Source organism: Pseudomonas sp. P7548 (genome assembly GCF_013386585.1).
In the GTDB taxonomy this organism is placed as follows: Bacteria; Pseudomonadota; Gammaproteobacteria; order Pseudomonadales; family Pseudomonadaceae; genus Aquipseudomonas.
In genome coordinates this window covers 1-56526 of record NZ_JACARO010000007.1, presented here as the reverse complement: position 1 = coordinate 56526, position 56526 = coordinate 1, and the positions used below count along the sequence as shown (strand labels likewise).

The window sequence follows — 56526 nt, the reverse complement described above, 5'->3', positions numbered from 1 at the left end:
GAGTTCGCCCGTAACGTGCTGGGCTGGAAAGACGCCAACTCCACCGAGTTCGACAGCAAGAGCGGCCACCCGGTCGTGGGCCTGATCACCGAGTGGGAAGATGCCACCGGCGCTGTTGAAGTCCGTACCGAAGCGTCCGACCTGGGCGGCACCATGCGCCTCGGCGCGCAAGATTGCCTGCTGGAGCCGGGCTCGCTGGTTCACGACTGCTACGGCAAGGACGTGATCGTCGAGCGTCACCGTCACCGCTACGAAGTGAACAACAACCTGCTGCCGCAGATCAAAGAAGCTGGCCTGAAAATCTCCGGCCGCTCCGGTGATGGCGCGCTGGTTGAAGTGGTTGAAGCACCGGATCATCCATGGTTCGTGGCGTGCCAGTTCCACCCTGAGTTCACTTCGACGCCGCGTGACGGTCACCCGCTGTTCAGCGGTTTCGTCAAGGCTGCACTGACGCAACACCAGAAGAAGGCGTAACCCTGATGGCCCAGAAGATCATTCGCGTCGGCGACATCGAGATTGCCAACGACAAGCCCATGGTGCTGTTTGGCGGCATGAACGTGCTGGAAAGCCGCGACATGGCGATGCAGGTCTGTGAAGAGTACGTCAAGGTCACCGAGAAACTCGGTATCCCTTACGTATTCAAGGCCAGCTTCGACAAGGCCAACCGTTCGTCCGTGACCTCCTATCGCGGCCCGGGCCTTGAAGAAGGCATGCGGATCTTCCAGGACATCAAGCAAGCCTTCGGCGTGCCGATCATCACCGACGTCCACGAGCCTGAGCAGGCTGCCGTGGTCGCCGAGGTGTGCGACATCATCCAGTTGCCGGCCTTCCTGTCGCGCCAGACCGACCTGGTCGTCGCGATGGCCAAGACCGGCGCTGTGATCAATATCAAGAAAGCCCAGTTCCTCGCGCCCCAGGAGATGAAACACATCCTGAACAAGTGCGTGGAAGCGGGTAACGACCAGTTGATCCTCTGCGAGCGGGGTTCGAGCTTCGGCTACAACAACCTCGTGGTGGACATGCTCGGTTTCGGCATCATGAAACAGTTCGAATACCCGGTGTTCTTCGACGTGACCCACGCGCTGCAAATGCCCGGTGGTCGTGCCGACTCCGCGGGCGGGCGTCGTGCCCAGGTGCTGGACCTGGCCAAGGCGGGCATCAGCCAGTCGCTGGCGGGCCTGTTCCTGGAGGCCCACCCGGACCCGGACAACGCCAAGTGCGATGGCCCTTGCGCCCTGCGCCTGGACAAGCTGGAGCCGTTCCTGGCCCAGCTCAAGCAGTTGGACGAACTGGTCAAGAGTTTTCCGACGGTAGAGACCGCGTAAGCCGCGTTTCTCCGGTAGAATTTCCCACGCTTTACGCTCAGGCCTACGGGCCTGAGCCTTGTCGTCTGCAAGCCTGCCTCGTTGTTCCACCCTTGCGGTCGGTCAAAAGATTTCCTTCAGCTGCGTCGTTTTCGTCAACTTTGGAGTGTTTACAACAATGGCAAAAATCGTCGACATCAAAGGTCGTGAAGTTCTCGACTCCCGTGGCAACCCCACCGTCGAAGCTGACGTGCTTCTCGATAACGGCATCATCGGCAGCGCCTGCGCGCCGTCCGGTGCTTCTACCGGTTCGCGCGAAGCGCTGGAACTGCGTGATGGCGACAAGAGCCGTTACCTGGGCAAGGGTGTACTCAAGGCTGTAGCCAACATCAACGGCCCGATCCGTGACCTGTTGCTGGGCAAGGATCCGCTGGACCAGAAAGCCCTGGACCACGCGATGATCAAGCTCGATGGCACCGAAAACAAAGGCAGCCTGGGCGCCAACGCCATCCTCGCCGTGTCCCTGGCCGCTGCCAAGGCTGCTGCCCAGGACCAGGACCTGCCGCTGTACGCTCACATCGCCAACTTGAACGGCACCCCGGGTGTGTACTCGATGCCGGTACCGATGATGAACATCATCAACGGTGGCGAGCACGCCGATAACAACGTCGACATCCAGGAATTCATGGTGCAGCCGGTTGGCGCCAAGACCTTCTCCGAAGGCCTGCGCATGGGCACCGAGATTTTCCACCACCTCAAGGCTGTGCTGAAGGCCCGTGGCCTGAGCACTGCAGTGGGTGACGAAGGTGGTTTCGCACCAAACCTGGCGTCCAACGAAGATGCACTGAAAGTGATCTCCGAAGCCGTGGCCAACGCTGGCTACAAGCTGGGCACCGACGTGACCCTGGCCCTGGACTGCGCGGCCAGCGAGTTCTATGAAGACGGCAAGTACAACCTGTCCGGCGAAGGCCAGGTGTTCAACTCCGAAGGTTTCGCTGACTACCTGAAAGGCCTGACCGAGCGCTACCCGATCATCTCGATCGAAGACGGCCTGGACGAGTCCGACTGGGACGGCTGGAAAATCCTCACCGACAAGATCGGCGAGAAAATCCAACTGGTGGGCGACGACCTGTTCGTGACCAACACCAAGATCCTGAAAGAGGGCATCGACAAGTCGATCGCCAACTCGATCCTGATCAAGTTCAACCAGATCGGCACCCTGACCGAAACCCTGGAAGCCATCCAGATGGCCAAGGCTGCGGGTTATACCGCCGTGATCTCCCACCGCTCCGGCGAAACCGAAGACTCCACCATTGCCGACCTGGCCGTGGGTACTTCGGCGGGCCAGATCAAGACCGGTTCCCTGTGCCGTTCCGACCGTGTTTCCAAGTACAACCAATTGCTGCGCATCGAAGAGCAACTGGCTGGCAAGGCCAAGTACAACGGTCGTGGCGAGTTCCGCGGCTGATCGCTACTTGATGTAAAGCATGGTAAAAAGTCGACGGGTTGCGTCGGAAAAAACTCGATGGAGTGGATTTCGGCGCTAATCTGATGGCTATCAAGCACAAGCCTGGTTTTTCCAGGCTTCGTGCTATCAGTTGCTTCAAAAGTTTTGCATGGCTGTCTTTTTTTACTGGATACCCGGATTTCGATGCGCAGTCCCAATTGGTTGTTCCTCGTCTTGCTCTTGTTGCTGGCTGGCCTGCAATACCGCCTTTGGGTGGGTAATGGTAGCTTTGCGCAGGTGAAAGAACTGACCCAGCAAATTGCCGACCAGCATGCCGAAAACGAACGTCTGCTGGAGCGCAACCGCGTCCTCGATGCTGAAGTGCTTGAGTTGAAAAAAGGCACGGAGACCGTTGAGGAACGGGCTCGTCATGAATTGGGCATGGTCAAGGAGGGCGAAACCCTCTACCAGTTGGCCCAATGAGCAACTCCCTACCGGCCTTCTGGGCCGTGATTCCTGCCGCGGGCGTGGGTGCCCGTATGGCTGCGGACCGTCCCAAACAGTACTTGCAACTGGGCGGGCGCACTATTCTTGAACACAGCCTCGGCTGTTTCCTCGACCATCCTTGCCTCAAGGGCCTGGTGGTCAGTCTTGCTTCTGATGATCCTTATTGGCCTGCCCTGGCGTGTGCGGCCGACCCGCGCATTCAGCGTGCGGACGGCGGCTCGGAACGATCGGGCTCGGTGCTCAATGCCTTGCTGCACCTCAATGCCCTGGGTGCCAGCGATGACGACTGGGTGTTGGTGCATGATGCGGCGCGGCCGAACCTGAGTCGCGATGACCTGGACCACTTGCTTGCCGAGCTGGCGGACGACCCGGTGGGCGGCCTGCTGGCGGTGCCGGCCCGCGACACGCTCAAGCGCGTCGACAAGCGCGGTCGGGTGGTGGAAACCGTCGACCGCAGTTTGATCTGGCAGGCCTACACGCCGCAGATGTTCCGCCTGGGGGCCTTGCACCGTGCGCTGGCTGACAGCCTGGTGGCCGATGCGGTGATCACCGACGAGGCCTCGGCTATGGAATGGTCGGGCCAGGCACCGCGCCTGATTGAAGGGCGCTCGGACAATATCAAAGTAACCCGGCCGGAAGATCTGGAGTGGCTCAGATTGCGGTGGGCTAACCGGCACTAGTCAATTGCACCGCGTCGACTCTTTCGCGAGCAAGCCCGCTCCCACATTTGACCGCGTACATTCTGGAGAAATACGGTCGAATGTGGGAGCGGGCTTGCTCGCGAAGAGGCCAGCACAAACAACCCATACTTACACGCTGTACTCAGGCCGCTGTGCCAACCCCACCTTCAAAAAATCCACCAACTTGCGCACTTTCGGCGACAGATGCCGCTGCTGCGGATACAACGCCCACACCGCCGTATTCGGCGGTTGATGCGCTTCCAACAGAGACACCAGCGCACCGCTGTGCAAATGCTCCAGCACGTAATAATCCGGCAACTGGCACAACCCCACGCCCTGAAGTGCGGCATCCAGCACCGCCTGCCCACTGTTGCAGCGCCAGTTTCCCTGCACGCGCTGGGAGAATTCCCGCCCGTCCTGAGCCAGTTGCCAGATATCCGAGCTGCCGATCAGGCAATTGTGCCGACTCAATTCCGACAAGCTATGTGGCCGACCATACCGTTCCAAGTAGGACGGCGAAGCGCACAAGTACATGCGCCGGGGCGCCAGGCGGCTGGCAACCATGCGTGAATCCTGCAGGCGGCCCAGGCGGATCGCCAGGTCGAGGCCTTCGTGCACCAGGTCCAATTGGCGGTTGGTCAGCTCAATGTCCACGCGCAATTGCGGGTAGAGCGCCATGAACCGCGTGACCAGCGGCACGATAAAGCGCTCGCCGTACGCCACGGCGCAGGTCATGCGCAACATGCCCTTGGGCTCACTGGTGAGGTCGCCGACTGCGCGCAGGGCTTCTTCGCGGCCATCCTGCAGGCGCTGGCAATGCTGCAGAAAGGTCTGGCCGGCCTCGGTCAGGGTGACCTTGCGCGTACTGCGATAGAGCAGGCGGGTTTGCAGGCGTTCTTCCAAGCGTGCCACCTGCCGGCTGATGTGGGACGAAGACACCCCGAGTCGCTCGGCCGCGGCGGTGAATTGGCTGCATTCGGCTACAGCGACGAACTCATCGATGCCTTCCCAGCGGTTTTCCAGCATGGTGATTATCCCCGTACAGCAATAAAGTTTTGCTTTTGGTTGGATTATTAATCAACAGGCCATGTTTTACACTCGCCGTCTCAGTTTTTAACCCCCTGGAGAAACCCGGATGATCAAGTCCCGCGCCGCCGTAGCCTTCGAAGCCAAGAAGCCCCTCGAGATCGTTGAAGTGGATGTGGCCATGCCCAAGGCGGGCGAAGTGCTGTTGCGCGTGGTTGCGTCCGGCGTATGCCATACCGACGCCTACACCCTGTCGGGCGCAGACCCGGAAGGTATCTTCCCGTCGATCCTCGGCCACGAAGGCGGCGCGGTGGTTGAAGCGATCGGCGAGGGCGTGACGTCGGTGGCCGTGGGCGACCACGTGATCCCCCTGTACACCCCGGAATGCGGCAAGTGCAAATTCTGCCTGTCGGGCAAGACCAACCTGTGCCAGGCCATTCGCTCCACCCAGGGCAAGGGCCTGATGCCGGATGGCACCACGCGCTTCTCCTACAAGGGCCAGCCGATTTTCCACTACATGGGGACTTCGACCTTCTCCGAGTACACCGTGCTGCCGGAAATTTCCGTGGCCAAGATTCCTAAAGAAGCGCCGCTGGAAAAAGTCTGCCTGCTGGGGTGCGGCGTCACCACTGGCATCGGTGCGGTGATCAACACCGCCAAGGTCAAGCCAGGCGACACCGTGGCCATCTTCGGCCTGGGCGGTATCGGTTTGTCAGCGGTGATCGGCGCGGTGAAGGCTAAGGCCGGTCGCATCATTGCCATCGACATCAACCCGGCCAAGTTCGAAATCGCCAAGCAGCTGGGCGCTACCGATTGCATCAACCCGAAAGACTACGACCGCCCGATCCAGGACGTGATCGTCGACCTCACCGACGGCGGCGTGGACTTCTCCTTCGAGTGCATCGGCAACGTGCAACTGATGCGCGCCGCCCTCGAGTGCTGCCACAAGGGCTGGGGCGAGTCGGTGATCATCGGCGTGGCCGGTGCCGGCCAGGAAATTGCTACCCGCCCATTCCAGCTGGTTACCGGGCGCGTCTGGCGCGGTTCGGCGTTCGGCGGCGTGCGCGGCCGCAGCGAGTTGCCAAGCTACGTGGAAATGGCCCAGACCGGCGAGATCCCGCTGGACACCTTCATCACCCACACCATGGGCTTGGAAGACATCAACAAAGCGTTTGACCTGATGCATGAAGGCAAGAGCATTCGTACCGTCATCCACTTCTGAGGTCGGCCATGAGTCTGGAAAACCTGTCGTGCCAGAAGAGCTTCGGCGGCTGGCATAAACGCTACAAGCATCATTCCGATGTGCTCGGTTGCGACATGACCTTCGCCGTCTACCTGCCGCCGCAAGCGGAGCAGGGCGGCAAGCTGCCGGTGTTGTACTGGCTGTCCGGCCTGACCTGCACGGATGAAAACTTCATGCAAAAGGCCGGCGCCCAGCGCATGGCGGCCGAACTGGGGTTGATCATCGTGGCACCGGACACCAGCCCCCGTGGCCCCGGTGTGCCGGGCGACCCGGACAACGCCTGGGATTTCGGCCTCGGTGCGGGCTTCTATCTGAATGCCACGCAGGAGCCTTGGGCCAAGCACTATCGGATGCATGACTACGTAGTGCAGGAATTGCCGGCACTGGTTGAAGCGCATTTCCCGGCTTCGGACAAGCGTGGCATCAGTGGTCACTCCATGGGTGGCCACGGCGCGCTGGTGTGTGCGCTGCGCAACCCCGGGCGTTACCAATCGGTGTCGGCGTTCTCGCCGATCAACAACCCGATGGATTGCCCGTGGGGCCAGAAGGCCTTCTCGCGTTATTTGGGCGAAGAGCGCTCTAAGTGGCGCGAATGGGACGCCTGTGTGCTGATCAGCGAAGCCTCGGAAAAACTGCCACTGCTGGTGGACCAGGGCGACCGCGACGATTTCCTCGCGGTCCAGCTCAAGCCCGAAGCCCTGCAGCAAGCTGCCAAGGCGGCCAACCATCCGCTGGAACTGCGCCTGCAACCCGGCTATGACCACAGCTACTTCTTTATCGCCAGCTTCATTGACGATCATTTGCGTCATCACGGACGTGCTTTGCTCGGTTAATGTGAGGCAAAAGTAGGTAGAATCACGCCCTGAATTAAATCGGGGCGTTTTTTTATGCGTATTGGTCACGGCTATGATGTGCACCGTTTCGCCGACGGCGATTTCATCACCCTGGGTGGCGTGCGCATTGCACATCACCATGGGTTGCTGGCTCATTCCGACGGCGATGTCGTGTTGCATGCCTTGAGCGATGCCTTGCTCGGCGCTGCGGCGTTGGGCGACATCGGCAAGCATTTTCCGGACACCGACCCGACCTTCAAGGGCGCGGACAGCCGTGTGCTATTGCGTCACGTGGTCGGCCTGATCCATGCCAAGGGCTGGAAGGTCGGCAACGTCGACAACACCATCGTGGCCCAGGCGCCGAAAATGGCGCCGCATATCGAGTCGATGCGGGCGCTGATCGCCGCAGACCTGCAAATTGAACTGGATCAAGTGAACGTGAAAGCCACCACCACCGAAAAGCTCGGGTTTACCGGTCGTGAAGAGGGCATCGCGGTGCACGCCGTTGCCTTGTTGCTGCGCGCATGAATGACCTGCAACTGCTGGGCCCGCGGGCCTATGGCGAGGCCTTGGGCAGCGCGGTACTCAAAGCCACGGCTGAAGACTTCCAGGTCGACGAAGTGCTGGACATCCCGCTGACCGGCGACGGCGAGCACCTCTGGCTGTGGGTGGAGAAGCGCGGGCTCAATACCGAAGAGGCCGCACGGCGTATCGCCAAGGCGGCGGGCGTGCCGTTGCGCACGGTCAGCTATGCCGGGCTCAAGGATCGCCAGGCGCTGACCCGCCAGTGGTTCAGCGTGCAACTGCCCGGCAAGGCCGACCCGGACATGAGTGGTGCGGAAAACGACACGCTCAAGATCCTGAAAATCGTGCGTCACAAACGCAAGCTGCAACGCGGCGCGCATTCGGCCAATGGTTTCACCCTGCGCCTGACCCAGCTGGCCGGTGACACCGCTGCCATCGATGCGCGGTTGCAACTGATTGCGCAACACGGCATTCCCAACTATTTCGGCGCCCAGCGCTTTGGCCACAACGGTGGCAATGTGGTGGACGCCCGTGAGTGGGCGGCGCGCAAAGCCTTGCCGGAGCAGCGCAATGTGCGCTCGCGCCTGCTGTCCACGGCACGCAGTTACCTGTTCAACAAAGTGCTGGCGGCGCGGGTGGCCGATGGCTCCTGGCAGCGTGCGCAAGTCGGTGATCTGCTGGCGTTCACCGACAGCCGCAGTTTCTTCCCGGCCGGGGAGGCTGAATGCAGCGACCCGCGCCTGGCGATTCTCGACCTGCATCCCACCGGGCCACAGTGGGGCGAGGGTGATTCACCGGCCACGGGCGCAACCTTTGAACTGGAGCAGTCGGTCGCCGCCGGTGAAGCGGACTTGCGCGATTGGCTGGCGAAGGCGGGCATGAGCCAGGAACGTCGCATTCTGCGACTGCCCATTGGCGGGTTGACGTGGCATTATCCGTCGCTGGACATTCTGCAATTGGAATTCGTCCTGCCGGCCGGATGCTTCGCCACTGTCTTGGTGCGCGAGCTTGTTGATCTGGTGCCGGTGGGGCAGACGGACAACCCATGCGTATTCTGATATCAAACGATGACGGTGCCACCGCACCTGGCCTTGCCGCGCTCTATGCTGCGCTGCAGGATTATGCCGAATGCGTGGTGGTCGCCCCGGACCAGGACAAGAGCGGCGCCAGCAGTTCGCTGACGCTCGACCGTCCGCTGCACCCGCAAGTCCTGGCCAATGGCTTTATCAGTGTGAACGGCACGCCCACCGACTGTGTGCATCTGGCAATCAACAGCCTGCTGGACCTTGAGCCGGACCTGGTAGTGTCGGGGATCAACCTCGGCGCCAACCTGGGCGATGACGTGCTGTATTCCGGCACGGTGGCGGCGGCCCTTGAAGGGCGCTTTCTCGGCCGGACCTCGTTTGCCTTTTCGTTCGCTTCGCGGCAACTGGATAACCTGCCCACAGCCGCCTATTTCGCGCGCAAGCTGGTGGAGGCCCACGGTTCACTGGACCTGCCGCCGCGCACGGTGCTCAACGTCAATATTCCCAACCTGCCGCTCGACCACATCCGCGGTATCCAGCTCACGCGCCTGGGCCATCGTGCCCGTGCCGCGGCGCCGTTGAAGGTGGTCGACCCGCGTGGCAAGGAAGGCTATTGGATTGCCGCAGCGGGCGATGCCGAAGACGGTGGCTCCGGCACGGACTTTCATGCGGTGATGCAAGGTTATGTCTCGATTACCCCGCTGCAACTTGATCGCACCTTCAGTGATGCCTTCAGTGGTCTCGATGGCTGGCTGGAGGGGCTGCGCTGATGGCTCGTGAACAGGATGACCTGTTGCGCCGTGGCATCGGGATGACCTCCCAGCGCACCCGTGAGCGTTTGATCCAGCGCCTGTATGAAGAAGGCTTGTCCAATGCGCAGGTGCTGGAAGTGATCCGGCGCACGCCACGGCACTTGTTTGTCGATGAAGCCCTGGCGCACCGCGCCTACGAAGACACCGCTTTGCCGATCGGCCACAACCAGACCATCTCCCAGCCTTATATGGTTGCGCGCATGAGCGAGTTGCTGCTGGCGGCGGGGCCGTTGGACAAGGTGCTGGAGATCGGCACCGGCTCGGGCTACCAGACCGCCGTGCTGTCGCAACTGGTGGAGCGTGTGTTCTCGGTGGAGCGCATCAAGGTCCTGCAGGACCGCGCCAAGGAACGCCTGGTGGAGTTGAACCTGCGCAACGTGGTGTTCCGCTGGGGAGATGGCTGGGAAGGCTGGCCGGCACTTGCGCCGTACAACGGCATCATTGTCACCGCCGTGGCGACCGATGTTCCCCAGGCACTGCTCGATCAACTGGCGCCTGGCGGGCGGTTGGTGATCCCGGTGGGCTCCGGCGAAGTGCAACAATTGATGCTCATTATCCGTGAGGACGAAGGTTTTTCACGGCATGTACTGGGCGCCGTGCGCTTTGTGCCGTTGCTCAATGGCCCGCTGGCCTGATCATTTGTTCGCGGGCAGTGAATTCTGTCGGTGGCGATGTGTCTTACGGCGGGGTCTATAGAGTCAACATGCTTGGCTTTCGGTTTTAAACACGATGAATTTTTCGTTTCAGCCGTGTGCCGGTAAAAAACCAATGCCCAGTTATACTTGCGTCATATTTCAAGCCTGATACAGGCATTCATGTTCAGCCACCACAAAGGGAGCGGCGGGTGAGTCTCACAGGTCTTGCGCAGCGTATGAGTAAAACAAGTTTTCAGCGACTGGTGCTTGGCCTTGTCTTGAGTTCCTTGTTGGCGGGCTGCTCCAGCTCTCCCTCCAGTGGTGCGCGGGTTGTCGACCGCAACAACGCCAGTGCCGTACCCCAGAAGCCGACGGTCACCACCGGGCAATATGTAGTACGAAAGGGGGACACGCTGTTCTCAATCGCCTTTCGCTACGGCTGGGATTACAAGGCGCTCGCAGCTCGTAACAATATTCCTGTCCCCTATACGATACAAATAGGTCAGGTCATTCGCTTTGACGGGCGTACGGGTTCAACGCCTACGAGAGTTGTGACAAACACCGGATCTTCGCCCTCGTCTTCGAGCAAGACCACCATCATCACCCGCCCTGCAGGCACCGCTGCGCCTACGGTTGCGAGCAAGCCGACACCTGCGCCGTTGCCACCTCCAGGCCCTGCGCCGACGGGTTGGGGATGGCCTTCAAACGGCGTGTTGATTGGAAAATTCTCTTCAAACGGTAGTTTGAATAAAGGCATTGATATCGCCGGAGATTTGGGACAGCCTGTTTTAGCTGCGTCTGATGGGACAGTGGTGTACGCCGGGAGTGGTTTACGGGGCTACGGCGAGCTGGTCATCATCAAACACAGCGATACCTACGTCAGTGCTTACGGTCACAACCGTAGGCTGTTGGTTCGGGAGGGGCAGCAGGTCAAAGTCGGACAGACAATTGCCGAAATGGGGTCAACTGGTACAGACCGGGTGAAACTGCACTTTGAGATTCGCCGCCAAGGGAAGCCTGTAGATCCGCTGCAATTCCTGCCCCGTCGTTGATGTGTTGCACAGCCTGTTCCCTCACGTAGAAGGAACAGGCTCCAGCGTTGCCAAGGATAAAGGCGTCGCTTGAGCTTGAGGTCGAACTCACCAAAGGACTATAACAATGGCTCTCAGTAAAGAAGCGCCGGAGTTTGACATCGACGATGAGCTTCTCCTTATGGGAGAACCCATCGATACGGAATCGATGTCGAATAATGAGGGGTCAGCTGCACCTTCAGTTCGCACCAAATCCAAGAACTCCACCGCGTTAAAGCAACACAAGTACATTGACTACACACGGGCGCTCGACGCGACCCAGCTGTACCTCAATGAAATCGGCTTTTCCCCTCTGCTGACTCCCGAAGAAGAAGTCCATTTTGCGCGATTGTCGCAAAAGGGCGATCCGGCTGGGCGCAAGCGCATGATTGAAAGCAACCTGCGGCTGGTGGTGAAAATCGCCCGACGCTATGTCAATCGTGGGCTCTCCCTGTTGGATCTGATCGAGGAGGGCAACCTGGGCCTGATCCGGGCGGTGGAGAAGTTCGACCCTGAGCGGGGTTTCCGCTTTTCAACCTATGCTACCTGGTGGATTCGCCAGACCATCGAACGGGCGATCATGAATCAGACCCGCACGATCCGGTTGCCGATCCATGTGGTCAAGGAGCTCAACGTCTACCTGCGGGCGGCGCGTGAGCTTACCCAGAAACTCGATCATGAACCTTCGCCCGAAGAAATCGCCAACCTGCTGGAAAAACCGGTAGGGGAGGTCAAGCGCATGCTTGGTCTGAACGAGCGTGTGTCTTCGGTCGACGTCTCGCTGGGTCCGGATTCGGATAAAACCCTGCTGGACACCCTGACGGATGATCGTCCTACAGATCCTTGCGAGCTGTTGCAGGACGATGATCTTTCCCAAAGCATTGACCAGTGGCTGTCGGAGCTCACGGACAAGCAGCGTGAGGTGGTGATTCGCCGCTTCGGTCTGCGCGGCCATGAGAGCAGCACTCTGGAGGATGTAGGCCTGGAGATCGGCCTGACCCGCGAGCGGGTGCGCCAGATCCAGGTGGAGGGCCTCAAGCGCTTGCGTGAGATCCTCGAGAAGAATGGCTTGTCGAGTGAGTCGTTGTTCCAGTAACGATTAAGACGGCTATAACAAAACGCCCGGTGCATGGGAGTGCACCGGGCGTTTTGCTGTGTGCTGATCATTCATAACCAACACGTCCCCTGTAGGAGCCCGGCTTGCCGGCGATGGCAGCTCTGAGATCGCCATCGCCGGCAAGCCGGGCTCCTACAAGGGGTACCAACACCAAATTACAGGCATAAAAAAACCCCGCTTTTAAGGGCGGGGTCTTTTCGACTAAGTCAGTACAAGTTAGATAACTTGAACTTCTTCAGCTTGCATGCCTTTCTGACCGCGGGTAGCGATGAAAGAAACCTGTTGGCCTTCTTTCAGGCTTTTGAAGCCGTCGGATTGGATAGCTTTGAAGTGAACGAACAGGTCGTCACCGGATTGTGGAGTGATGAAGCCGAAGCCTTTTTCATCGTTGAACCACTTAACGGTACCAGTTTGGCGATTAGACATGGTGTATCTCCTTGGACAAAGTTAACTGCGACTCAGGAAAAGCCCTGGCCGAGACTGAGTGCAAAGAGCAGGAAAAATTCTTGGAGATGGTTGGATCGAAATTCAACATATCGTGTAGAGATTCTCAGTGACACAAGCAGCACAGTGGCGCCACCTTAACCCTTTTTCCGGAACGTGCCAATGATATTTCCGAAGGTTTCTCCATTTTCGTGACTGGCGGTGGTATTTACGGTCACCGGTCGCGTACAACCTGGGTCCCGGCCCCGCTGGCTGCGGCTTATAGCCATGCACGCATTCATCAAGAAAAGCCCGGCGGCCTTTGAACCCCGGGGCCAGCCCCGGTAAGATGCCCAACAGAATTTTTCCACCTCGCTATTCAGGACACCCGCCATGAGCATCAAATCGGACAAGTGGATTCGCCGCATGGCGCAAGAGCACGGCATGATCGAGCCCTTCGTAGAGCGCCAGATGCGCGGCGAAGGCGCCGAACGCCTGATTTCGTACGGGGTTTCCAGCTACGGCTACGACGTGCGTTGCGCCGATGAGTTCAAGGTGTTCACCAACATCAACTCGGCGACCGTCGATCCGAAAAACTTCGACGAAAAAAGCTTCGTCGACATCAAGAGCGACGTGTGCATCATCCCGCCAAACTCCTTTGCCCTGGCGCGCACCGTGGAGTTCTTCCGTATTCCCCGCGACGTGCTGACCATCTGCCTGGGTAAAAGCACCTACGCGCGTTGCGGCATCATCGTCAACGTGACGCCGCTTGAGCCTGAGTGGGAAGGTCATGTGACCCTGGAGTTCTCCAACACCACCACGTTGCCGGCCAAGATCTACGCCAACGAAGGTGTGGCGCAGATGCTGTTCCTGCAGTCCGATGAGGCCTGTGAAGTGTCCTATAAAGACCGTGGCGGCAAGTACCAAGGCCAGCGCGGCGTTACTCTCCCACGCGCTTGATCGAAAGGTCTTACACGTAAAGGGAATTTGTCTGCGGGAAGTGACTCTATTAAGTGTACTGCCTCGGCGCGTGCAAAACGCGCCGAGCCACGCTTGAGGAGTACCTTATGAAGCTCGACCCGCGAATAAGCGCCGAACTCGCTCGGCTTGAACCCAACCAGATTGGTGTTCTGGCCTGGTCCCTGATGGCTGACCCAGCGTTTGCGGGCGGCATTCCCGGCCAACCCGACGAGGACTGGCCACAGCAGCCCACCGAACCGGGTGAGCCCACCCTTCCAGATGAACCGCCACCCGCGCCCGTCGCCTGATTTGATTGGGCAGCAGGCATGGCCGGCTCTTCAGCGTACCGGCCATACCTCGTTGCCGCCGATCACAAACACCTGCTGATCCTTGCCCACCTGCACTGGATAGCCGCCCGTAAAAGCGCCAAACGCTGGCAGCACGCTCACCCGCTGGCCGATCTGAAAGCACGGCAGGCGCAAGCTTTGCCGGCCTTTGCCGCGCAAGCGATACACCGGGTGCACATGCCCCGCCAGCACGTGGTGGCTGGGATGGACCTGCGGTTCATGCTGCAGGGCAAATGGCCCCATCAATAAAGGCTCTTCAACCACCTCAATGCCCAAATCCGCAGGCGGGTCGCCCGCACGTTTATCGTGATTGCCGCGCACCAGCACCAGGATCAGCGAGCGGTGGTGCGCTCGCCACGCCCTCAAGGCCCCAAGGGTGCCCGAAGCGTGGGAGCCTGGACCGTGCAGGAAGTCACCGAGAAAGATCACCTGCTCGCACGTAACAGCGGCCAGAAGCCGATCCAGCGTTGCCAGGTTCTCGGTGGTGGTGCCTTGCGGCACCGGCTGCCCCAGGCTTCGATAAGCCGACGCCTTGCCCAAGTGCGCATCGGCAATCAGCAGGCAGCGGCGGGCGGGCCAGTACACGGCCTTGTCCGCCAGCAGCCACAGCTCTTCACCCTCAAGCATCACTGAACAGGTCATCAACGTTTCCCGTTGTCCGCGACGTTTTCCAGGTCCTTGACCATCCGCGCGATGCGCTCCGACAGTTTTTCCGAGCTCATGCTTTCGCGCATGCGCTCCACCAGCAGGGGGAAGGCCAGGGGGGTAGGCCGTTCGATCAGGTGCATGTCCAGTTTCAGTGTCGACAGGTGATGTAACGTCTGTTCCAACCGGTGAATATCCAACTCATTGCGCAGGACTTCTTCCCCCGCCTGGGTCAGCAGCAGGTTCTGTGGGTCATATTGCTTGAACACCTCAAAGAACAACCCGCTGGAAGCCTGCACCTGACGCGTGCTTTTCGGCGAGCCGGGGTAGCCGGCGAATACCAGGCCGGCGATGCGTGCGATCTCGCGAAAGCGCCGCAGGGCCAGTTCTCCTGCGTTCAGGCTGGCAACAACGTCTTCCAACAGATCGTCGGGGCTCAACAACGCCTCGTCCAGCAATGCCGGCCATTGCACTTCTGTGGCGCTTAACAACTCCAGCCCGTAATCGTTGACCGCGATCGAAAAGGTAACCGCCTGATGCCGGCTGACCCGCCACGCCATCAGGCTCGCCAACCCCAGGTGTACCTGCCGCCCGGCAAAGGGATAGAGAAAAAGGTGCCACCCCTCGCGCGACTTGAAGGCCTCGGCCAGTAAATGCTTGCGCGTCGGCAGCCCGGACCAGCGCAATTGCGTCTGCAACAAGGGTTGCACTGCCTGCATCTCCGGGCCGTCGAAATGCCCGTGTGCAGCAGCGTCAAAACGTTCCACCACCGCCTGGCCCAACTCATTGGAAAGCGGCATTCGCCCGCCATTCCAGCGTGGTACAGCGGCCTTTTTCGCGGTGCTGCGCCGTACATAGGCGGTCATGTTTTCCACCCTTACCAGTTCCAGCAGCCGCCCGGCAAACAGAAAGCCATCTCCCGGCTTGAGCCTGGCGATGAAACCTTCCTCGACACTGCCCAGGTTCTTGCCGCCGCCGCCCTTGCTCCAGAATTTCAGGTGGATACTGGCATCGCTCACGATAGTGCCCACGCTCATGCGATGACGACGCGCCAGGCGTGCATCGGGGACGCGCCAGGTGCCGTGCTCATCCGGCTCGACGCGACGGTAATCCGGGTAGGCCGTCAGCGACAGGCCGCCATGCCGTACAAACCCCAGGGCCCAGGCCCAATCGGCGTCCGTGAGATCGCGATACGCCCACGCACTGCGAACTTCAGCCAATAGCGCTGGCGGTGTAAACCCACCGCCCAAGGCCATGCTTACCAAGTGTTGTACGAGTACATCCAACGGTTTGTGGGGCGATTCGCGGGCTTCGATATGCCGCAGGGCAATCGCATCCTGCGCAGCGGCCGCTTCCACCAGTTCCAGGCTATGGGTCGGCACCAGTGTCACCCGTGAGGGCCGCCCTGGCGCATGCCCCGAACGCCCGGCGCGTTGCATCAGGCGTGCGACGCCTTTGGCCGATCCGATTTGCAGCACCCGTTCCACCGGCAGGAAATCCACCCCCAAGTCCAGGCTGGAGGTGCACACCACCGCCTTGAGCTGGCCGTCTTTCAATGCTCGTTCGACCCAGTCGCGGGTTTCCCTGGACAACGATCCGTGGTGCAGGGCAATCACCCCAGCCCAATCAGGGCGAGCCTCCAGCAATGCTTGATACCAGATCTCCGATTGCGCCCGTGTGTTGGTAAACACCAGGCAACTGGCACAAGCGTCTACCTCGGCGACCACTTGCGGCAGCATCTTCAAACCGATATGCCCTGCCCACGGGAAACGTTCGGTGACAGGCGGTAGCAGTGTGTCCACGTGCAATTGCTTGGCGGTTCGTCCCTGCACATTAATCCCGCCACCTTGTGGGACCAATACCTCTAACGCGTGAGCCTGATTACCCAGCGTCGCGGATATCCCCCACACCACTAACTCAGGGTGCCAGCGCCGCAACCTCGCCAACGCCAGTTGCAACTGCACACCGCGCTTATTGCCGATCAGTTCATGCCATTCATCCACGATGACCATGCGCAGATGCCCCAGGCTTGCTTCGCTGTCGGCCCGCGCCAGCATGAGGGTCAGGCTTTCTGGTGTGGTGACCAGTGTGCTGGGTTGACGTCGCGTCTGGCGTGCGCGTTCGCTGCTGCTGGTATCGCCGGTGCGCAGGCCGACACTCCAGGGAATCTGTAGGCTGGCCAACGGCGCCTCCAGGGCACGCGCGGTGTCGGCAGCCAAGGCGCGCATCGGCGTGATCCACAGGACGGTCAGGGGTTCGGCCGGCGGCTTGCGTTTACCGACGACGGGTGGGCGGGTGATGGCGAAGCGGTTAAGTGCGGCAAACCACAGCGCATAGGTTTTACCGGCCCCTGTGTTGGCGTGCAGCAAACCTGAGCGGCCGTCCATGACCGCCCGCCACACTTCTTTCTGAAACGGGAATGGCTTCCAGCCTTTGGCGGCAAACCATTGCTTGGCGTAGTCGTGATGAGGGGCCATGCGGCAGCTGACGCTCTGGAGGGCTTATTTCACAGACCCCTCTGCTGCACCAAAGGTTTAACTAAAGCTCGACGGCGCGACAGTAGTGCAGTTGCGAGCCATTGGCCTGGCCCACGGTGTGACAGGTCGGCGGCAAGGGTTGCAGCTTGTCCAGGCGTTGCACCAGATAGAAGCCCTCGGTCTTCGGCAGTTGTTGCAGGCTCTTGCTGTGACGTGCCCAGCCGGCGCTGTAGAATTCGGCCGAGTAGGAGCGTGAACCCAGGTAGATCAGGTCTCCGGGGGTAGCCGCCTGTTGCGCCTTCCAGAGCGCCACGATGGCTTTCTGGTTCTGAGGGCGGTCGGCGACCTTGCCGCTGATGATCAGGCCACAGCCGGCCAGCGGCAGGGCCAACGCCAAGGCGACGATAACGGCCGGGCGCATGTGTCGGTAGATCACGTCGGCCAGTAGTACCGACCAGGCCGGCAAGGTGGGCAGTATATAAGTCCAGAGAATGTTGGTGGACATGGTGAAAAACAACGGTGCCGAAATAGCCCACGCCATCACGAATATGAAGTACTCGGGTTGAGCCCCAAGCTGCCCGCGCAGCTTTACCAGCAGGGGCAGGAAAAGCGCCCAGGGCATGAGCCCGCCCAGCAGGTGTAACCAGATCATCCCGATGGGTTCGGCATGGGCGCTGCCATAAAGATCGCCCTGCCATTGGCTGATGACATAGCGACTCAAATGCTCACCGACGATGAAGTACTCCAGGAACCCCGGTGTTTTTTGCTCCGCCAGCCAATACCAGGGTAAGGCCACGGCGAGCGTCAATGCACCGCCACGCAGCCAGGGCAGGCCCAACAGTCGGCGCCAGTGGGCGGTGATCGCCAACCATATGGCGGCGGGCAGCGCGATCAGCACCAGCGCCAACGGGCCTTTGGCAAGCAGGCCCAGGCCCAGGCCGAAAAAGCCGGCCAAGGCCCATCCCCGATCACCGTGCATCAACCCGCGCCACATGCCCAGATGCGCGAGCGTCAGGGCGAACGCCAAGGCCACGTCGGTCAATACGGCGCCGCTGGAGAGGAACCCGAGCGTGCACGTCGAATAAATGATCGCGGCGATCAACCCGACCTGCAGGCTTCGCTCCTGACGGGCGAAGTGCACAATCAACAGACAGCTTGCGACGTGCAGCAGCCAACTTGAAAAGCGACTGGCGAATTCCTGGATTCCGAGCACTTTCATGCTCAGTGCCTGTACCCAGAACGACAGTGGCGGTTTGCCCCAGAACGGTACGTCGTGATCGAACATGGGCGTGATCCAGTCGTTGGACACGAGCATCTTGCGGGCAATTTCCGCGTAGCGCGCCTCTGATGTATCCATGAGCGGATAAAGCCCCAGCGTCCCCAGGCGCAGGAGCAGTACGCCAAGCAAGATTGCCCAGAGCAGACGAAGGGAAACGGAAGGGTTCATGCCGGTAGCCTCCTGAGTGGATGAAGAGGTTCAAGGTTGATCGCGTTTGCACAGGGAGGAGGGCCTGGGGCTGACCACGGTCAGCACCCGACCGACGTACTCACCGACCACGGCGGTACCCAGGCACAGCAGCAGGATTGCCTGCACTTGGAGATGCTCAAGGGTCAGTTCGCCCGATGCCGCCACGCCCGCGACCCACAGTGAGCCGACCAGGAAGCTGATGCCGCTTATGTAGCTGTACATCCGCAAGGGGCGGGTGGAGAACGCGAGAATCGAGTCCGCCGCCAGGTTCAGCAACGACAGCGACGACCATTTGGTCTGGCCCGCCTGGCGCGGTTTGCGGTCGTAATCCACTTCGATGGTGGGGTAGCCGAGCCAACTGACCAAAATCTTCAACACGCCGGCGTTGTCGTCCATGGCACGAATGTCGGCCAGCGCATTCGGTCCGATCAGTCGGAAGTCGCTGACTTCCCTCGGCACATCGAAGCCATCGATCAACTGATCCATGGCGGCGTAATAGAGCCTGGCCGCCGTGCGTTTGAGCCAGGAATCGCAACGCCGTGAGCGGCGCTGCATGTTGACGATTTCAAATCCGCGGTGCCATTCCTGCACCATCAATGGGATCAATTCCGGAGGGTCTTGCAGGTCGCAGTCCAGGATGATCACCGCACGGCCCCGTGCTTCGTTGATACCTACGCGCATGGCCGCCTCCTTGCCGAAGTTGCGGTTCAGGTGCAGGGTTTTGATGCGTGGATCTTGAGCAAACCCGTCGATGATTGCAGCTGTTGCGTCTTGACTTCCGTCATTTATATAAAGTACTTCGACAGTAACTTTCAAATGTTCGAGGGTGGCTAGAAGGCGCGTGTGAAATTGCGCCAGTACGCACTGTTCGTTAAAGCAGGGGATCAGCAGTGTAAGTTCTATCGGTAATAAGGCATCACTGGGGGGGTGTGCGCTGGATGTCATGTTTGAATACCCAAAAGAGATTGATCGTAAAACCCTGTGCGGTAACGACTGCCATGGCGGTTAGTTGTGCGAGATAGGGCGATGCGCCTCCGTGAGTCAATAACCCGACAATGAGCGTATTCGATGCTACTTGGCTGGCTGCCGTGACGGTGAAGCGCAGGCCACTGCACGGGCGTGCGACGAATACCCAATGCCGATTGAGGTAATAGGCCGCTCCTGCCCCGCCTGCGCCGGCGCAGAGGGTTGACACTATCGGGCCGCACCCGGGCAGCAGGAGCGCAAATACCATCAGATGAATGAGCGTGGCGATGCAACCGGCGCCCAAATAGCGAGTTAATAATTCAAGTGTCTTTGGCATACCGGGAATGTATAAGGTTGCATGTGAATCAAATGTCACTTCGCGTAAATATAGTGCGGTGTTTTTGTAGGAATTTAGTTTGTTGTTGAAGGAATAATCCTTGCTGTATGTATGAATTTGGAGTTTGCTCTAATGGAAATATTACTGGTAGAAGATGATCACGCGTTGGCGGGTTCACTGGGGGATTACCTGACGGAATTTGGTTATGACGTGGACTTTGCTCGCAATGGGAAAAGTTGCCTGGAGCGTGTGCGGCAGCATGAGTACGACCTGATTGTGATGGACGTCGCTATGCCCCGGCTGAACGGGTTTGATACCTGCCGCCAATTGCGCAGCGAAGAGGTCCAGACCCCGGTGATCTTTTTGACGGCACGCGATGCGTTGCTCGACAAGGAAGAGGGCTATGCGGCCGGTGGCGACGACTACCTGGTCAAGCCTTTCGAGCCCCAGGAGTTGCTGTGGCGCATTCGTGCGCTGATGCGTCGCAGTGCCCCGCGCCCGTTGCGGGCCCCAAGGCAGCTGGGTGACCTTGTGCTTGATCCTGCGATGCAGTCCTTGCGGCACAACGGTGCCGTCATTGCATTGCCGGCGCTTCAGTTCAGCCTGCTGAGCCTGCTCGCCGATGTGGCCCCGCAGCCTGTCAGCCGACGCAGGCTCGAGGCGGCGCTGTGGCCCGGAGGCGACCTGCCCGACAGTGACGCATTGCGCACTTACATCTACCGACTCAGGCAAGCCCTGGGCAAACCTCACGGTAATGACTTGATCCGCACCGTCCACGGTAAAGGGTATCGCCTTGCTATCCCCTACTGACTCGTTCTTTGCGCGCATCCTCTACGCGCTGTTGCCGTTCATGGCGCTGATAACCCTGTTCTACAGCCTGCTGATCTGGGCCGCCGTGATCCTCACCGAAGACTACATCGTCTCCAGCTACCTCAACCTGGAGGCGCAGGAGTTCCAGGCCAAATACGCTCAATTGGGCCGCGCTGCGGTGATGCCCAATGCGATCTACCTCAAGGGTTACTGGTCAACGGACGCCAACCTGCCGGCCAAGGTTCGGCACTTGCCCGTCGGCCATCATGAAATCGAAAAAGAGGACATTCATGTGCTGGTCAGTGAGGTGGCAGGCGTTGCGGCGTTGCTGGTGCTGGTCATGGATGAGTCCAGTCTCAGTCAAACCGAAGGCTACCGTGGGCAGGTCTTCGGGCTCCTGTGTGCAGTGGCCGGCCTGATCCTTATCCTGGGTGCGATTCTTGCCATCGCGATTGCCCGGGCCATCGCCCGGCCAATCAGCCAATTGGCGGCGCAGGTGGCTGGGTCGCCCTCTGGCCCACCCTGTTTCAGCGGTGTAGAGCGCAAAGATGAAATCGGCACCTTGAGCCGCACGCTGTCGTCATTGGTGGCCCAGCAAAACACGGCGTTGCTGCGCGAGCAGGCTTTTACCCGGCACGTCAGCCACGAGTTGCGTACGCCCCTGAGTATCCTCAACAACAGCCTGGCCATCCTGCGCCTGCCGGGGTGCGGGGCGGATAAAACGACGCGCTGCCTGCAGCGTATGGAAGGGGCGTTGGTGGGGATGAAAATGACGATCGAGCTGTTCCTGAGCCTGGCCCGGGCGCCGCATCAATCCAGGCATGAAGCGGTAGACGTGGGGGCGATTGTCGTCGAGCAGATCGAAAAGTACCGACTGCTCTATCCGTTCGCGGCAGGCGCCCTGGTGTTTACTGGCACCGCGTCTTTCACGCTGGCCGCCAGCGAGGCGATTGTCCGCAGCGTGGTGCAGAACCTGCTCGGCAACGCGGCCCAGCATGGCGCCGGGAAAGTCCGGGTGATCCTCACTGAGCAGCGCCTGGTGATCCTCAACAACCGTGACGAGCAGGTGCAGTCACAGGGCTACGGGTTCGGTCTGGAGATCGTCGCCCGCGCCTGTGCGCATACCGGTTGGCAGCTCGAAACCGCCTGTACGCGCCACACGTTCCGGGCGTGCATCACCTTTACTTGAGGTTGCCGCTGAGAAATTGCTGGAGGCGTTCGCTCTTCGGGTTGCCCAACACGTCTTCAGGCGCGCCTTGTTCTTCCACCAGGCCCTTGTGCAGGAACAGCACCTGGCTCGACACCTTGCGCGCAAAGCTCATCTCGTGGGTCACCATGATCATGGTGCGGCCTTCCTCGGCCAGGCCCTGGATGACCTTCAACACTTCACCCACCAGCTCCGGGTCAAGGGCCGAGGTGGGTTCGTCGAACAGCATCACCTCCGGCTCCATGGCCAGTGCGCGGGCAATGGCTACCCGTTGCTGCTGACCGCCGGACAGGAATGCCGGGTACTGGTCGGCCACGCGTGCTGGCAGGCCCACCTTGTCGAGGTAGCGACGGGCGCGATCTTCGGCGTCCTTCTTGCTGCAGCCCAGCACCCGGCGCGGGGCCATGGTGATGTTTTCCAGCACGCTCATGTGGCTCCACAGGTTGAAGTGTTGAAACACCATCGCCAGGCGCGTGCGCAGGCGTTGCAGTTCGGCGTCGTCGGCCACGCGCATGCCGTGGCGGTCGCTGACCATGCGGATCGGCTGGCCGTCGAGGGTCATCGCGCCGTCATTGGGGGTTTCCAGGAAGTTGATGCAGCGCAAAAAGGTGCTTTTGCCCGAGCCGCTGGCGCCGATCAGGCTGATCACGTCACCGGTCTTGGCTTTGAGCGAGACACCTTTGAGCACTTCATTGTCGCCATAGCTTTTATGCAGGCCTTCAACGGTCAATTTGTACATGGGGCGTGCATCCTCAAGGCGAAAGTAGGTAGCCGCTGCGGTAGGCCTCACTGCCTGCGACATGGCTGATGACCATTCCGGCAGTGGCCATGCGGCGTAGCGAACGGGCGTAAAGCAGGCCGGCCTTCTGGCAGTGCACAGGCGTTACGCGGTCAGTAATGGGGTCGATGATTTCGGCGATCAGTTGCCCGGCTTCCAGGTATTCGCCGGGCAGGGCGCTGAATACCAGCAAGCCGCCGACAGGCGTGGCCACCGGTTCCACCCCCGCCAGCGGCGTCGCCGGGTAGGGCAGGTCGGGCAGTGGCGTCACGTCACCGGCAATCGCGCCGAAGTGGATCAGGTAGTCGATGATCGCCTGGCAGTCGAGGGCGGCCAGGCCGTGGTTGACGTCGCCTTGGCCGCGCAGTTCGACGGTCACCGAGAAGCTGCCCATGGGGATCGGGAAGCGCTCGCCGAAGCGTTGCTGCAGTTGCCACCACACCAGGGTGAAACACTCATCGAAGGACTGCCCGCCCGAATCGGTCGCGAGCAGGTTGGCTTCCGAACCGATATAGCGCGCCAGCGGTTCCACCTGCGGCCAGGCTTCAGGCGTGGTGTACAGGTGCGCCACGGCTTCGAAGTCGCAATGCAAGTCCAGCACCATGTCGGCATCGCAGGCCAGGCGTTGCAGCACCAGGCGTTGGGAATGCAGCTGGGTGTCGGCGGTGTGTGCTGCCAGGGCAGTGGACAGCGCGGCGCGGATCAGTTCGACGTTGTGCTGTGGATCGTCCCCCAGCAGGTCCTCGACCCTGTTGCCGACTTCGTCGCTGAGGTCCACGAACCAGCGGTTGAAGTTCTGCCCGCTTTCCAGCTCGTAGCGGCCCAGGGGAATATCCATCAGCACCTGTTCCAGGCCCACCGGGTTGGCGACGGGCACGAGCACGATTTCACTGCGCAGGCGCCCGGCGGCGGCCAACTCGGCCAGGCGTACTTTCAAGTGCCAGGCCACCAGCATGCCCGGCAGCTCATCGGCGTGCAGCGACGATTGGATGTAGACCTTGCCAGCGGCGTCTTGCGGGCCGAAGTGGAAACTGTGAATCTGCCGCGCCGTGCCTGGCACCGGCGCGATCAGATCATGTACCTGATGACGCATGAAGACTCCTTAGTGGCTCGGCCCGAGGAAGGCCAGCCAACGGCGCTCCGCCAGGCGAAACAGACCGACCAGGGCAAAGGTCACGGTCAGGTAGATCAGCGCGGCGATGCCGAATGATTGAAAGGTCATGTACGTGGCCGAATTGGCGTCCCGGGCCACCTTGAGAATGTCGGGCACGGTCGCGGTGAAGGCCACGGTGGTTGAGTGAAGCATCAGGATCACTTCGTTGCTGTAGTAGGGCAACGAGCGGCGCAATGCCGAGGGCATGATCACGTAGGCATACAGCTTCCAGCCGGTCAGGCCATAGGCCTTGGCCGCCTCGACTTCGCCGTGGGCCATGCTGCGAATCGCACCCGCGAAGATCTCCGTGGTGTAGGCGCAAGTGTTGAGGGCAAAGGCCAGGATGGTGCAGTTCATCGCGTCGCGAAAGAACGCGTCCAGCACCGGTTGCGCACGCACCGCCGCGATGCTGTAGATGCCGGTGTAGCAGATCAGCAACTGGATATAGAGCGGCGTGCCGCGAAACAAGTAGGTATAGAACTGCACCGGCCAACGGATGTAGCGCTTGCGCGAAACCCGGGCGATGGAGAGCGGGATCGACACCACGAAACCGATGACCAATGCCGCGCTGAGCAGCCACAGGGTCATGGCCAGCCCGGTGATGTGCTGGCCGTCGCTATAAAGGAAAGGCCGCCAGTATTGCTGGATAAGTTCGATCATCGCACGGCCTCCCGGGCCCCAGCGGAGTAACGGCGTTCAAGCCAGCGCAGCACGACGTTGGACGCGCTGGTGATCAGCAGGTAGATCAAGGCGGCGAGCACCAGGAAATAGAACAGTTGATAGGTACTTTTGCCCGCATCCTGGGCGGCCTTTACCAGGTCTGCCAGGCCGATGATCGACACCAGCGCCGTGGCCTTGAGCATCACGCACCAGTTGTTGTTAATGCCGGGCAGGGCAAAGCGCATCATCTGCGGGAAGGTCACGAAGCGAAACCGCTGGCCACGGCTGAGCCCGTAGGCGGTCGCCGCTTCGAGCTGGCCACGGGGCACTGCGAGGATCGCGCCGCGAAAGGTCTCGGTGAAATAGGCACCGTAGATAAAGCCCAGGGTAATGACCCCGGCGCTGAATGGGTCGATCTCGATGTACTCCCATTCCATGAAGTCGGTGAGGCCGGTCAGCCAGATCTGCAGGCTGTAGAAAATCAGCAGCATCAGCACCAGGTCGGGTATGCCGCGAATCAGGGTGGTGTAGATCTGCGCCGGAACGCGCAACAGGGCGACGCTGGAGAGTTTGGCGCTGGCGCCGAGCAGGCCCAGCAAGACGCTGACAGCCAGGGAGGCGACCGACAACTTCACGGTCATCCACGTACCTTGCAGCAACAGTGGGCCGAACCCTTTCAAGCTGAAGGCACTCAGCCCCAGGGTTTGTAAAAGATCTTCAAACATGAATTCAGGACCTATGGCGATAAAAAAGCGCCCACCTGAAACAGGTGGGCGCCGGGGTGTTATTTACCGCTGTACAGGTTCAGGTCGCCGAAGTGTTTCTTCTGGATGGTGGCGTAGGTGCCATCATCGTGTAACGCTTTGATACCTTTATCGAGCAAGGCCTTGAGCTCTTTGTTACCTTTTTTGATACCGACCGCAGTTTTGGACGGCAGCAGTGGGTCGTCGATGGCCTTGCTGACTTCGTAGTCAGCACCGGCTGGCGACTTCAGGAAACCCAGCTCGGCTTGCAACATGTCCTGCACGGAAGCGTCCAGTCGGCCGGAGGTCAGGTCGGCGTACACTTGGTCCTGGTTGGCGTAGGCCTTGGTGGTCACACCGGCTTTGTCCAGCACGGCCTTGGCGTAGGCTTCCTGGATGGTGCCTTGCTCGTAGCCCACGGATTTGCCCTTGAGGGACTCAGGCGTGGAGTAGTTCGCGCCTTTTTTGAACACCAGGGACGTCGGGCCGGAGAACAGCTCGCTGGAGAAGTCGATCGCCTTTTCACGGGCTTCGGTCACGGTCATCGAGGAGATCACGCCGTCGAACTTGTTGGCGTTGAGGCCCGGAATCATGCCGTCGAAGTCACTTTCAACCCACTTGCACTTGACCTTCAGCTCGGCGCAGATCGCATTGCCCAGGTCGATATCGAAGCCCACCAGGCTGCCATCAGCGGCCTTGGACTCGAACGGCGCGTAGGACGGATCGACACCAAAACGCAATTCCTTGTATTCCTTGGCTGTCGCAATACCTGCAGCCATGCACAGAGCCAGTGCAGAAAGGGTCAGCAATGCTTTTTTCATTATGTAATCCCTGGAAACCAAGATAAGCGCTTGTGGCGCGTTTAGGACTGTTACTGAACGGTGTCAGACGGATCACAAGTAGCAATTTCTGCACCATAGTTCCGAATGAGCGTTTTAAAAGGTGAGACGAGGGCGTTTTGAGTGTAGGAGATGCCCGAAAATGGGCATCAAAAAATCAGCGCACCATTTTGGGGTTGGCGAGGATCAAAATGTGGGAGCGGGCTTGCTCGCGAATACGGAGTGTCAGTCAACAGATCCATCGACTGATCCACCGCATTCGCGAGCAAGCCCGCTCCCACAGGGGATATGTGTCAGGTCAGGAGGTCCTGTAGCGTTCCAAGGTTATCCGCGTCTTCCACTGTCTTATCCTGCCGCCACCGCAACATCCGTGGAAACCGCACCGCAATCCCGCTTTTGTGCCGCTTCGACAAGGCAATCCCCTCAAACCCCAGCTCAAACACCATGCTCGGCGTCACACTACTGACCGGGCCGAATTTCTCGACTGTGGTCTTGCGCACAATCGCGTCGACCTTGCGCATCTCTTCGTCGGTCAGCCCTGAATACGCCTTGGCGAACGGCACCAGCGTACGCTCGCTGCCGGGCGGGCCGTCCCACACGGCAAAGGTGTAGTCGCTATACAGGCTGGCGCGGCGGCCGTGGCCGCGCTGGGCGTAGATCAATACGGCGTCGACGCTGAACGGGTCGACCTTCCATTTCCACCAGACGCCCATGTCCTTGGTGCGGCCCACGCCGTAGAGGCCGTCGCGTGCCTTGAGCATCATGCCTTCCACCCCTAGCCGGCGAGAGGCCTCGCGCTGCTGCGCAAGTTCCTGCCAGGTGGTGCCCGTCAGCAACGGTGATGGAATCAGCACAGGCTGGTTACACAGGCTGATCACCTGTTCGAGTTGGGCGCGGCGCTTGGCCTGGGCGTGGTTGCGCCAGTCGTCGCCCTGATACTCCAACAGGTCGTAGGCGAGGATCACGACAGGCGCCTCGTCGAGCACCTTTTTACTCAAGGTCTTGCGGCCAATGCGTTGTTGCAGCAGGGCGAAGGGTTGCACCGCGTCCTTCCACACCACGATTTCACCGTCGATCACCGTGCCGTCCGGCAAACCGCTCACCAGGCTGTGCAGTTCAGGAAAACGCTCGGTAACCAGTTCTTCGCCTCGCGACCAGATCCACAAGCGCCCCTCACGCTTGACCAGTTGCGCGCGAATGCCATCCCACTTCCATTCCACCTGCCAGTCGGCGGGCGAACCGAGCAGGGCGTCGAATTGTTCTAGCGGTTGCGACAAGCCATGGGCGAGAAAAAACGGATAGGGCTGCCCGCCTCTTTGCGCGTGCTCGTCCGACGATTCAGCAGCGATCAGCTTGAGGTAACCCTCTGCTGTCGGGCGGTTGGACAAATCGGTGTAGCCCACCAGCCGCTGGGCCACGCGTTTGCTGTCCAGGTCGGCCATGGCAGCGAGAGCCCGGGTGACGAGCAACTTGGACACGCCCACTCGGAAACTGCCGGTGATCAACTTGATGCACACCATCAGGCTGGGTTGATCCAGTTGCGCCCATAACGCGGGCAGGCGTTCAGCCAGCTCCGCAGGTGGCAGGCCTCTCAAGGGCAGGAGCTTTTCTTCCAGCCACACCGCCAGGCCGTCTTCAGAGGTGTAGGGCGATTCTGGTAACAGCAGCGAAATGGTTTCGGCCAGGTCGCCCACGGACTGGTAGCTTTCTTCAAACAACCAAGGCTCGATGCCTGACGCTTCGGTGGCCATGTCCCGCAGCAGGCGCGTGGGCACCAGTTGCCGGGGCCGCCCGCCAGACAGGAAGTACACCGCCCATGCCGCGTCTGCGGGCGGCGCGTGCCGAAAGTAGGTTTGCAAAGCCGCCAGCTTGGCGTTGCTGGAGGTGGTGGCGTCGAGGTTGGCGTACAACTCGGCGAAGGCCTTCATGCCGTGGCCTCTTCTTCGTCATCGCCGTATTCGGTGGTGAAACCCTGGGCATCCAGGCCTTTTTCCCGCAGGTGGCGTACCAGTACGCCGACGGAACCGTGGGTGACCATCACGCGCTCGGCGCCGGTCTGTTCGATGGCCCACAGCAGGCCCGGCCAATCGGCGTGGTCTGAAAGCACAAAACCTCGGTCTACACCGCGCCGCCGCCGTGTGCCACGCAAGCGCATCCAGCCGCTGGCAAACGCGTCGCTGTAATCGCCGAAGCGCTTGATCCAGCTGCTGCCACCGGCAGAGGGCGGGGCGATGATCAGGGCCTGGCGCAGCAGTGGGTCGGTCTTCTTGAAGTCCCCGGCGTAGAGGGTTTCGGGGATATACACCCCGGCCTCGCGGTACACCCGGTTCAGCGGTTCTACCGCGCCATGGCTGAGGATCGGGCCGATGCTGGCGTCGATGCCATGCAGGATGCGCTGGGCTTTGCCGAAGGAATAACAGAACAACACGCTGGCCTTGCCGGCAGCGATATTCGCCTGCCACCAGTCGTTGATCCCGGCGAAGATTTGCGCTTGAGGCTGCCAGCGGTAGATCGGCAGGCCGAAGGTCGACTCGGTAATGAAGGTGTGGCAATGCACCGGTTCGAAAGGCGCGCAGGTGCCATCGGGTTCGACCTTGTAGTCCCCGGAGGCGACCCAGACTTCGCCCCTGTATTCCAGGCGCACCTGGGCTGAACCGAGCACGTGGCCTGCGGGGTGAAAGCTCAAGGTCACGCCGTGGTGCACCAAGGGTTCGCCATAGGCCAAGGTTTGCAGGTTGATGTCCTGCCCCAGACGTGAACGCAGGATGCCTTCGCCCGGCGCAGCGGCCAGGTAGTGTTGATTGCCGGTGCGGGCGTGATCGCCGTGGGCGTGGGTGATGACCGAGCGTTCAACCGGGCGCCAGGGGTCGATGTAGAAATCACCGGCTGGGCAATAGAGGCCTTCGGGCCGGGCGATGACAAGGTCCATGGGCGGTGCCGGGGGCAATGGGCTTATCAGGTATGAGGGGAGTGAGACTTGAGAAGTTCTATCTAACTGCATGCGATCCAATGTGGGAGCTGGCTTGCCTGCGATGAGGCCGTGTCAGTCACTGATCAAGTGGCTGATGCACCGCCATCGCAGGCAAGCCAGCTCCCACATTTTTTCCGGTTCCTTCAGCGAGAACCGGGTTACTTGCCGGGTGTCAGGGTCAACCGGGTTTTGCCGTAGGCCTTGTCGAAGTTCTGCGGCTGCATCGGGAAGCTCAGGTATTGCGCCTTCAGCGACGGGTCGATGCCATTGGCATAGTTCGGGCTGGCCGGGTTGCCGGACTGGCCGATGCCGCCCTGGCCCATCATCGGTTCGGCTTGGCCGAAGTCGACGATCATGCGCAGCGCCGGCACCTGGGTGGTGTTGAAGTTTTGGCCCCAGCTGTACGGCGCAGGGTTCAAGGTGTTGTGGTCGCCACCACTGGCCAGCGGGCCACGGATCACCTGGCCGTTGATGTTTTTCCAGGTGGTGCTGTGCAGTTTGCCCCACTGCCAGGCCTTGTGATCGCCGCCCAGTTGGCTGTCGCCTGCGGTGATCGCTGCGGCCAGGCTGCGCGCCAGAATCGCCGGTTTGTCTTCTTTTTGCGGCGTGCGCGTGTCGTCCCAGAACGGGCTGTCTTCGCGGCCGAGCAAATGGTCGGCGGTGGCGGAGTAAGACAGGCCTGCGTTGCTGACAAACGCCTTCCAGGTCGCGCTGTTTTCCGGGCCGAGCTTGTCGAGGAAGATCTGCTTGGCGCTTTCCTGCAGGAACAGCTCGTAAATGGCTGCATCTGCGGAGGTGGACACCAGGCGGCCGTCGAAGGCCATCAGGCGGCCCAGGGCTTCGCGGGCCTTGGCTTGTTCGGCCGCTGGCAAGGCGTCGATCGCCTGTTTCAGCGGTTGCGCCATGCCCGGCGCCTGGAACATGGTCTTGAGCTTGGCCGCGAACGTGGTGGTCTGGTCGTACTGCATGGCGATCAGGCTGCGGCTGTCATGCTTGCCAGCATTGGCCAGTTGCGCGAGGCGCTCGCTGCGCTCCGGCGCGTCCCACGAGTTGGACAACTGCATGCCGTAGCCGCGCGGCGCCGTGCGCTGGTTGGCGGTGCCGATCCAGCCCTGGGGCGGGTCCTGGTCATACGGGTGCAGCATCGCGTCGGCGTAACCGTCCCAATCAAAGCGCGAATCCCAGCCCGGCGAGGGCAGCAGGCCTTCGCCTTCGCGGCGATTGGGGAAACGGCCGGTGACTTGCCAGCCGATGTTGCTGGCGTCGGCGAAAATCATGTTCAGGGCGATGGCGCGGATCTCCCGGGTCGCGTCCGAGGCCTTGCCCGCGTTTTGCGCGCGGGACAGGTCGAAGAACGCATCCAGGCTCTTGTCGTCCTTGAAGTCGGCGGTTTGCAGGGCCAGGCCGAAACCGGTGGTCAGCGCCTGGCTGCTGTTGAGCAGGGCGCCATGGCGGGTTTCGTACACCACTTCGCGAATCGAGCGTTGGCCCTTGATGAAGAAGGTCTCGTTACGCACACCGGCCGGCAGCCATTTGCCATTGTTCTCGTAGTACAGCCCGTTGCCCTGGCGTTTGACCTTTTCGAGGAACAGGTCCTGGGTATCGCCCTTGACCGCGCTCATGCTCCACGCCACTTTGCCGTTGAAGCCGGACAACAGGGTGGGCAGGCCGGCAATCGAGGCGCCGACCGCCTGGTACTTCGGCGCACGGATCTGCACGTAGTTCCACGGTGACGGTGCTTGCGGCTGGGCGGCCAGGTCGCCGGCCAACAGGCTCTTGCCGCTGCGGCTGCGCTGCGGGCCGACGGCCCAGTTGTTCGAAGTCGTCACCGCCAGTGCATTCAAGCTGTTGAGCTGCTGGCCAACCGCTTCCAGCCCGGCAAGGCCGGTGATCTGGCCGAGGTTCACGCCCTTGAGCTTGTCGGCTTCAGCCTGCGGGATAGGTTCATCCGGCGCACTCGGGGTGAGCCAGGCGAGCTTGTCCACGCCGACTTTCTGCGCCAGCACCAGGGAGGACAGTTCTTCCTGCAAGTTGCTCGACTCGCTGAAGTTCAGCAGGCAGAACAGCAGCGCCGAATCTTCCGGCTTCCAGTACTCGGGCTTGTAGCCGGTCTGGGCCAGGTCGGGCGGCAGCTTGTCGCGGTAGCGGAACAGGTAGGCATTGACGCCACGTGCATACACTTCGAAGAAGCGCTTGAGGCGCGGGCTGGAGGCGTTGTACAGCTCGCCGGCGCTTTTCTTCAGGTTGACGGCGCGCATGAAGCGGTCGACGTCCAGCACCTCCGGCCCGGACATTTCCGCCAAACGGCCCTGGGCCAGCAGGCGCAGGGTGACCATCTGGGTGATGCGGTCGCTGGCGTGCACATAACCGAGGCTGAACAGCGCGTCGTGGAAGGTGTTGCTTTCGATCAGCGGCATGCCTTGGGCATTGCGGCGTACCGATACGTTCTGCGCGAGGCCCTTGATCGGCTGTACGCCGGCGGCAGGGAGCAGGGTGTCCTGGGTGCTCTGGAGCTGGCAACCGGCCAGGCTTAATGCACTGGCCACTGCCGCGGCAACGCCGAACCGGGGAAGAAAATGTGAGAGGGCTGGCGAGGCCATGGCAAAGCTCCTGCGGGGGGTAGCGTCAGTAAAGGCGCTACGTTAGTGAGCGCGGCGAAACGACGCAAGCGGGAGTTTGGGGTAAACGTCAGATCTTGAGACTGGCACAGAACAATGTGGGAGCGGGCTTGCTCCCACAGTTTGACCGCGTACGGCGCAAGGTCAGGCTTTGGGTGGGTTCACTTTCTGCACCAGTTCATAAGCCCGAACCGTCGCTGGCCGCTCCTTGATGCTGTTGAACCAGCGGTGCAGATGCGGGAAGTCTTCCAAGCGTTGGCTCTGCCATTTGTGGGAAACGATCCACGGGTAGATCGCCATGTCGGCAATGCTGTAGTCCTCACCGGCAACGAAGGCGCGGTCCGCCAGGCGGCGGTCGAGCACGCCGTACAAGCGGGCAGTTTCGTCTACATAGCGTTTGATCGCGTAGGGAATTTTCTCAGGCGCGAACTGGCTGAAATGGTGGTTCTGCCCGGCCATCGGCCCCAACCCGCCCATTTGCCAGAACAGCCATTGCAGGGCTTCCTGGCGACCGCGCAGGTCTTTGGGAATGAACTGGCCGGTTTTTTCCGCGAGGTACAGCAGGATGGCGCCGGACTCGAACAGCGAAATTGGCGCGCCTCCGTCGATCGGCTGGTGATCGACGATGGCCGGGATGCGGTTGTTGGGAGCGATCTTCAGGAAATCGGGCTTGAACTGGTCGCCCTGGCCGATGTTGATCGGGTGCACCTTATAGGGCAGGCCGGCTTCTTCCAGGAACAGCGATACTTTGTGGCCGTTGGGGGTAGTCCAGTAATACAGGTCGATCATGAAGCTCTCCAAAGGTGGTGATGCTTGAGCGAATGCCTGTAGGTATAGGTAATGTTCCACTGACGAAAATTCAATGAAACATTTGTGCATACCCTTAGAAGCGAATCACACAGCACCGTCCACCAACACCTGCAACGACTGCTGCGAACAGCGCTCGATGCGCACCTGCACGCGGTACACCTCGGCAAACATCAGCGGGTCGAGCACCGCATCCGCCGTGCCGCTGGCGTACAAGCGGCCTTGGCGCAGCACCGCAATACGGTCGGCAAAACGCGCGGCGAGGTTGATGTCATGCAACACCACCACGGCGATCAGGTTGTGCTCACGCACCAGAGAGCGCACGCACTCCATCACCTTCAATTGGTAATTGAGGTCCAGGGCGCTGGTGGGTTCGTCGAGCAACATCACCTGGGGGCGACGCGCGATCAGTTGGGCAAGGCTGACCAATTGGCGCTGGCCACCGGACAACGTGCTTAACAGTTGATCGGCCAAATGCGCGATGCCAATGCGCTGCAAGGCCTCGAAGGCTTCGCGCAGGCAGGCGGCATTGGACAGGGGAACGCCGTCGGCATTGGCCACGCGCAAGGCGGCGATCACGCTTTCCATCACGCTGAGGCTCAGGCCCGGCGGCAGGTTCTGCGGCATGTAGGTGACGCGCCGTGCGCGCTCGGCCACCGACATGGCTGACAGGTCCAGGTCGCCCAATCGCACGACGCCCTGCATCTTTTCCAGCCCGGCCACGGCGCGCAGCAAGGTGGATTTGCCAGCGCCGTTGGGCCCGATCAAGGCGGTCAGGCTGCCGTGGGGCAGGGTGGGCAGGTTCAGGCCGTGCACGATCTGCCGGCGCCCATAACTCACATTGGCGTTGTGTACCGATAACCCTGCACTCATAACTGCCTCCCACGCTTGAACACCAGCACCACGAAAATCGGCACGCCCACCAAGGCCGTGACAATGCCCACCGGCACGATTACCCCGGGCATGATCAGCTTGCTGGCGATGGACGACAGCGACAGCAGCAACGCGCCGGTCAAGGCACTGGCCGGCAGCAGGAAGCGTTGGTCCTCGCCCACCAGGATCCGCGCGATATGCGGACCCACCAGGCCGATAAAACCGATGGTGCCTACAAACGCCACGGCGGTCGCCGACAACAGGCTGATACGCAGCAGCGAGAAAAACCGCAGGCGCTTTACGTCCACGCCGAAGCTTTGTGCGCGGTCTTCGCCCATGCGCAACAGTGTGAGGCGCGGTGCGGCGGTGAAGGAAAATGGCATGACCACGGCAACCACCAACGCGAGGATGCCGAGCTTGTCCCAGTTGGCCCGGGTCACGCTGCCCAGCGTCCAGAACACCAGCTGTTGCAGCACATCTTCGGTGGCGACCAGTTGCAGCAAGGCCACCACCGCGTTGCAACTGAACACCAGGGCGATCCCGAACAGCACCAGGCTTTCCACCCCGGCACCGCGCAGGCGTGACATGGCTTGCAGCAAAAACACCGAGGCGGCGGCGAAGATAAACGCCGAGATGGAGATGGCGGTATTGGCCGAGACCCACAGCGTGGTCACCGGGAACACAATCACCAGGGACGCGCCCAACGCCGCCGCCGAGGACACGCCCAGGGTGAAGGGGCTGGCCAGTGGGTTATTCAAGATGGCCTGCATCTCGGCTCCGGCCAGCGACAACGCGCAACCGACCAACACCGCCATCAAGGCGTAGGGCAGGCGCACGTTCCAGATGATTACCTGGTCGGTGGCGCTCAGGTGGGAAGGGTGCAAAATGCCGTTGAGCAGCGCCAGCAGGCCCATGCCCGATGGGCCGCTGGCCAGGTCCACGAGGATGGCGCAGACCAGCGCGGTGCCCAGTAACGCCAGCAGCCAGGCACGCCGCGCCAGCAGGCGGCGGTAGCCCTGGGTGGCGCTGGCGAGGTTGAGGGTTTGAGTGGTCATGTGGCTCACACCGTTTCGAAAACGAAGAAGATCAAAATGTGGGAGCGGGCTTGCTCGCGAATGCGGTGTACCAGTCGACATTTTCAGCGACTGGTACACCGCATTCGCGAGCAAGCCCGCTCCCACAGTTTTTACCGTGTTTCTACGGCGGGCTTAGCGTCGATCCAATAGGCGCCCTGTAGCGGCATCCCCAGGAACTGCTGGTTGATCTGCTCCATGGTCGTCTGCGGGTCCAGCTTGGCGAACAACTCGGGGTGTACCCACTTGGCCAACGACTCGATGGCCAGCAGGTTGTACGGCGAGTTGTAGAAGTCATGCCACAGGCCGTGGGAATTACCTGTGCGGATCGCACGCAGGTTGGCGAATTCCGGACGTGCCAGCACCCGATCAAATGCCTCGCGTGCTTCGTCGGTACTCACGCCTGCGCCCAGGATCAGCCCCGGCTTGTGGTTACCCGTGGCGACGTAGACATCCGGGTCAGCCTTCAACGCGTACTCGACACTGATATCCCCCAGTGCACCCGGCACCACATCGGCGGCGATGTTGCGCCCGCCCACCAGCTTGATCACTTCACCCATGCCGCTCTTGCCGGTGGTGTGCCCCGGCGCTTGCCAGGCACCGGCCAGCAGTTCGAGGAACACGCTCGGGCGCGGGCCCGCAGGCAGGGTGGCGACGGCGTCGGTGATGACCTTGATGTGCTGGTCATAGAAGTCGAGGAACGCCTTGGCCTGGGCTTCACGGCCCAGCGCGTCACCCAGCGCTGTCATGCTGGTGTGGGTGCCTTGCACCGGGTTGATGCGGAAGTCGACGAACAACACCGGGATGCCCGCCTTGGCCAGCACATCGGCGACCGGGCTGTGTTCGGTGGGGCCGTGGCCGGAAATGCTGAACACCGCCAGGTCGGGTTTGAGCGAAAGGATTTCCTCGGCGCTGACGCTTTGCTCCGACGCCTGGCCGATCAGCGGGATGTCTTTCACTGTCGGAAATTTCGCCACGTAGGCGTTGTAGGTGTGCTGGTCCAGCAGCTTCAGGTCGTTCTGCCAGCCGACGATGCGCTGGAACGGCGCGTCCTTGTCGAGCAAGGCAAAGGCGGAAATCAGCCGGCCTTCGCCAAGGACCACACGCTTGACGTTGTCGGCCACTTCGACCTTGCGGCCCAGCACGTCGGTGACTTCATGGGCGGCGGCGGTTTCGGCATGGCCCAGGACCAGCGCGGCGAACAGCACGCCGAGTTTGAGCGCGTTTCGGGGTTTCAACATGGCACGGACTCCAGGTGAAGGCGGCGCATCAGACATCGCTCCAGCGCCGCAACAGGTTGTGATAAGCGCCGCTCAGTTGCAGCAGCGCGTGGTGGTCGGCGTGTTGGGCGGTGAGGGTCTGGATCGCCACGTCCATGTCCAGCAGCAGTTGGCGCTGGCTGTCTTCGCGCACCAGGCTTTCGATCCAGAAGAAACTGGCCAGGCGCTCACCGCGGGTGACGGGGTTGATCTTGTGCAAGCTGCTGCCGGGGTAGATCAGCAGGTGGCCGGCGGGCAGCTTCACGGCGTGTTCGCCGAAGGTGTCGCGGATCACCAGTTCGCCGCCGTCGTAGCTGGCCGGGTCGGCCAGGAACAACGTGGCGGAGATGTCGGTGCGCACCCGTTCGCGCACGCCCTTGAGGCCGCGAATGGCATTGTCGATATGCCAGTCAAAGGCCTCGCCGCCGCTGTAGCGGTTGAACAGCGGCGGGTAGATGCGCTTGGGCAGGGTGGCGGACATGAACAGCGCGTTGTCCGACAGCCGCGCCAGAATCTGCTCACCCACGCGGATGGCCGTCGGCGAATCTTCCGGCAACTGCCGGTTGTTTTTCGCCAGGGCCGAGCGCTGCCCGGCGGTCACCTTGCCGTCCACCCAGGGTTGATCGAGCAAGGCCGCCACGCTGGTCTCGACTTCACGGGGGCTGAGCAGCCCCGGGATTTCGATCAGCACCGGTCAGAACTCATAGTCGACGCTGGCGGTGAGGGTGCGCCCGGCACCGGGGATGCCGTACAGCTGGAAGCCGTCGAGGGACGCACCGACCTGGCTGTAATAGAACTTATTGAACACGTTGTTGAGGTTGAGGTTGACCGTGGTGTCCTTGTTCACCTTGTATTGCGCCGCCACGTTGCTCAGCCAGTAGCCGGGGGCCTTTTCGTTGTCGCGCACATAGATGGCGTTCACCCCGGACGGGCCGTTGGCGTAGCTGCTGTTGTTGTTCAAACCGCCGACGTATTTGTTGTCGCTGTAGCGACGACGGCCCACGTATTGCTCGCCGTAGCTGAGGCTCAGGGCGTCGGTGACGGCGTAGGTGGTCCACAGGTTGGCGGTCAGGTCGGGCACGTTCTTGGCTCCGGCGCCTTTGTTGATGCCTTTGGTCTGGGTGCTCTTGAGCGCCGAGAACCCGGTGTAGGCGGTCCAGCGCGGCGTGATGTTGCCTTGCAGGCCCAGCTCCACGCCGTCTACGCGTTTGGCGGGCAGGGCGCGGACCGGGGCGGACTCGCCGTCCTGGTATTCCCAGGCGTTGTCCAGTTCGGTGCGGAAGATCGCCGCCGTCACATTGAGCATGTCGTGGGCAATGTCCCACTTGGTGCCCATTTCATAGGTCTTGGACTTGGCCGGGCTGTAGTTGCTGGTGGTGGCCGAGCCGTAGATCTGGTTGTTGGTGGACGCGCCGAGTGCCGACGGTTGCGCCGCCTCGCTGTAGGACACATAGATACTGCCGTTGGGCAACGGCTTGTACACCGCGCCGACGCGACCGCTGACGGCGCCATCGGTACTGCTGATATCTGCCTGGCCACGTTGGGTGGTCTGGGCGCGCCAGTTGTCATAGCGCAGCGAGCCGAGCACTTGCCACTGGTCGTTGAGCGTAACCGTGTCGCCTGCATAAATGCCGGCGTTGTCGATCACCGAGCGTGGGTCGCCTTCGCCCTTGGTCACATAGGTGCTGGCGAAGCTGTGGCTGGGGTCGCTCATGTCGAAGAACATGTCGCCGGCCGGCACTTCGGCGTTGCGTTTCAGGCCGCCGTAGGTCTCGTGGTAGAACTCGAGGCCCGACACCACCGCGTGCTGCAGGCTGCCGGTGTTGAACTTGAAGCTGAAGTCGGTCTGGTTATCCAGGATGGTGTAGCGCTTGGACAAACCGAAATCGCTGCCGCGCAGGATGCCGTAGGCGGTGTTGCTGTTGTTCACGTAGTCGGTGTAGGCATTGACCGTGCTGCCCGGGACTTGGCTGATCGGGCCTACACCGGTGTAGCCCAAGGTCGCACAGCGCGTGCCGGAGCAGGTTTTCTGGCCGTTGGCATTGGCGGCAAAGAATCGCGCCGGGGAGAGCACCGCAAAGTTGTCGCTGCGTTCCCAGCGGGTCTGGTTGCGCAGGTTGGCGTCGTTCCAGTCGAAGTCGTGTTCGAAACGGGCGGTCAGCGAGGTGGTTTCGTTCTGTTGGGTGTAAAGGCTGGAATCGCCGTACCAGTTCGAGCGCTTTACGCCCGGCATGCGGTCGCCATTGGTCCCACGCTGGATCGGCACGCCGCCGTCCGGGGTGTTGGTGTCTTTCTGATAGAAGGTGTCGACGAAGAACCGCGTGTCGGTGCCCAGGCCGAAGCCGAAGGACGTCGCGATGCCCCAGCGGTCATAGTCCACATCGTCGCGCTCGGCCACCCCGTTGTAGTGCTTCATCAGGTTGATGCGCACGGCGGTGGTGTCGTTGATCTGTTTGTTCAGGTCGGCCGTGAGCCGGCGGTAGCTGTCGGTGCCGATGCCGGCCGAGACTTTATTGGCATCGCCCAGGTGTGCTTCTTTGCTCACCAGGTTGACGCTGCCGCCTACGGCGGACACCCCGGACTCAATCGACCCGGTGCCCTTGAACACTTCAGCCTGTTGCAGGTTGAAGGTGTCGGTGCGCGTGGACATGCCCGCATCGCGCACGCCATCGACGGTCAGGCTTTGCTCGGACGAGAAGCCGCGAATCGAAAACAGGTCGCCCCATCCCAGGTTGCCTTCGCCCGACATGAAGGTAATGCCTGGCACGTTGCGCAGCACTTCCTGCAAGGTCTGCGCGTTCTGCTCCTTGAGCACCTGTTGCGGCACGATGGTCACGCTTTGCGGCGCATCCAGCAGCGGCTGGCTGATCTTGGCGGAGGTCACCCGGTCGACCTTGAAGGCGGAGGTGGGGGCAGCTTGGCCATCGACCTTGATTTCCGGCAGGCTCAGCACCGCGTCGTTGTTCGCGGCGGCGGGCGCATCGGCCCAGGCCGTCGGGGCAACGCTACCGGCAGCCAGCAAGCCGAACATCGGCGCCAGAGTGGTGTGCAGCGTGTGGCTGCGAGGTGTGGGCAGTGACATAGGCGAGTTCCGAGTCTAAATTACAATTACTCTCATTTAGGTTCGGTAGTCTAAAGAGCGATTCCGCCTGCCATACCCTGGGTTTGTATCGCTGATGCGTGATTATCGTTTCCCACAACATTCCATTACATTTGCGCGTACTGCTGGCTGAACTTTCGGCTATCTCCTGCGTTTTGAGTTTTCGGACCGACTGCCCATGGCCAAGCAAGACCACCTGTTGATCGTCGATGACGACCCGCAAATCCGCCAACTGCTCTGCGACTACCTGAGCGACGCCGGCTTCCAGGTGTCCACCGCCGCCGACGGCAAGGAAATGCGCCGCCGCCTGGCGCTCAATGTGATCGACCTGATCGTGCTCGACCTGATGCTGCCCGGCGAAGACGGCCTGAGCCTGTGCCGCGAACTGCGGGTGAGTTCCAACACGCCGGTGGTGATGCTCACGGCCAAGGGCTCGTTGATCGACCGCATCGTCGGCCTGGAAATCGGTGCCGACGACTACCTGCCCAAACCCTTCGACCCGCGTGAGTTGCTGGTACGCATCAAGGTGGTGCTGCGTCGGGTGCAGAGTTTTCCGGACCGGGCGCGGCTGGATGAAGCGCCGAGCATCCGTTTCGCCGGCTGGCAGCTCGACACACGGGCGCGGCAACTGCTCACCCCGGAAGGTGTGGTGGTCAGCCTGGGCAATTCGGACTACCGCGTGCTGCGCCTGTTGTTGCAGCACCCCAACCGCCCGTTGAGTCGCGACTTTCTGCTCAATCACGTGTTCGACAAGGACAGCACGCCGTTCGACCGCTCCATCGACGTGTGCGTCAGCCGCCTGCGTTCCCAACTGCCGGCGGGGCTGATCAAGACCGTGCGCAACGAGGGTTACATGCTCACCGCCGATGATGTGGTGCTGGGCTCGTGAGACTGCTGCCGCGCTCGCTGTTCGGGCGACTGGTGCTGATCCTGGTCAGCGGCATGCTCGCGGCCCAGGCCCTGACCAGCAGCATCTGGTACGACCGCCGACATGGCCAGGTGCTGGAAATTCCCGCGCGGCTGATCGCGACGCGCCTGGCCGACGTGGTGCGGCTGGTGCACAGCGACCCGCAGCAGGCCGACCAGTTGATCAAGCTGCTCAACACGCCGCACTTTCGCCTGACGGTGAGCGACCAGGCCAGCAGCACGCCCAGCACCCTGACTGACAGCGACCGGCCCACCGAGCGCCTGATCAAAAAGGTGTTGTCGGAGAAAACCGGCTACGCCCAGACCCTGATCCTGCTGCGTCTGTCTTTGGTGGATGGCGAAGGGCAGACCGCAGGGTTGTCGACCTTGCTCGGCTCCAAGCCGGTGGTGGGGCAGTTCCTGATTGACCTGCGCCTGCCCGACGGGCGCTGGTTGCAGGTGGATGCCAGTGAAGAACAGGGCTGGACCAGCACTTCGCCGCTGGACCTGCTGTTCGACTATGTGATGCGTATCTACTTGCTGCGGGTGTTGGTGCTGGTGGTGATCGCCCTGGTGGCGGTGCGCCTGGCGATCCGCCCGCTCAATGCCCTGGCCAAGGCGGCTGAGGCGTTGGGGCGTGATATCCAGCGCCCGCCGCTGTCGGTGGACGGCCCCACTGAAGTCCGCCGTGCGGCGCAGGCCTTCAATGCGATGCAGCAACGCTTGATCGCCAACATCGCCGAACGCACGCGTTTTCTCGCGGCGATTTCCCACGATCTGCGTTCACCGATCACACGCCTGCGCCTGCGCACCGAGATGCTGGAAGACACCCGCACCAAGGAGCGGTTTCGCAGCGACCTGGAAGAAATGGAGCACATGGTCTCCAGCACCCTGGATTTTGTCAGCAGTGGCGAAATCAATGAGACGCGGCAGAACATCGACATCAACGCCTTGCTGCAAAGCCTGCAGGCCGATCTTGAGGATGTGGGGCAAAGCGTGACGATAGTGGGACGGGCCCGGCAACCCTTGCCGGGGTATGCCCGCAGCCTCAAGCGTTGTGTGCAGAACCTGCTGGAAAACGCGGTGCGTTATGGCTGTGAAGTGGTGGTGCAGGTCGAGGACCAGGCAGACAGCCTGAAGATCGTCATCAGTGACCGTGGCCCGGGGATTCCCCAGGAACAGCTGGAACAGGTGATGGAGCCGTTTTATCGGGTGGAAGGCTCACGCAACGCCGAGACGGGCGGGTATGGGTTGGGGCTGAGCATTGCCCACACCATTGCGCGGGCGCATGACGGGCAGTTGAGCTTGAACAATCGGAAAGGTGGGGGCTTGGAAGTGGAATTGCAGTTCCAACGTAAACCCTGAACCTGCAACACCATTCATGTGGGAGCTGGCTTGCCTGCGATGCAGACACCTCGGTACATCAGGCACACCCGGTTGATGCCATCGCAGGCAAGCCAGCTCCCACACAGCCTGGGTCAGGGCATCACGCCCCGTGGCACTTCTTGAATTTCTTCGCGCTGCCGCAAGGGCAAGGGTCGTTGCGGCCAACGTCCTTCAAGGCGTTGCGCACCGGCTCCTGGTGAGCGTGGCCGCAGTTCGGGCCGTGGACATGGCCGTGGTCGTGATCATGGTGATCGTGATCGTGGTTGCAGTCAGGACCATGGACATGGGGTTGCTGAGTCATCGATGTCGCTCCGGAATAAAATCGCCGGGGATTATCTCGCCATTGTGGGACACCTGCACGTCATTACCGATGAATAATCCGGTTTTCAGTTCACCGTCCAGGCGATAGGGCACGGGCTGGGTGGGATTTTTCAGCATCTGCACCACATCGCGTATCTGCGGCCACAGGTTAGTGCGCACCGTCACCCGGAAGAACGCATGGCTGCGCGGCGGCACGGTGAGCCATTCGTTGGACTCGCCTTCGGTCAGCACAAAATCGTCCAGGGTGACCTTGTAGATCAGGCCGCGCACCGTCAGGTCGGCGTCGTCGCGGTTGTCCACGCGAAAGTACAGCTTGAACTTCTGCTCCAGCAACTTGGCCCGCACCACTTCGACTTTGACCAGGGCCACGTGAGGTGCCGGCGTATCGTCTTCGAACCACGAGGCGCAGCCGGTCAAGCCCAGTGTCAACGCCAGCATCAAGCTGTAGATCCGAAGCATGGCGTTTTTCCTGTCAGAGGGCTTAGAGGTAGCTGGAGCAACACTTCTTGAATTTCTGACCACTGCCGCACAGGCACGCATCGTTGCGTCCTGCCTTGACCTCGACGGTGGGGTCGATGAAGTACCAGCGCCCATCATTCTGTACGAAAGAGGACTGCTCGCGGTGGCTATGTTCACCGGTGCTGTCGTGCCAGCGGGCGGTAAAGGTCACGAACGCATGTTCCGGCTGGCCGCCGAACACCTCGGAGCTTTCCACCTCAAGGCCCAGCCAGGTGCTTTGGGCACTCCAGGCGCCGATGGCGTTGCGGTCCAGGCCGGCCTGTTGCGCGGGCAAGGTAGTTGCCACCAGGTAGTCCACCAGGCCGAGCACATAGGCGCTGTAGCGCGAACGCATCAGCGCGGTGGCGCAGGGTGCAGGGTGGCCGGCGTGATAGTGGCCGCAGCAGGCATCCAGCAGGTTGCCACTGCCGCAGGGGCAAATGGATGTACTCATCGGGGTTACCACCAATACTTTCCGAAGTTTTCCGGGTTGGCCCAGAAACGGGCGTTGAGCCAGTCCGGCACCTGTTTATAGTCAAGCAGATCATAGGTAAACAGCGTCAGAACCTGCTCATCGCGCTGGAAACGCTCGCCGGCCTGCAGGGCCAGGGAGAAGAAGTCGGTTTCCTTCCAGCCGCAGGCGTTGAGGTCGACGAGCGCAGCAATACGGCTGGCATTGAGGTTGCGCACGCCACCGAGCAGGGTCAGGCCTTGCGGTTTTGACAGGTGCTCCAGGCAGTCGACCACCAGCGCCAAGTCAAAACGTTGCGCCGCCAGCGCTGCGGGCAAGGGCCCGGGCGGCGCGATGGCGACGACGGTGTCGGGGTGCTCGGCCTGGAAGGCGTCCAGCGCCGGGAACTGGCTGGCACCCAACAGCAACAGGCGTTTGGGCTGGTGCAGATCGAGCAAGGCAGCCAAGGCTTGCTGGGGTGTACGGGAAGAAATACCGGCGGTCATCACAGATCCTCACATCAGGACCGTAGAGACTAGCGCGGCTGAGCGTGCGGGCCTAGAGCGGGTGGCTGCGAAAAGTCCTACGAGTGCAGCGATCCTCAATGAATACAGGGGCGCGGCGTAGTGGCGCAGATGAAAAGAGCCGTCTTTACTCCACCCATCGGCCCCCGCCGATCCCCTCAGGAGAAAACAGATGAGCATCATGCGGACAGCTCTACCCTTGGTTCTGCTAACCGGAGTATTGACAGGTTGCGCAGGCTTGCAGAAAACCGACTGGCCCACCTGCGCCGCCGTGGGCGGTGTGACGGGCGCGGCGATCGGCGCCACTGAAAGTTCAGCCTATGCAGGCGCGGGCGCGCTGCTGATCGGTGGCATGGCTGGCGCCTATTGCTGGGTGCACGGCGATGGCGATGAAGACGGCGATGGTGTGCCGGACAGCCGCGACAAGTGCCCGGGTACGCCAAAAGGCGTGCAGGTCGATGCCAATGGTTGCCCTCCTGTGGCGCCGCCAGCGGTGGTCGAGGAAGTGGTGGTGGTTAAAGAAGAAACCATCGTGATCCGCGATGTGCACTTCCAGTTCGATTCGGCCAAGTTGACCGCCGCGGACAAAACCAAGCTCGACACCATTGCCACTCGCCTGAAAAAAGAAGCCCCCAGTGCGCAACTGCGGGTCAGCGGGCACACCGACAGCGTCGGCAAGGACGCCTACAACCAGAAACTCTCGGAAAAACGCGCCCACTCGGTCACGGACTACTTGATTGGTGCCGGCGTGCCTCGCAGCAACTTTGTTTCGGTCACCGGTGCCGGCGAAAGCCATCCAGTGGCCGACAATAAAACCGCTGAAGGGCGCGCACTGAACCGCCGCGTGGAAATCCAGATCAACCGCTGATAGCCCTTGCCCCTGTGCCAGTCACAGGGGCATTGCTGGCGATCCTCGCCGAAACAGCCGGCATACCTGCCCTTTATCAAGTTTTTTCATCCTTCACTGGCAAATCGCCTGTAGAAGTCGGTACTGTGCGCCCAAAGAATAATAGGCAAGGGGGCATGCGGGATGAAGGTGTTTTGGGGGCTGGGGAAGTTTCTGACGTTACTGTTCTGGGTCGTGGTGGTGGTCAATCTGTTCCGGCCGCTCGCCAGCCCGTTCCACCTGTTGGTCAACCTGGCCGGCAGTCTGTTGTTCCTCACCCATTTGCTGGAGTTGCTGTTGTTCAACAGCAGCGTCAAACACCGTGCCCATCCCTGGCGTGACCGCGTGCAGATTCTGCTGGTCGGTATGTTCCACGTGCAGGGCCTGTCGGTGCCTGCGGCGGTTAATGAAACGAACAAGGAGGCCAATCATGCGTAAGGTTTTTCTGTTGGCCCTGCTGGTCAGCCCCATCGCCCTGGCGCAGACCGTCAGTGTTGAAAGTAATTCGTTGATGCGCTTGCCCAGCAGTACCAGCGTGCTGCAATTGGAACGCCTGGACGTCGCCGATTACGGCACCTTGCTGATTCCGGCGACGATCAGCCAGGTCACGGTGGATGAGCTGCACCTGGGGCGTGAAGCACGTATCGCCATCGCCCCGGGCAATACCGGCTTGCAGTTGCAGGTGCGCCACGCGCAGTTGGACCATGGCAGCCAGATCACTTCGCGTGGCGCCCCCGGCACCCACGAACGCCCGGCCAAGGCGGGACGCGACCTGACCCTGCGTATCAATGCGCTGACGGCTGAAGAGCTGTCGGTGGATGCCCGGGGCGGTGCGGGTGCCCAGGGTTATGCGGGCCTGGATGGCGCCAATGGCGTGGACCCGGGTTGCACCTGGGGTTCGGCTGGCCGCGGCGCTAATGGCGATAACGGCGGCGATGGTTTGCCCGGTGCGGCAGGCGCGCAGGTGCGGGTTGAGTTGCCGCAGGATTTCCCGGCTGAACGCATCAAGGTCTGGGTCGATGGCGGTGCGGGTGGTTTGGCGGGCACGGCAGGTAAACCTGGCCGTGGCGGCCAGTCCAAGGGTTGCCTGGTGTACCGTGCCGATGGCGGTGAAAAGGGCCGCCCTGGTTTGGAAGGGCAACCGGGGCCGGCAGGGCCTGCGGGGGCTGTGACTATTCAGCGCCTGTAAAGACATCATCGCCGGCAAGCCGGCTCCTACAGTTGATCGTATAAAACCTGTAGGAGCCGGCTTGCCGGCGATAACGGTCTAAGGACTGCCTCAGAACATCGGCCGAGCCGAAGCAATCGCCACCACCACCAACCCCACGATCAAGTTAATCCCCACCAGTTTGCGGATCTGCCCCAGTACCGCAGCCCCAGCCGGCCAATCTTCAGCCGCCACCGCCGCGCGCAACTCCGGGAATTTCAGTGCCTGGATACGGATAAACAGTGCCGTCATCACCAGATACAAGCCCATCATCACCTGCACATAGCGTGGCGCTGTCTCAAACCCGCTGAAGCGCAATTGCAGTAGGCCAATGCCGCTGATCGGCAAAATGGCCACGGCGATCCACACCCATACGAAAAAACGTTGAAACACATTTGCCCACAGCCTGAGCCGGGCAGGGCCCTCAAGTGCCGCCACAGCGGCGGGGCGCAGGATCATCCAGGCGAAAAACATGCCGCCGACCCAGACGAGGGCGGCCAATACATGCAGGGTGTAGGCGAGGCTAAACACGGTCATTGCGGTACTCCGTTCTGCGCGGGATTCATTAGCGGGGTATGATAGCCGCCGATCCGAACCACTGAAAATTTATCCAGCGTTTTTAGCGCCCGACTATTCATGATCAGCACTGAACTCAAAACCACGATCCAGGGCGCCTATTCGCGTTTTCTCGAAGCCAAGAGCTTGAAACCGCGCTACGGCCAACGCCTGATGATCGCCGAAGTGGCCAAGGTCCTCGGGGATATCGACACCGACGACGAAGGTCGCCGCGAGGGTGAGCCCGCGGTCGTGGCCGTCGAGGCCGGTACCGGTACCGGCAAGACCGTGGCCTATAGCCTGGCTGCGATCCCCACTGCCAAGGCGGCCGGCAAGCGCTTGGTGATCGCCACCGCCACCGTCGCCCTGCAAGAGCAGATCGTCTACAAAGACCTGCCTGACCTCATGCGCAACAGCGGCCTGAACTTCACCTTTGCCCTGGCCAAGGGCCGTGGTCGCTACATGTGCCTGTCCAAGCTCGACGTGTTGCTGCAGGAAGGCCACGCACAAACCGCCACCGCCCAGTTGTTCGAAGAAGAAGGCTTCAAGATCGAGGTGGATGAGGCCAGCCAGAAGCTGTTTACCAGCATGATCGAGAAACTGGCCGGCAATAAATGGGACGGCGACCGCGACAGCTGGCCCACCGCCCTTGAAGATTCCGACTGGGCGCGCCTGACCACCGACCACAGCCAGTGCACCAACCGCCATTGCCCCAACTTCGGCCAGTGCGCCTTCTATAAGGCCCGCGAAGGCATGGGCAAGGTCGACGTGATTGTCACCAACCACGACATGGTCCTGGCCGACCTGGCCCTGGGCGGCGGTGCCGTATTGCCGGACCCACGCGACACCCTCTATGTGTTCGACGAAGGGCACCACCTGCCAGACAAGGCCATCGGCCACTTCGCCCACTACACCCGCCTGCGCTCCACCGCCGACTGGCTGGAGACCACCGCGAAGAACCTCACCAAGTTGCTGGCCCAGCACCCGCTGCCCGGCGACCTGGGCAAGCTGATCGAGCAGGTACCTGAGCTGGCGCGGGAGATCAAGACCCAGCAGCAATTCATGTTCAGCGCCTGTGAGCAAGTCGCCGACTTCAAGCCCGGCGAAGACGTGGAGGGCCGGGAGCGGCCGCGTCATCGCTTCGTCGGCGGGCTGATCCCCGAGCACATGCGTGAAATGGGCATCGAGTTGAAGAAGGGCTTTTCGCGCCTGACCGACTTGTTTACCCGGTTGACCGACCTGCTCAAGGAAGGCATGGATGGCGAGGTCAACATCGGCATCGCCAGCAACCAGGCCGAGGAGTGGTACCCGCTGTTTGGCAGCCTGTTGTCTCGCTCACAGGGCAACTGGGAGCTGTGGACCGCCTTCACCGTCGAAGACCCGGAAGACAACCCGCCGATGGCGCGTTGGCTGACCCTCTCGGAAAGCGGCGCGCTGTTTGACATCGAGGTCAATGCCAGCCCGATCCTGGCCGCCGAAATGCTGCGCCGCAACCTGTGGAACGTGGCCTACGGCTGCCTGGTGACCTCGGCCACCCTGACTGCCCTGGGCACCTTCGACCGCTTCCGCATGCGCGCCGGCCTGCCGAAAAAAGCCGTAACCGCCGTGGTGCCGAGCCCGTTTCACCACGCCGACGCGGGTGTGCTGCGGGTGCCGGACCTCAAGGCCGACCCTCGGGATGCGGCGGCCCACACGGCTGCGATCATCCGTGACCTGCCAGACCTGGTGGAGGGTTCCAAAGGTACCCTGGTGCTGTTTTCCTCGCGCAAACAGATGCAGGACGTGTTCGACGGCCTCGACCGCGACTGGCGCAAGCAGGTGTTCATCCAGGGCAACCTGTCCAAGCAGGAAACCCTGAACAAGCACAAGGCACGGGTCGATGGCGGCGATTCCAGTGTGCTGTTCGGCCTGGCCAGTTTCGCCGAAGGCGTCGACTTGCCTGGCGCCTACTGCGAGCACGTGGTGATCGCCAAGATCCCGTTCTCGGTGCCGGATGATCCGGTCGAGGCCGCACTGGCCGAGTGGATCGAAGCGCGGGGCGGCAACCCGTTCATGGAGATCTCGGTGCCGGATGCGTCCCTGAAGCTGGTGCAGGCCTGCGGCCGCTTGCTGCGTACCGAACAGGACCGGGGCACCATCACCTTGCTCGACCGCCGATTGGTCACCCAGCGCTATGGCAAGGCTATCCTGAATGCCTTGCCGCCTTTCAGGCGCGAAATTTCTTAAGCCACCGTGGGCGAATTCGCCCACTTCGTGGTCTATCTCACTGCTATCGATTTATGTCATCAGGCCATTCACCGGCCGATTGGGAGAACCTTGTTCGTATGATTCGCACGCTGCCCGCCCTGTTTGCCCTGCTGTTCACTGCGCCATTGATGGCCGCGCCCGCGGGGCAACAAACGCTGTTCAACTTCGTCCGGCCTGCCGATGTGGTCAAGGTGGCGACCCAGGACGCCAGCCTGCCGCAATACAACGCCGAACAAACCCCCGAAGGCGAAGTGCTGCGCCGCATCACCTTCAACCCGGCTGCCGAGCCGAGCCTGGTCCTCAGCCCGCAAAGCGGCGCGTGGGACTGGTCCCAACCCAGTGCGATGAGCCTGCGCATTCAAAGTGCCATGGACTGGGCGCTGACCCTCTACGTCAAGGTGCAGAGCGCAGATGGCAAGACCCTGGTCAGTCGCATCGACCTGCCGGCTGGCCCGGCCCAGACGCTATTGGTTCCGTTGCAAGCCAACTCGCCGTTGAGCCAGGGCATGAAGGCCGGCCCGCCAATGCCTATCACCGTGGATGGTCAGCGCGTATTGCTGGCCAGCAGCGCGGGGGAAATCGACCGCAGCCAGGTGGTGTCGGTGACGCTCTCGATGATCAAGCCCAACGCCGCCCAGAGCATCTTGCTGGAGCGCTTTGGCGTGCAGGACAGCGAGCCGGTGATCAAGGCGGCCTACAGTGAACTGGTAGACGCCTATGGCCAGTCCACCCGGGCGCGCTGGCCGGAAAAGGTCAGCAGCGACGATCAGCTCAAGGCCGCCGCCGCCAAAGAGCAACAACAGCTCAAGGGGTGGCTGGCGGAACGGGATAAAGCCTCACTGGATCAATACGGTGGCTGGAACAAAGGTCCGGCGTTCGAGGCCAGTGGGTTTTTCCGAACTGAGAAACGCGACGGCCGCTGGTACCTGGTGACCCCGCTGGGCCATCCGTTCTACTCGTTGGGCGTCAACACCGTCGCCCCGGACAACAATCAGACCTACGTCGCCGGGCGCGAGTGGATGTTTGCGGCATTGCCCAAGGCCGGTGAGCCCTTCGACAAGTATTACGGCAGCGCTGACAACCGCACCGGCAACGGCGCGGGAGAGGGGCGCAGTTTTGGCGCCGGGCGTTGGTATGACTTCTACGGCGCCAACCTGGAACGCACCTACGGCACCGAAGGTTTTGACCAGAAGCGCTGGGTCAGCCACACCCTCGACCGCCTGCAGGCCTGGGGTTTCAACACCGTGGGCAACTGGAGCGACGAGAACCTGGCTGCTGCTGATCGCGTGCCCTACACCTTGCCGCTGTCGATCGTGGGCGATTACGCCAGCATCAGCACCGGCACCGATTGGTGGGGCGGCATGCCCGATCCGTTCGACCCACGCTTCGCCATGGCCACCGAGCGCGCTGTGGCCATTGCGGCCCGGGATCACCGCGATGATCCATGGTTGATCGGTTATTTCGCCGACAACGAGCTGGCCTGGGCCGGTCCGGGTGACGCTCCAAAATCGCGCTACGCCTTGGCCTACGGCACGTTGCGCATGACCACCGACGTGCCGGCCAAGCGCGCGTTCCTTAAGCAATTGCGCGACAAGTACCGTAACGAAGAGGGCTTGTCGAAAGCCTGGGGCATTCACCTGGCTGGCTGGGAACTGATGGAAGACCCGGGCTTCGAGCCACCGATGCCGAACCCCGAGCACCCGGAAATCGAGGCCGACTTCAAATATTTCCAGAAAACCTTCGCCGATGCCTATTTCAAGACCATCTCCGATTCGCTCAAGTGGCACGCGCCCAATCAGCTGCTGCTGGGCGGGCGTTATGCGGTGAGCACGCCGGAGGCCGTGGCGTCCTGCGCGCAGTACTGCGATGTGCTGAGTTTCAACATGTACACCCTCAAACCCCAGGACGGTTATGACTTCGCCGCCCTGCGTGCGCTGGACAAGCCGGTACTGATCACCGAATTCAACGTTGGCTCGGCGGACCGTGGACCGTTCTGGGGCGGCGTGACGCAATTGGCCAGGGAAGAGGACCGTGGTGCGGCCTACGCTAATTTCCTCAAGCAGGCCATGGCGGAGCCATCGATTGTCGGCGTGCATTGGTTCCAGTACCTGGACCAGCCGGTCACGGGGCGTCTGCTGGACGGTGAGAACGGTCATTTCGGTCTGGTGGGTATCACTGACGTACCGTTCCAGGGCTTTGTCGACAGCGTGCGCAAGAGCAACCTGGCAGCCGTCGATCAGTTGGGCAAAGAGGCTGAAAAGGCCAAGGCTGCCAACGCTGCGCGTGAGGCCGAGGGCAAGCAGGCCGGGCACGACGGCAAAGGCCCGGGGCAGGGCGCCGGGCATGCCGGCGGGCACTCTGGAAATGGCCATTGATTGAGCGTTGACGGGTTCACAAAACCCACAAGGGCTGGAACAATGGCGACCAATTTTTACGGTGTTTTCCGAGGGGGCTTAGGTGCAGATTCAGGGTCATTACGAGCTCCAGTTCGAAGCGGTGCGCGAAGGCTTCGCCGCGTTGTTCGATGACCCACAGGAACGTGGTGCCGGGCTGTGCATCCAGGTGGGTGGCGAAACCGTCGTCGACCTGTGGGCCGGCACGGCGGACAAGGACGGTGCCGAGGCCTGGCACAGCGATACCATCGTCAATCTGTTCTCCTGCACCAAGACCTTCACCGCCGTCACGGCCCTGCAATTGGTGGCCGAAGGCAAGCTGCAACTGGACGCGCCCGTGGCCAACTACTGGCCGGAGTTTGCGGCGGCGGGCAAAGAAGTTATCACCCTGCGTCAGTTGCTCTGCCACCAGGCCGGGTTGCCCGCGATCCGCGAAATGCTGCCCACCGAAGCCCTGTACGACTGGCAACTGATGGTCGACACCCTGGCGGCCGAGGCACCGTGGTGGACGCCCGGCGAAGGCCATGGCTACGAGGCCATCACTTACGGCTGGCTGGTGGGCGAACTGCTGCGCCGTGCCGACGGGCGCGGCCCGGGCGAGTCCATCGTGGCGCGAGTGGCACGGCCCTTGGGGCTGGACTTCCACGTGGGGCTGGCGGATGAAGAGTTTCATCGTGTTGCGCATATAGCGCGCAGCAAAGGCAATATGGGTGATGAAGCGGCCCAACGGTTACTTCAAGTAATGATGCGCGAGCCCACGGCCATGACAACGCGGGCTTTTGCCAACCCACCGTCTATTCTGACGAGCACTAATAAACCCGAATGGCGGCGCATGCAGCAGCCAGCGGCAAATGGTCACGGTAATGCGCGCAGCCTGGCCGGTTTTTATAGCGGTTTGTTGGACGGTAGTTTGCTGGAAAGCGACATGCTCGAACAATTGACCCGCGAACACAGTATCGGGCCGGATAAAACCTTATTGACCCAAACCCGTTTCGGTCTGGGCTGCATGTTGGATCAACCGCAATTGCCCAATGCCACCTTCGGCCTTGGCCCACGTGCGTTTGGCCACCCCGGGGCGGGCGGTTCGGTCGGTTTTGCCGACCCTGAACATGATGTAGCGTTCGGTTTCGTGACTAATACACTGGGGCCTTATGTACTTATGGACCCGCGTGCGCAGAAGTTGGTCGGAATATTGGCCGGTTGTCTGTAAACCCCTTGCTGTTTCACGTTTTTTTGTTACAAAGGCAACTATAAGAAGACGCTGAGCGAAATGATGTAACTTTAATGTTCAGTAAGCGTCTGTTTAACGGGTCATCCAGACCCCCTGGTTTTTTCTCATTTTGTGGATATCTCATGTTATCGAACAAGTCCTTGGCACTGGCGCTGTGCCTCACTATTACCGGCTGCGCACAAACTCCACAAAATGATGCCGAAGGTGGGCATTGGTGGTCATTTGGATCCGACAAGGCTGCTACCAAGGACGCAGTGACCCAAACCGACGCCAAGCCGGCTGCCGGCGCCAAGCCTGCCGCGCCTGTCGCTGCAACTGCCCCGGCTCCCGCCGCAGCCGCACCGGCTCCCGTCGCCAAGGCGGATACCGGCTCCAGCTGGTGGCCGTTCTCCTCCAAGAGCGCCGATGACAAGGCGGCCGACGCCAAGGCTGATCTGAAAGCCGACCTCAAGGCCGCAACGCCAGCGCCTTCGCCAGCTGCGGCACCGGCTGTCGCCAAGACCGACACCGAGACCCACTGGTGGTGGCCGTTCGAAAGCAAGCCAAAGCCACTGGCCAAGGTCGACGTGACCAACGTACCGATGCCTGATCCGAAAATCACCCAAGCCTGGCTGGACGACTACGAGCCGCGCCTGCGTACCGCGATCAAGGACAGCAACCTGCAACTCGAGCGCCGTGACAACGTATTGGTCGTGATCGCTCCGGTAGACGGTTCCTACAACCCTAAACGCCCAGGCATGTTGCTGCCGGTCACACTGGGCCCGTTCACCCGTGTTGCCAAGGCTGTTGAAGGCGATCCGAAGACCGCTGTATTGGTACTGGGCCATGTCGACACCAACGGTGCCGAGGCGCAAAGCCAGGCGCTGACCAAGGAACGTGCGCAGTCGATCGCTTCGATCTTCAGCCTCAGCGGTTTGAAGCAGGACCGCCTGATGCTGCGCGGCATGGGCGACCTGATGCCACGTGCCGCCAACGACAGCACCCAGGGTCGTGCGCTGAACCGTCGCATGGAAATTCTGTTCACACAGCGTACAACGATGTTGGCGTTGCTGAGCAAGTACAACTCGGCCAACCCGCCGAAGGCCGAAATGGTTGCCGTACAGGACGCGCCTGCACCGGTGGCACCGGCTGCGAAAAAAGCCGTACCGGCCAAGAAGGCTCCGGCCAAGAAAGCCGCCGCCAAGCCAGCCGCCAAAAAAGCCCCGGCCAAGCCTGCCGCGAAGAAACCGGCTCCAGCCAAGGCCGCTGCACCGGCTGCGAACGACCAGGCGAAAAACTGATCTGTTGAAGCACAAGGATAAAGTCGCATGACCCAGGCACTGGCTGATATGCGCCGTGACTACACACGGGACGGTTTGAGCGAGGCCCAGGCCCCGGACGAGCCGTTTGCGTTGTTCCACCAGTGGTTTGCCGATGCGGTGAAAACCGAGCAGCCTCCGGTGGAAGCCAATGCCATGACCCTGGCGACGGTCGACCAGGAGGGTCGCCCGCACTGCCGCATCCTGTTGCTCAAGGGGCTGGATGCGCAGGGCTTTACCTTCTTCACCAACTATCAGAGTGCCAAGGGTGAGCAGCTCGCGGCACGGCCCTTCGCGGCCATGACCTTCTTCTGGCCGACCCTGGAGCGCCAGGTGCGTATCGAGGGGCGGGTGGTCAAGGTCACGCCTGAAGAGTCGGACGCGTATTACCAGGTGCGTCCCTTGGGCAGCCGCCTGGGGGCCTGGGCATCGCCGCAGAGCAAGGTCATCCGCGACCGTGAAGAGCTGCAGGACTTGCTCAAGGCAACCGAGCAGCGTTTCAGTGATACCCAGCCCGATTGCCCCGAGCATTGGGGCGGCTACCGTTTGCTGCCTGAGCGCATCGAGTTCTGGCAGGGCCGCGCCAGCCGCCTGCATGACCGCCTGAACTATCGCCTGCAAGCGGGCGAATGGACGCGCGAGCGTCTGGCGCCCTGAACTTCACCTTTCGTCACCTCACCTGAATAGTGTCCGCAGGCCTGACGTCTCTACCAAGAGGCTTCGGGTTGTTGATTGCGGACAACCCCATCGGCAAGCGTATGCGTGACACTTCTTGGTACAAGGAGATTGCTACCGTTCGTCGAGTTTTTTGGTAAGGGCAGTCTGTACTAGGGCTGAATGAAAGCAATTTTCTGCCGTGCTTGCCGTGACAGGCGCCAAGCCGCAGCGTCTAATGAATACCTGTCCTTTGGAGTTGATGCTATGCGTAAGTCCGTTTTACTAGTTGCCTGCTTTACCACCCTGTCGTTGCTGTTGGGTGGCTGCGCCTCGAGTCTGACCGGCGACTCGTACTCCCGTGACGAAGCGCGTCGTGTACAGACCGTTCGCATGGGTACCATTGAATCCCTGCGTCCGGTGAAAATCGAAGGCACCAAGACCCCAATCGGCGGCGCTGCTGGCGCAGTCATCGGCGGCGTTGGCGGCAGCGCCATCGGCGGCGGCCGTGGCAGCATTGTCACTGCCGTGATCGGCGCCGTCGCTGGCGGCCTGCTGGGCTCGGCCACCGAAGAGGGCCTGACCCGCACCCAAGGCGTTGAAATCACCGTGCGCGAAGACGACGGCAGCATGCGCGCCTACGTGCAAGCGGTTGAAGAGAACGAAATCTTCCGCATCGGTGACCGCGTTCGCATCATGACCGTTAACGGCACCAGCCGAGTGACTCGCTAAGCGTCGGTTGTAGAAACACAAAACCCCCAACCGGGTGACTGGTTGGGGGTTTTTTATTGTATGGGGCGAGGTTGGCTGTACCGTCGATCTGAAGTGAGTGCGCTGTCGTTCCCGCTAAAAATGCAGGCAATAAAAAACCGCCACGAAAAGGCGGTTTTTTATTTGCAATACCAGTTTGCAGCTGACATTGCGTGCTCACAGGAAACAATGACCTGCGCGAAATACTACTGTTGGCCTTTGCATGACGCAAGATAAGACGATAAGTGGCGGATCTTATTGTTGGGTTTTATTTTGCGAATTGTTTTGCAAAATAAGGCAACAAATCCAGAGCGTAGAGTTAGCTGTTCAAGCTGCCTTCGTTACACCTCGAGCCGGAAGGCTAAGTTAGTATCGCCCTCGTTCTGCGTGCATTGTGTTGTGAGCAAGCAGGGTTCGCCGGCGAATTTGGACCGGCCGCCACGGGCTTGCAATCCGTGCCGGATTAACGCGGCTGGACCATCAACCCGGCCGCCTCACAGGAAACAATGACCTGTATCCGAATGCGCGCATGTTCCGGTAAGTACGCTGGAGGTAAGGCCCAACATTTGGAGGGCCGAGTATGTCGAAGTTTGCACGACGTACGTGGAACCTCGTAGTGAACGCCTTGCGTGTGTACCACGTGTGGGTGTTCCTGCGGGACAGCTTCGATGACCTTTAAGGTCTAAGAAGTGGAGCCGTCTCTGTTTAAGCCGAGACGGCTTTTTGGTTTCTCAGGCTGCCCTCAGATCTGGAAGTGCTTCACCATGGTGTTCAACTCATGGGCCAGGCTTGCCAGGGACTGCGAGGCAGCCGTCGTTTGGGTCGAGCCTTCCGCAGATTGAACCGACAACTGCTGAATGTTCAGCAAATTGCGGTCAACCGCCCGGGCCACATCAGCTTGCTCAGCCGCCGCCGTGGTGATGACCAGGTTGCGGTCATTGATCTCATCGTTGGCCGCCAGGATATCCGCCAGCGCTTTCTGCGCCAGTTCGGCCAGCGCCAGGGTTTGCTCGGTCATGGTGCTGCTGTCGAGCATGGTGTTGACGGTGCTGGCGGTGTTGGTCTGGATGCTGCCGATCATCTGTTCGATTTCCTGGGTCGACTGGGCGGTGCGGTGGGCCAGGGCGCGCACTTCATCGGCAACCACGGCAAACCCACGGCCTGCATCGCCCGCGCGCGCGGCTTCGATGGCCGCGTTCAGCGCCAGCAGGTTGGTTTGCTCGGCAATCGTGCGGATCACATCGAGGACCTTGCCGATCCCCTTGGCCTGCTCGGCAAGACCGCCCACTTGGCCAGAGCTGAGTTCAACGCCACGGGTCAGCGCCTGGATTGCGTTCAGCGCTTCGACCATGCGCTGCTGGCCTTTCAAGGCAATGCTTCGCGACTCCTGAGACAGGTCTGAGGTGGACGCCGCATTTCTCGCCACTTCCTCAATCGCCGTGGTCATCTCGGTGACGGCAGTCGCGGCCTGTTCGATTTCGCCATGTTGCTGCTGCAGGTCACGGCTACCTTCGGCAGTGACGGCATTGAGCTCTTCGGCCGCCGCCGCCAGTTGGCTGGACGAGCCGGTGATCTGCCGCAGGGTCTGTACCAGGTTATTGCGCATGACCTCTTGGGCCCTGAGCAAACGCGTGGCTTCGTCGTTGCCCGTGGGGGTGATCGGTTGGGTCAGGTCGCCCTTGGCGATGGTCTCGGCCACATGCACCGCTTCGATGATCGGGCCAGTGATGCTGCGCGTCAGTAACCAGGCCACCAGCACCGTGCCGCCACTCACCAACAGGATCACGAGCGTGATGCCACTCACCGCATGTTGGTAAGCACCGACGGACGTCATGCCGGCCTGTTCTGCGCCTTTGTTGGCAAGGTCGATCAGTTGGTCGAAATTCTTGGTCATCTGCTCATAGCTTTCTCGAATGCTGTTGAGAAAGTCCCGCGCGCCGGCCTTGTCGCCTGAGCGCGAGCGCTTGAGCATCTCAGTATGGTTTTTCGCGTACGCCTCGAGGCTCTGGTTGAACACCTCGAGCCGTGATTTTTCCTCCGGCGTACGCAACAGCGCCGCGTACTGGGTCAACTGCTCCTTGACGGCCTTGAGGCGACCGGCGGACTTGTCTTCGTAGGTCTGCATATCGGCATCGCTGGACGACAGGATGTGCGCCATTTCACCCAGGCGAAAACGGTCGAGCGATGCGTTGGCCAGGGCCAGTATCCTAACGCGCTGCATCCAGTTGTTCTGGATGTCGGCCGCCTGGGACTGGACTTCGCCGATCTGCTTGAGCGCAAACAGACCGAGAAACACACTCAGTGACGCAATAGCAGCGAAGCCGATGAAGGCTCTGGCCGCGATTCTTATATTTCTCAGGAACATGGGGTTTACGCTCGGGCTGAAAACGTGTTGAAGAGCAAAGTCGGGCGGGCGTCCCGGGCCGGGACAGTCGAGGCGCCACACCAGCTAGTCGGCGGTGGGCGTGAAGTCTTTAGGGG

At 61.3% G+C, this 56526-nt stretch carries 55 protein-coding genes and 1 pseudogene (1 of these 56 only partly in view); 28 read left to right on the top strand and 28 right to left on the bottom strand.

Translation table 11 applies throughout. From position 1 onward, the window contains the following. The 5 genes from HX803_RS03485 to ispD all read left to right on the top strand — a co-directional run. Positions 1-474 carry the 3' portion of a CTP synthase gene (locus HX803_RS03485; protein WP_034096253.1) on the top strand. It extends 1158 nt beyond the left edge of the window, so 474 of the gene's 1632 nt are visible here — the last part of the coding sequence; the start codon falls outside the window, past its left edge; the stop codon is at positions 472-474. Positions 475-479: 5 nt separating this feature from the next. Further along, positions 480-1325 (top strand): 3-deoxy-8-phosphooctulonate synthase, encoded by an 846-nt coding sequence (kdsA, locus tag HX803_RS03480; protein ID WP_010212442.1) that lies wholly within the window; start codon positions 480-482, stop codon positions 1323-1325. Positions 1326-1482: 157 nt separating this feature from the next. Then, a complete protein-coding gene (gene eno, locus HX803_RS03475; protein ID WP_178919017.1) occupies positions 1483-2772 on the top strand; it encodes a phosphopyruvate hydratase in 1290 nt (429 codons plus the stop codon). A gap of 183 nt (positions 2773-2955) precedes the next feature. Then, positions 2956-3234 (top strand): cell division protein FtsB, encoded by a 279-nt coding sequence (ftsB, locus tag HX803_RS03470; RefSeq protein ID WP_017137157.1) that lies wholly within the window; start codon positions 2956-2958, stop codon positions 3232-3234. Further along, positions 3231-3938, top strand: coding sequence for a 2-C-methyl-D-erythritol 4-phosphate cytidylyltransferase (ispD, locus tag HX803_RS03465; protein WP_178919016.1), 708 nt, complete (start codon positions 3231-3233; stop codon positions 3936-3938). The genes ftsB and ispD overlap by 4 nt, the downstream gene beginning before the upstream one ends. 129 nt (positions 3939-4067) lie before the next feature. Here the strand turns inward: ispD and HX803_RS03460 are convergent, their stop codons facing one another. Next, positions 4068-4964, bottom strand: a complete 897-nt coding sequence (locus tag HX803_RS03460; protein ID WP_178919015.1) for a LysR substrate-binding domain-containing protein — start codon at positions 4962-4964, stop codon at positions 4068-4070. A 109-nt stretch (positions 4965-5073) separates the two neighbouring features. On the opposite strand from HX803_RS03460, the gene HX803_RS03455 reads away from it, so the two are divergent. From HX803_RS03455 to rpoS, 8 genes are all read left to right on the top strand, one after another. Further along, positions 5074-6186 (top strand): S-(hydroxymethyl)glutathione dehydrogenase/class III alcohol dehydrogenase, encoded by a 1113-nt coding sequence (locus tag HX803_RS03455; RefSeq protein WP_010212435.1) that lies wholly within the window; start codon positions 5074-5076, stop codon positions 6184-6186. Positions 6187-6194: 8 nt separating this feature from the next. Beyond that, complete coding sequence (gene fghA, locus HX803_RS03450; RefSeq protein ID WP_176994706.1) at positions 6195-7040, top strand: S-formylglutathione hydrolase; 846 nt, start codon at positions 6195-6197, stop codon at positions 7038-7040. 54 nt (positions 7041-7094) lie between these two features. Further along, on the top strand, positions 7095-7568 hold the full coding sequence (gene ispF / locus HX803_RS03445; protein ID WP_178919013.1) for a 2-C-methyl-D-erythritol 2,4-cyclodiphosphate synthase: 474 nt from the start codon (positions 7095-7097) through the stop codon (positions 7566-7568). Beyond that, positions 7565-8623 (top strand): tRNA pseudouridine(13) synthase TruD, encoded by a 1059-nt coding sequence (gene truD / locus HX803_RS03440; protein ID WP_178919011.1) that lies wholly within the window; start codon positions 7565-7567, stop codon positions 8621-8623. Before ispF ends, truD begins: the two co-directional genes overlap by 4 nt. Further along, on the top strand, positions 8611-9360 hold the full coding sequence (gene surE / locus HX803_RS03435; protein WP_178919009.1) for a 5'/3'-nucleotidase SurE: 750 nt from the start codon (positions 8611-8613) through the stop codon (positions 9358-9360). The genes truD and surE overlap by 13 nt, the downstream gene beginning before the upstream one ends. Before the next feature lie 41 nt (positions 9361-9401). Further along, complete coding sequence (locus HX803_RS03430) at positions 9402-10037, top strand: protein-L-isoaspartate(D-aspartate) O-methyltransferase (protein ID WP_169850588.1); 636 nt, start codon at positions 9402-9404, stop codon at positions 10035-10037. Between the two features lie 209 nt (positions 10038-10246). Continuing rightward, entirely contained in the window at positions 10247-11089 is an 843-nt protein-coding gene (locus tag HX803_RS03425; RefSeq protein WP_178919007.1) for a peptidoglycan DD-metalloendopeptidase family protein, read from the top strand. Between the two features lie 106 nt (positions 11090-11195). Continuing rightward, positions 11196-12203, top strand: coding sequence for an RNA polymerase sigma factor RpoS (rpoS, locus tag HX803_RS03420; protein WP_178919005.1), 1008 nt, complete (start codon positions 11196-11198; stop codon positions 12201-12203). Between the two features lie 237 nt (positions 12204-12440). On the opposite strand, the gene HX803_RS03415 is transcribed toward rpoS, so the two are convergent. After that, the gene (locus HX803_RS03415) at positions 12441-12650 is read right to left on the bottom strand and encodes a cold-shock protein (RefSeq protein WP_002554837.1); all 210 of its coding nucleotides are present in this window, start codon (positions 12648-12650) and stop codon (positions 12441-12443) included. 390 nt (positions 12651-13040) lie between these two features. Between HX803_RS03415 and dcd the strand changes: the two genes are divergently transcribed. Both dcd and HX803_RS03405 read left to right on the top strand, forming a co-directional pair. Next, the gene (gene dcd / locus HX803_RS03410; RefSeq protein WP_016973172.1) at positions 13041-13607 is read left to right on the top strand and encodes a dCTP deaminase; all 567 of its coding nucleotides are present in this window, start codon (positions 13041-13043) and stop codon (positions 13605-13607) included. Between the two features lie 107 nt (positions 13608-13714). Next, a complete protein-coding gene (locus HX803_RS03405; protein ID WP_176994712.1) occupies positions 13715-13915 on the top strand; it encodes a hypothetical protein in 201 nt (66 codons plus the stop codon). Positions 13916-13945: 30 nt separating this feature from the next. On the opposite strand, the gene pdeM is transcribed toward HX803_RS03405, so the two are convergent. From pdeM to HX803_RS33050, 5 genes are all read right to left on the bottom strand, one after another. After that, a complete protein-coding gene (gene pdeM, locus HX803_RS03400) occupies positions 13946-14596 on the bottom strand; it encodes a ligase-associated DNA damage response endonuclease PdeM (RefSeq protein WP_178919003.1) in 651 nt (216 codons plus the stop codon). Continuing rightward, positions 14596-17076 (bottom strand): ligase-associated DNA damage response DEXH box helicase, encoded by a 2481-nt coding sequence (locus HX803_RS03395; protein WP_178919001.1) that lies wholly within the window; start codon positions 17074-17076, stop codon positions 14596-14598. Before HX803_RS03395 ends, pdeM begins: the two co-directional genes overlap by 1 nt. A 61-nt stretch (positions 17077-17137) precedes the next feature. Next, positions 17138-18523: a glycosyltransferase family 39 protein gene (locus HX803_RS03390; RefSeq protein ID WP_178918999.1), complete on the bottom strand. Its 1386-nt coding sequence runs from the start codon at positions 18521-18523 to the stop codon at positions 17138-17140. A gap of 30 nt (positions 18524-18553) precedes the next feature. Beyond that, positions 18554-19489 carry a glycosyltransferase family 2 protein gene (locus HX803_RS03385; protein ID WP_178918997.1) on the bottom strand — a complete coding sequence of 312 codons (936 nt, stop codon included), beginning with the start codon at positions 19487-19489 and terminating at the stop codon, positions 18554-18556. Continuing rightward, positions 19461-19847 (bottom strand): GtrA family protein, encoded by a 387-nt coding sequence (locus HX803_RS33050; RefSeq protein ID WP_178918995.1) that lies wholly within the window; start codon positions 19845-19847, stop codon positions 19461-19463. Before HX803_RS33050 ends, HX803_RS03385 begins: the two co-directional genes overlap by 29 nt. Positions 19848-19979: 132 nt before the next feature. Between HX803_RS33050 and HX803_RS03375 the strand changes: the two genes are divergently transcribed. Beyond that, positions 19980-20657, top strand: a complete 678-nt coding sequence (locus HX803_RS03375) for a response regulator transcription factor (RefSeq protein ID WP_178918994.1) — start codon at positions 19980-19982, stop codon at positions 20655-20657. Continuing rightward, positions 20641-21846, top strand: coding sequence for a HAMP domain-containing sensor histidine kinase (locus HX803_RS03370; RefSeq protein ID WP_178918992.1), 1206 nt, complete (start codon positions 20641-20643; stop codon positions 21844-21846). The genes HX803_RS03375 and HX803_RS03370 overlap by 17 nt, the downstream gene beginning before the upstream one ends. Here HX803_RS03370 and HX803_RS03365 read toward each other — a convergent pair. The 14 genes from HX803_RS03365 to HX803_RS03300 all read right to left on the bottom strand — a co-directional run bounded on the left by HX803_RS03365 (position 21839) and on the right by HX803_RS03300 (position 38720). Then, a complete protein-coding gene (locus tag HX803_RS03365; protein ID WP_012722621.1) occupies positions 21839-22603 on the bottom strand; it encodes an ABC transporter ATP-binding protein in 765 nt (254 codons plus the stop codon). The genes HX803_RS03370 and HX803_RS03365 overlap by 8 nt on opposite strands. A 13-nt stretch (positions 22604-22616) precedes the next feature. Then, complete coding sequence (locus tag HX803_RS03360; protein WP_178918990.1) at positions 22617-23735, bottom strand: succinylglutamate desuccinylase/aspartoacylase family protein; 1119 nt, start codon at positions 23733-23735, stop codon at positions 22617-22619. A 9-nt stretch (positions 23736-23744) separates the two neighbouring features. Beyond that, on the bottom strand, positions 23745-24455 hold the full coding sequence (locus HX803_RS03355) for an ABC transporter permease (protein ID WP_176994715.1): 711 nt from the start codon (positions 24453-24455) through the stop codon (positions 23745-23747). Beyond that, the gene (locus HX803_RS03350; RefSeq protein ID WP_178918988.1) at positions 24452-25180 is read right to left on the bottom strand and encodes an ABC transporter permease; all 729 of its coding nucleotides are present in this window, start codon (positions 25178-25180) and stop codon (positions 24452-24454) included. The genes HX803_RS03355 and HX803_RS03350 overlap by 4 nt, the downstream gene beginning before the upstream one ends. A 59-nt stretch (positions 25181-25239) precedes the next feature. After that, positions 25240-26019: a transporter substrate-binding domain-containing protein gene (locus HX803_RS03345; RefSeq protein ID WP_178918985.1), complete on the bottom strand. Its 780-nt coding sequence runs from the start codon at positions 26017-26019 to the stop codon at positions 25240-25242. A gap of 311 nt (positions 26020-26330) precedes the next feature. Next, positions 26331-27965, bottom strand: coding sequence for an ATP-dependent DNA ligase (locus HX803_RS03340; RefSeq protein WP_178918983.1), 1635 nt, complete (start codon positions 27963-27965; stop codon positions 26331-26333). Beyond that, on the bottom strand, positions 27962-28966 hold the full coding sequence (locus HX803_RS03335) for a ligase-associated DNA damage response exonuclease (protein ID WP_178918982.1): 1005 nt from the start codon (positions 28964-28966) through the stop codon (positions 27962-27964). The genes HX803_RS03340 and HX803_RS03335 overlap by 4 nt, the downstream gene beginning before the upstream one ends. Before the next feature lie 200 nt (positions 28967-29166). After that, entirely contained in the window at positions 29167-31608 is a 2442-nt protein-coding gene (locus HX803_RS03330; RefSeq protein ID WP_178918980.1) for a penicillin acylase family protein, read from the bottom strand. A gap of 162 nt (positions 31609-31770) precedes the next feature. Beyond that, the gene (locus HX803_RS03325; protein ID WP_178918978.1) at positions 31771-32415 is read right to left on the bottom strand and encodes a glutathione S-transferase N-terminal domain-containing protein; all 645 of its coding nucleotides are present in this window, start codon (positions 32413-32415) and stop codon (positions 31771-31773) included. 105 nt (positions 32416-32520) lie between these two features. Further along, a complete protein-coding gene (locus HX803_RS03320) occupies positions 32521-33306 on the bottom strand; it encodes an ABC transporter ATP-binding protein (protein ID WP_178918976.1) in 786 nt (261 codons plus the stop codon). Beyond that, complete coding sequence (locus tag HX803_RS03315) at positions 33303-34361, bottom strand: iron ABC transporter permease (protein WP_178918974.1); 1059 nt, start codon at positions 34359-34361, stop codon at positions 33303-33305. The genes HX803_RS03320 and HX803_RS03315 overlap by 4 nt, the downstream gene beginning before the upstream one ends. A gap of 131 nt (positions 34362-34492) precedes the next feature. Further along, positions 34493-35620 carry an ABC transporter substrate-binding protein gene (locus tag HX803_RS03310; protein WP_178918972.1) on the bottom strand — a complete coding sequence of 376 codons (1128 nt, stop codon included), beginning with the start codon at positions 35618-35620 and terminating at the stop codon, positions 34493-34495. A 28-nt stretch (positions 35621-35648) separates the two neighbouring features. After that, complete coding sequence (locus HX803_RS03305; protein ID WP_178918971.1) at positions 35649-36329, bottom strand: Fe2+-dependent dioxygenase; 681 nt, start codon at positions 36327-36329, stop codon at positions 35649-35651. Positions 36330-36332: 3 nt separating this feature from the next. Continuing rightward, positions 36333-38720: a TonB-dependent siderophore receptor gene (locus HX803_RS03300; protein ID WP_178918970.1), complete on the bottom strand. Its 2388-nt coding sequence runs from the start codon at positions 38718-38720 to the stop codon at positions 36333-36335. Between the two features lie 196 nt (positions 38721-38916). Here HX803_RS03300 and HX803_RS03295 point away from each other — a divergent pair, with 196 nt between their 5' ends. Both HX803_RS03295 and HX803_RS03290 read left to right on the top strand, forming a co-directional pair. Next, positions 38917-39627, top strand: a complete 711-nt coding sequence (locus tag HX803_RS03295) for a response regulator (protein WP_178918969.1) — start codon at positions 38917-38919, stop codon at positions 39625-39627. Then, positions 39624-41009, top strand: coding sequence for an ATP-binding protein (locus tag HX803_RS03290; protein WP_178918968.1), 1386 nt, complete (start codon positions 39624-39626; stop codon positions 41007-41009). The genes HX803_RS03295 and HX803_RS03290 overlap by 4 nt, the downstream gene beginning before the upstream one ends. Positions 41010-41130: 121 nt before the next feature. On the opposite strand, the gene HX803_RS03285 is transcribed toward HX803_RS03290, so the two are convergent. From HX803_RS03285 to HX803_RS03270, 4 genes are read right to left on the bottom strand one after another with little or no spacing between them, the layout of a single operon-like run. After that, entirely contained in the window at positions 41131-41331 is a 201-nt protein-coding gene (locus tag HX803_RS03285) for an SEC-C metal-binding domain-containing protein (protein ID WP_026136698.1), read from the bottom strand. Then, entirely contained in the window at positions 41328-41810 is a 483-nt protein-coding gene (locus HX803_RS03280) for an LEA type 2 family protein (RefSeq protein WP_178918967.1), read from the bottom strand. The genes HX803_RS03285 and HX803_RS03280 overlap by 4 nt, the downstream gene beginning before the upstream one ends. A 22-nt stretch (positions 41811-41832) precedes the next feature. Beyond that, the gene (locus HX803_RS03275) at positions 41833-42303 is read right to left on the bottom strand and encodes a YchJ family protein (protein ID WP_178918966.1); all 471 of its coding nucleotides are present in this window, start codon (positions 42301-42303) and stop codon (positions 41833-41835) included. 5 nt (positions 42304-42308) lie between these two features. Further along, positions 42309-42806: a DUF6231 family protein gene (locus HX803_RS03270; RefSeq protein ID WP_178918965.1), complete on the bottom strand. Its 498-nt coding sequence runs from the start codon at positions 42804-42806 to the stop codon at positions 42309-42311. Positions 42807-42996: 190 nt separating this feature from the next. Here HX803_RS03270 and HX803_RS03265 point away from each other — a divergent pair, with 190 nt between their 5' ends. From HX803_RS03265 to HX803_RS03255, 3 genes are all read left to right on the top strand, one after another. Beyond that, the gene (locus HX803_RS03265) at positions 42997-43692 is read left to right on the top strand and encodes an OmpA family protein (RefSeq protein WP_178918964.1); all 696 of its coding nucleotides are present in this window, start codon (positions 42997-42999) and stop codon (positions 43690-43692) included. A 162-nt stretch (positions 43693-43854) separates the two neighbouring features. Then, positions 43855-44148, top strand: coding sequence for a DUF1145 domain-containing protein (locus tag HX803_RS03260; RefSeq protein WP_178918963.1), 294 nt, complete (start codon positions 43855-43857; stop codon positions 44146-44148). Then, the gene (locus HX803_RS03255; protein WP_178918961.1) at positions 44141-44899 is read left to right on the top strand and encodes a collagen-like protein; all 759 of its coding nucleotides are present in this window, start codon (positions 44141-44143) and stop codon (positions 44897-44899) included. Before HX803_RS03260 ends, HX803_RS03255 begins: the two co-directional genes overlap by 8 nt. A 90-nt stretch (positions 44900-44989) precedes the next feature. Here HX803_RS03255 and HX803_RS03250 read toward each other — a convergent pair whose 3' ends face one another. Then, positions 44990-45454, bottom strand: a complete 465-nt coding sequence (locus HX803_RS03250) for a CopD family protein (protein WP_178918959.1) — start codon at positions 45452-45454, stop codon at positions 44990-44992. Between the two features lie 99 nt (positions 45455-45553). Here HX803_RS03250 and dinG point away from each other — a divergent pair, with 99 nt between their 5' ends. The 6 genes from dinG to HX803_RS03220 all read left to right on the top strand — a co-directional run bounded on the left by dinG (position 45554) and on the right by HX803_RS03220 (position 54027). Next, positions 45554-47698 carry an ATP-dependent DNA helicase DinG gene (gene dinG, locus HX803_RS03245; protein ID WP_176994736.1) on the top strand — a complete coding sequence of 715 codons (2145 nt, stop codon included), beginning with the start codon at positions 45554-45556 and terminating at the stop codon, positions 47696-47698. A gap of 98 nt (positions 47699-47796) precedes the next feature. Continuing rightward, complete coding sequence (locus tag HX803_RS03240; protein ID WP_178918957.1) at positions 47797-50094, top strand: beta-galactosidase; 2298 nt, start codon at positions 47797-47799, stop codon at positions 50092-50094. Between the two features lie 82 nt (positions 50095-50176). Further along, positions 50177-51322, top strand: a complete 1146-nt coding sequence (locus tag HX803_RS03235) for a serine hydrolase domain-containing protein (RefSeq protein ID WP_178918955.1) — start codon at positions 50177-50179, stop codon at positions 51320-51322. A gap of 143 nt (positions 51323-51465) precedes the next feature. Further along, positions 51466-52623, top strand: coding sequence for an OmpA family protein (locus HX803_RS03230; RefSeq protein WP_178918953.1), 1158 nt, complete (start codon positions 51466-51468; stop codon positions 52621-52623). Between the two features lie 27 nt (positions 52624-52650). After that, positions 52651-53298, top strand: a complete 648-nt coding sequence (pdxH, locus tag HX803_RS03225) for a pyridoxamine 5'-phosphate oxidase (protein ID WP_178918952.1) — start codon at positions 52651-52653, stop codon at positions 53296-53298. 264 nt (positions 53299-53562) lie between these two features. Continuing rightward, positions 53563-54027 carry a glycine zipper 2TM domain-containing protein gene (locus tag HX803_RS03220; protein WP_056857494.1) on the top strand — a complete coding sequence of 155 codons (465 nt, stop codon included), beginning with the start codon at positions 53563-53565 and terminating at the stop codon, positions 54025-54027. A gap of 760 nt (positions 54028-54787) precedes the next feature. Here HX803_RS03220 and HX803_RS33045 read toward each other — a convergent pair. Then, positions 54788-55651 carry a methyl-accepting chemotaxis protein gene (locus HX803_RS33045; protein WP_372339887.1) on the bottom strand — a complete coding sequence of 288 codons (864 nt, stop codon included), beginning with the start codon at positions 55649-55651 and terminating at the stop codon, positions 54788-54790. Then, positions 55646-56410, bottom strand: a pseudogene (locus HX803_RS33040) (MCP four helix bundle domain-containing protein); the annotation flags it as partial. The pseudogene HX803_RS33040 and the gene HX803_RS33045, both read right to left, overlap by 6 nt. Between the last annotated feature and the right edge of the window lie 116 nt (positions 56411-56526).

Excerpts from the sequence above, each read along its gene's own strand:
- kdsA (WP_010212442.1), top strand. The coding sequence starts at position 480 with ATGGCCCAGAAGATCATTCGCGTCGGCGACATCGAGATTGCCAACGAC.
- eno (WP_178919017.1), top strand. The coding sequence starts at position 1,483 with ATGGCAAAAATCGTCGACATCAAAGGTCGTGAAGTTCTCGACTCCCGT.
- ftsB (WP_017137157.1), top strand. The coding sequence starts at position 2,956 with ATGCGCAGTCCCAATTGGTTGTTCCTCGTCTTGCTCTTGTTGCTGGCT.
- ispD (WP_178919016.1), top strand. The coding sequence starts at position 3,231 with ATGAGCAACTCCCTACCGGCCTTCTGGGCCGTGATTCCTGCCGCGGGC.
- HX803_RS03460 (WP_178919015.1), bottom strand. The coding sequence starts at position 4,964 with ATGCTGGAAAACCGCTGGGAAGGCATCGATGAGTTCGTCGCTGTAGCC.
- HX803_RS03455 (WP_010212435.1), top strand. The coding sequence starts at position 5,074 with ATGATCAAGTCCCGCGCCGCCGTAGCCTTCGAAGCCAAGAAGCCCCTC.
- fghA (WP_176994706.1), top strand. The coding sequence starts at position 6,195 with ATGAGTCTGGAAAACCTGTCGTGCCAGAAGAGCTTCGGCGGCTGGCAT.
- ispF (WP_178919013.1), top strand. The coding sequence starts at position 7,095 with ATGCGTATTGGTCACGGCTATGATGTGCACCGTTTCGCCGACGGCGAT.
- truD (WP_178919011.1), top strand. The coding sequence starts at position 7,565 with ATGAATGACCTGCAACTGCTGGGCCCGCGGGCCTATGGCGAGGCCTTG.
- surE (WP_178919009.1), top strand. The coding sequence starts at position 8,611 with ATGCGTATTCTGATATCAAACGATGACGGTGCCACCGCACCTGGCCTT.
- HX803_RS03430 (WP_169850588.1), top strand. The coding sequence starts at position 9,402 with ATGACCTCCCAGCGCACCCGTGAGCGTTTGATCCAGCGCCTGTATGAA.
- rpoS (WP_178919005.1), top strand. The coding sequence starts at position 11,196 with ATGGCTCTCAGTAAAGAAGCGCCGGAGTTTGACATCGACGATGAGCTT.
- HX803_RS03415 (WP_002554837.1), bottom strand. The coding sequence starts at position 12,650 with ATGTCTAATCGCCAAACTGGTACCGTTAAGTGGTTCAACGATGAAAAA.
- dcd (WP_016973172.1), top strand. The coding sequence starts at position 13,041 with ATGAGCATCAAATCGGACAAGTGGATTCGCCGCATGGCGCAAGAGCAC.
- HX803_RS03405 (WP_176994712.1), top strand. The coding sequence starts at position 13,715 with ATGAAGCTCGACCCGCGAATAAGCGCCGAACTCGCTCGGCTTGAACCC.
- pdeM (WP_178919003.1), bottom strand. The coding sequence starts at position 14,596 with ATGACCTGTTCAGTGATGCTTGAGGGTGAAGAGCTGTGGCTGCTGGCG.
- HX803_RS03395 (WP_178919001.1), bottom strand. The coding sequence starts at position 17,076 with ATGGCCCCTCATCACGACTACGCCAAGCAATGGTTTGCCGCCAAAGGC.
- HX803_RS03390 (WP_178918999.1), bottom strand. The coding sequence starts at position 18,523 with ATGAACCCTTCCGTTTCCCTTCGTCTGCTCTGGGCAATCTTGCTTGGC.
- HX803_RS03385 (WP_178918997.1), bottom strand. The coding sequence starts at position 19,489 with ATGACATCCAGCGCACACCCCCCCAGTGATGCCTTATTACCGATAGAA.
- HX803_RS33050 (WP_178918995.1), bottom strand. The coding sequence starts at position 19,847 with ATGCCAAAGACACTTGAATTATTAACTCGCTATTTGGGCGCCGGTTGC.
- HX803_RS03375 (WP_178918994.1), top strand. The coding sequence starts at position 19,980 with ATGGAAATATTACTGGTAGAAGATGATCACGCGTTGGCGGGTTCACTG.
- HX803_RS03365 (WP_012722621.1), bottom strand. The coding sequence starts at position 22,603 with ATGTACAAATTGACCGTTGAAGGCCTGCATAAAAGCTATGGCGACAAT.
- HX803_RS03360 (WP_178918990.1), bottom strand. The coding sequence starts at position 23,735 with ATGCGTCATCAGGTACATGATCTGATCGCGCCGGTGCCAGGCACGGCG.
- HX803_RS03355 (WP_176994715.1), bottom strand. The coding sequence starts at position 24,455 with ATGATCGAACTTATCCAGCAATACTGGCGGCCTTTCCTTTATAGCGAC.
- HX803_RS03350 (WP_178918988.1), bottom strand. The coding sequence starts at position 25,180 with ATGTTTGAAGATCTTTTACAAACCCTGGGGCTGAGTGCCTTCAGCTTG.
- HX803_RS03345 (WP_178918985.1), bottom strand. The coding sequence starts at position 26,019 with ATGAAAAAAGCATTGCTGACCCTTTCTGCACTGGCTCTGTGCATGGCT.
- HX803_RS03340 (WP_178918983.1), bottom strand. The coding sequence starts at position 27,965 with ATGAAGGCCTTCGCCGAGTTGTACGCCAACCTCGACGCCACCACCTCC.
- HX803_RS03335 (WP_178918982.1), bottom strand. The coding sequence starts at position 28,966 with ATGGACCTTGTCATCGCCCGGCCCGAAGGCCTCTATTGCCCAGCCGGT.
- HX803_RS03330 (WP_178918980.1), bottom strand. The coding sequence starts at position 31,608 with ATGGCCTCGCCAGCCCTCTCACATTTTCTTCCCCGGTTCGGCGTTGCC.
- HX803_RS03325 (WP_178918978.1), bottom strand. The coding sequence starts at position 32,415 with ATGATCGACCTGTATTACTGGACTACCCCCAACGGCCACAAAGTATCG.
- HX803_RS03320 (WP_178918976.1), bottom strand. The coding sequence starts at position 33,306 with ATGAGTGCAGGGTTATCGGTACACAACGCCAATGTGAGTTATGGGCGC.
- HX803_RS03315 (WP_178918974.1), bottom strand. The coding sequence starts at position 34,361 with ATGACCACTCAAACCCTCAACCTCGCCAGCGCCACCCAGGGCTACCGC.
- HX803_RS03310 (WP_178918972.1), bottom strand. The coding sequence starts at position 35,620 with ATGTTGAAACCCCGAAACGCGCTCAAACTCGGCGTGCTGTTCGCCGCG.
- HX803_RS03300 (WP_178918970.1), bottom strand. The coding sequence starts at position 38,720 with ATGTCACTGCCCACACCTCGCAGCCACACGCTGCACACCACTCTGGCG.
- HX803_RS03295 (WP_178918969.1), top strand. The coding sequence starts at position 38,917 with ATGGCCAAGCAAGACCACCTGTTGATCGTCGATGACGACCCGCAAATC.
- HX803_RS03285 (WP_026136698.1), bottom strand. The coding sequence starts at position 41,331 with ATGACTCAGCAACCCCATGTCCATGGTCCTGACTGCAACCACGATCAC.
- HX803_RS03280 (WP_178918967.1), bottom strand. The coding sequence starts at position 41,810 with ATGCTTCGGATCTACAGCTTGATGCTGGCGTTGACACTGGGCTTGACC.
- HX803_RS03275 (WP_178918966.1), bottom strand. The coding sequence starts at position 42,303 with ATGAGTACATCCATTTGCCCCTGCGGCAGTGGCAACCTGCTGGATGCC.
- HX803_RS03270 (WP_178918965.1), bottom strand. The coding sequence starts at position 42,806 with ATGACCGCCGGTATTTCTTCCCGTACACCCCAGCAAGCCTTGGCTGCC.
- HX803_RS03265 (WP_178918964.1), top strand. The coding sequence starts at position 42,997 with ATGAGCATCATGCGGACAGCTCTACCCTTGGTTCTGCTAACCGGAGTA.
- HX803_RS03260 (WP_178918963.1), top strand. The coding sequence starts at position 43,855 with ATGAAGGTGTTTTGGGGGCTGGGGAAGTTTCTGACGTTACTGTTCTGG.
- HX803_RS03255 (WP_178918961.1), top strand. The coding sequence starts at position 44,141 with ATGCGTAAGGTTTTTCTGTTGGCCCTGCTGGTCAGCCCCATCGCCCTG.
- HX803_RS03250 (WP_178918959.1), bottom strand. The coding sequence starts at position 45,454 with ATGACCGTGTTTAGCCTCGCCTACACCCTGCATGTATTGGCCGCCCTC.
- dinG (WP_176994736.1), top strand. The coding sequence starts at position 45,554 with ATGATCAGCACTGAACTCAAAACCACGATCCAGGGCGCCTATTCGCGT.
- HX803_RS03240 (WP_178918957.1), top strand. The coding sequence starts at position 47,797 with ATGATTCGCACGCTGCCCGCCCTGTTTGCCCTGCTGTTCACTGCGCCA.
- HX803_RS03230 (WP_178918953.1), top strand. The coding sequence starts at position 51,466 with ATGTTATCGAACAAGTCCTTGGCACTGGCGCTGTGCCTCACTATTACC.
- pdxH (WP_178918952.1), top strand. The coding sequence starts at position 52,651 with ATGACCCAGGCACTGGCTGATATGCGCCGTGACTACACACGGGACGGT.
- HX803_RS03220 (WP_056857494.1), top strand. The coding sequence starts at position 53,563 with ATGCGTAAGTCCGTTTTACTAGTTGCCTGCTTTACCACCCTGTCGTTG.
- HX803_RS33045 (WP_372339887.1), bottom strand. The coding sequence starts at position 55,651 with ATGCGCAATAACCTGGTACAGACCCTGCGGCAGATCACCGGCTCGTCC.